Genomic DNA, 57,671 nt, shown 5'->3' on the forward strand with positions numbered 1-57,671 from the left:
CTGGCTGAGTGGCACTCAATCTCAGCTGGATTTTCTTCCGGAATCCCATACCGATTTTATTATTGCAGTCGTCGCTGAAGAACTTGGTCTGATCGGTGTGATGTTCCTTCTGACAATCTATCTGCTGATTATTGCCCGGGGCTTGGTGATCGCAGCGCGTGCACCCGATAGTTTTGGTCGTTTGTTGGCGGGTAGTCTGATCTTAACGTTCTTTGTCTATGTATTTGTTAATATCGGTATGGTGAGTGGACTTTTACCGGTAGTGGGTGTGCCTCTGCCTCTGGTGAGTTATGGCGGTACATCGATTGTGACACTGATGGCTGGGTTTGGCATGATCATGTCGGTCCACAGCTATCGAACGATGTTGTTAAAGTAGTTTTTGACTCAATTATTCCGGTGTTATGCGAGTATTTGCCGGTTATTAGGGAATTGTTATGGCTAGAGTGATGAGCAGGAAATTAGGGATAGATAGAACGAGCGGTAAACGGTTACTGGTGCCGCTGTTGGTTACAGCGGGTTTATTGCTAACCGGTTGTAGTGCGATAGCGGATAAAAATAGTGATCAGGCAAAATCTTCTGCGTCTGTGAGTAAGTCGAAACGTATGTCTCAGGAGGAGCTTTTGGCCTCGGTGCGTGGAGGGTCCTATCTGGATTACCCTCAAGCGGCTCAGTTTATCGCTGAGATGAAAGCTGAAGGCTTCGATGAGAGCTATCTGCGCAAGGTGTTAGGAGAGGCAAAACGTCAGACCTCAATTCTAAAGGCTATCTCAAGGCCGGCGGAGCGCAGCCTGAACTGGGGTGAATATCGTAATATCTTTATTGAGCCCAAGCGGATCAGTCAGGGTGTTAAATTCTGGAAAGAGAACCGGGATAGCTTACTCAATGCCGAGGCTAAGTACGGCGTTCCTGCTGAAATTATTGTAGCGATCATCGGTGTTGAGACTCGCTATGGACGTATTACCGGGAGTTACCGTGTTGTAGATGCGTTGGCGACACTGGGGTTTGACTATCCGCGTCGTAGTGCTTTCTTTTTGGGTCAGTTAAAAGAGTATCTGCATCTGGTACAGGAAGAGAAACTGGATTTTACTGCTTTGAAGGGTTCCTACGCGGGTGCTATGGGGTATGGGCAGTTTATTCCATCCAGTTACCGTAACTTTGCTGTCGATTTTGATCTGGATGGCCAGCGGGATATCTGGAGTAATAAAACGGATGCTATTGGCAGTGTTGCGAACTACTTTGCGGAGCATCACTGGAAGAGTGGAGAGCCGGTCATCAGCCCTGTGAACTTTGCAAAGGAAGCTGATGACAGCTGGTTTAGTGTGGGACGTAAAGGGCTAATTCCGAAAGTAACATTGGCTGAATGGCGGGAACGTGGTGTGACGCCAGAACTGACACTGTCCGATGAGGGAAAAGCGATTCTGATGCGTCTTACAATCGGGGAAGATCAGCAATACTGGCTGGGTTTGCATAACTTCTATGTTATTACCCGTTATAACCATAGTAAGCTCTATGCGATGGCGGTTTACCGGTTAAGTGAGCAGATTAAGTCAGCGTACGAACAGAGCCTCGTTAAAACAGACGTAACTCATTAACTTAAGAAACAGGACATACCGAAACATGTTCCGATATCTGATAGTTATTCTTATCTCTGTGCTTGTGGTGGGTTGCTCTTCTACAGGGAGTAATAGTGGACGCTATTCGATGCGTCATGATAAGGCGCCTGACCAGCCGGTGGATGTTTCCCATGTTAAAGATGCTGTACCACGGGTAGAGCCTAAGAGCAGAGGTGGGAATAAAAGTCCCTACACGGTTTTGGGTAAACAGTACTATGTGATGCCCCACGCATTGGGGTATACAGAAACGGGAACCGCATCCTGGTATGGTCGTAAATTTCATGGGCACAAAACCTCTAATGGTGAAGTCTATGATATGTATAAGATGTCGGCGGCCCATAAAGCATTGCCTTTACCCACCTACTTAAAAGTCACTAATCTGGCGAACAATCGCCAAGTGATTGTCCGGGTGAATGATCGCGGGCCATTTCATGGAAACCGATTGATCGATCTCTCTTATGCGGCCGCTTCAAAACTCGGCATGCTTAAAAAAGGCACAGCCCACGTGCGGTTGGAGGCGATAGATCCGCGTGCTTGGCAGCGTTCCGATCAGGTAGTAGCCGTCAAGCCGGCAGGTACACCAACGGTGAGTGTTGAGGGCCGGTATCTTCAGGTGGGAGCCTACTCAAGCAGAGCTTCAGCTGAAAGGGTAGAGGGAAAGTTACGTCAGCAGCTAACTGATTTAGCCGTTATAATTCGCCCTTTGACAACAAATAGTGGTGTTTTGCACCGGGTACAGGTTGGTCCGCTTCTCAGCTCAACGTCATTGTCTGATCTGGTAACCCAGATTGAACAGCTAGGCTTTGTAACTCCTCGGGTTGTGGACTTCCCCTAAGTGCTTAAGTAGAGTTGTTGGCGGCGCTAAGTGGATTTAATGAAACTCATTAACTGAATATGGAAAACAATGTTGAATAAGGCTTCAAAGTTATTATCAGTTCTTTTTTTGATGCTATTTACTCTGCAGTCGCAGGCGGTAACCCGTTTGATTCCGGCTGAGCCACAGATAGCAGCGACTGCGTATCTGGTCATGGATGCAGATACCGGTAAGATCATTGCAGCAAAAAATGAAAATGAGCAGTTTGCGCCCGCCAGTCTGACGAAAATGATGACGGCTTACATTCTCGAGTATGAGCTGAATAAAGGGAATGTTGGTGAAGATGATCTGGTTCTGGTCAGCGAAAAAGCATGGAGAACACAAGGTTCCCGCATGTTTATTCGCGAAGGTACGCAGGTGCGTCTGGGCGATCTGATGAAGGGGATCATCATTCAGTCAGGCAATGATGCATCTGTCGCAGCTGCGGAGCATATTGCCGGCAGTGAAGCGGCTTTTGCGGATCTGATGAATCAGCATTCCCGTCTGTTGGGGATGAAAAATACCCACTTTATGAACGCAACCGGATTGCCAGCCAAGGAGCATTACTCCTCAGCATATGATCTGGCTATTCTGGCAAAAGCGATTATTCAGGACTTTCCTCAGAACTATCCGATCTATTCGGAGAAGTACTTTACCTACAACAAGATCCGTCAGCCAAACCGTAACAAGTTGCTCTGGCGTGATAAGACCGTAGATGGTCTGAAAACAGGCTACACCGAAGCGGCAGGTTACTGTCTGGTAGCCTCCGCTAAACGTGATGGTATGCGCCTGATCACGGTTGTGCTTGGAACTAAAAATGTCGAGGCGCGCGCGCGTGAAAGCCAGAAGTTGCTCTCATATGCATTCCGCTACTATCGTACGCATAAACTGTATGAGCGGAATGTTGTTCTGAATACAACTAAAGTCTGGTCAGGTATGAGTGATCAGCTACGTCTGGGTATCGATGAAACGCTATCAGTAACGATCCCTCGCGGTCAGGCGGATAAACTTCAGGCTATAATGGACGTAAACCGGGTGATCAAAGCGCCTATCGAGAAAGGTGATACGCTGGGTCAGGTTCGAGTGTCTCTGGATGGTGATGTTGTTAAAGAGATTCCGCTGGTTGCACTTGATGCGATCCCAGAAGCTGGATTTATCAAGCGTATCTGGCATGCCATTCTACTGTTTTTTACCAGTTTGATCGGTTAATCGTCTGTTTCACAGACTTTAAATTCGCAGGGATGCCCACATCTAAAGCATTAGATGTGGGCATTTACGTTTTGGTGTTATGAACATAGTCTATCTTAACGGTCAGTTTATACCTGAAGAGGAAGCCAAAATCTCTGTCTTTGACAGAGGCTTTCTGTTTGGGGATAGCGTCTATGAAGTGATTCCATATTACCGTGGTGTTGGCTTTCGGTTGGAGGAGCATATAGAGCGACTGGGTCATAGTCTGCGTGCGGTTAGAATAAAGAATGAGTGTAACTGGCACGCAATCATGGATCAGCTTGTTGAGCAGAACGGAGGGGGAAATCTGTCCGTCTATCTACAGGTGACCAGAGGAAGTGCAGGTAAGCGCAGCCATGCGTATGATAATAGCCTTGAACCTACAGTATTTGCCTGTTGCTCTCCCATAAAGGATATCTGGCAAGCGGGTGCAGATGAGATTACTCCCCTAAGGGCGATAGTGACTGAGGATCTCCGTTGGCACCGTTGTGATATCAAATCGACCTGCTTGCTACCGAATATACTGGTACTGCAGCAGGCTAAAGATGAAGGGGTTGAGGAAGCTCTATTCTCTCGTGATGACAAACTTACAGAGGGTTCTGCCTGTAATCTGTTTCTGGTTAAAAGAGGGGTTTTATTTACCCCGAAACGGAGCTCAGAGATTCTGGGTGGTATCACCCGTGAGTTGATATTGGAATTGGCTGATGAGCACGCGATCCAGTATCAGGAGATCGACATCGATTATGAACGGATGCTGGCAGCTGATGAGGTCTGGGTGTCGAGTTCGACACGTGGCATTATTCCGGTAGTCGAAGTCGATGGCCACCCGATTGGAGATGGCAATAAAGGGCCTGTATGGCAGAAAATGTTTGAGCTCTTTACGGAATTTCAACGTAAATTGATGACAGGTCAGTAACCACTTACTTTTGTTAAAGCTTATGACTGATAAACAGCAACAAGAACCACCTAAAATTGAATTTCCCTGTCCGAATTACCCGATCAAAGCGGTTGGAGTAAACAGTGATGATTTTTGCAGTCATGTTATAGAGATCGTGAAGATTCATGTGCCTGACTTTGATCTCACGACTGTGAGTATTCAGGATAGCCGCAAGGGCAGTTTCCAATCTGTTCGCTTTAAGATTACAGCGCAGGGTGTGGATCATCTTAAAGCGCTTCACGAAGCCCTTATCGCATCTGATCGCGTCAAGATGGTGATCTGATGCTTGCTGACCAGCTAATCGTCAGAGACTTGGGACTGTTACCTTACGAGCCCACCTGGCAGCAGATGCAACAATTTACCAATGAAAGAGATGATCAGGCGATTGATGAGATCTGGTCTTTACAGCATGAACCTGTATTTACACAGGGGCAGGCGGGTAAAGAGGAACACCTGCTCGGAACGGGCGATATCCCGGTGGTGCAGGTTGATCGCGGTGGGCAGGTGACCTACCACGGACCGGGTCAGGCTATTGTGTACTTGTTGTTAAACCTGAAACGTAAAAAAATGGGTGTACGCGAGCTGGTCTCCATTATGGAGGATGCCGTAGTCGATACCCTGAAAGTCTATCAGATTGACGCATATGCTAAACCTGATGCGCCAGGCGTTTATGTCGATGATAGTAAAATTGCCTCATTGGGTCTCAGAGTGAGGCGTGGTTGCTCCTTCCATGGCCTGGCTTTGAATCTGGCGATGGACCTGGAGCCATTCTTAAGAATCAACCCATGCGGCTATGCGGGCATGGCGATGACACAATTAGAAGCACTGGTTGAAGATCTGGACCAGTCTGAAGTAACACAAATGCTTCTAACCCAATTGATTACCAAACTCGGGTATTCAGAAGTCACCCGACTCAACACTCTGGATTGATCTTAGATGTCAGAAGATAACAATAAAGTTACAGCGAAGAAGCGAGTAGAGCAGGGCGTGAAATTGCGCGGTGCTGATAAAGTTGATCGCATTCCGGTTAAAGTCATCCCTACCGCCAAAGAAGATATGCCACGTAAACCAGACTGGCTGCGTGTGCGAATGGGATCGAATGCGGAAGTTCAGCGGATTAAGGGCAAACTGCGCAAGCATAAACTGGCATCCGTGTGTGAAGAGGCAAGCTGTCCAAACCTGGGCGAGTGCTTTAGTCATGGAACGGCAACCTTCATGATTATGGGGGATATCTGCACCCGTCGTTGCCCATTCTGTGATGTTGCTCATGGTCGGCCTAATGCACTTGATGAAAATGAGCCGAAAGAGATGGCTGATGCGATCGCAGATATGGGGCTTCGTTACGTAGTCGTGACCTCTGTAGATCGTGACGACCTGCGCGATGGTGGTGCTCAGCATTTTGCTAATTGTGTCAGCGAAACCCGTAAACAGGTACCCAGTATCGAGATGGAGATCCTGGTTCCGGACTTCCGTGGACGTATGGATATTGCGATCGATATTCTGACGGATACACCGCCTGATGTGTTTAACCACAATATGGAAACCGTTCCTCGCTTGTACAAAGCGGTGCGTCCGGGATCTGATTATGAGTGGTCACTGCGCTTACTGAAAAAGTACAAGGCGAAGAATCCGGGTGTGCGCACTAAATCAGGTTTAATGGTGGGTATTGGTGAAACCAATGATGAGATCATTCAGGTGATGAAAGATCTGCGTGCACATGATGTCGATATGCTGACAATCGGGCAGTACCTGCAGCCAAGTCGAAGCCACCTGAAAGTGGAGCGGTTTGTTACACCTGAGGAGTTTGACGAGTTTAGTCGTATAGCTAAAGAGTTGGGCTTTAAACACGCAGCATGTGGTCCACTTGTACGCTCATCCTATCATGCAGACCTGCAGGCGAAGGGTGAGAAAGTCGGTTAGACCTCTGGCCGATTCAAACTAAGGCTGCCCCTGAACCGGCAGCCTTTTTTATGCTAGCTGCCTTGTGTTTGTGCATAGAATCCAATAAATTAGTTTGATCTAATTTATGATCTTCTAACGTGGGGGAAGCATGGCCGCTAAAACAATCAAAGTTACCGCTAATATGGGTTCAGGATGTGCCATTCGTGCAGATATTCGTGACCATAAAGTTGTTATAGACCAGCCTCAAGCTGGTGGCGGTACCAATGAAGGTCCAACGCCGCTGGAATACTTCCTATTTTCGCTGGCGGGCTGTATCGGCAGCATCGGCCGAATTGCTGCCAGTCAGAAGAAAATTGACCTTCGCGGCATGGAGATCCGGGTAGAAGCTGATCTGAATCCGATGGGGCTACTTGGCAAGGAAACGGATGATCGTGTTGGTTTTCAGGAGATTCGCGTAGAAGCGGAGATCGATGCTGACATGAGTGATGCGGAAAAGAGTGCATTTCTGGATCTGGTCTGTGATCGCTGCCCGCTGCATGACAATATCAAGCTGGCGACGACTGTTGGACATCAACTCGTCTGATAACCCCTGAAAAGTATAGGGGAGTGCCATTCAGCTCCCCTTATTAACGCTTCTATATCAATACTTAACCCTTTCCGCTGTTGTCACTATACTGGGTGTATGATGACGCGAATTTTATTTTACCTCCTCCTCTTTTCCGCCCTATATGGGTGTATGGCTTCGCCCTCTGTAGTGTCTAGCCGTTCACTTATCCACTCTATAGAGGTTGTGAATGACTCAGGTGATACGCTCGATAGCCTAACGATCGTTGTACCTAAAACCCACAGTCAGGTGGTATGTAAGCAGGTGGCTCCCGGAGGCTTCTGCTCAAATTCATTTCCGCCCCGCCCATTCAGGAATAATGTAGCTACAATCGTTTGGCGAGTCGCTGGCCAGGAGTGGCAGCAGACATTTGGAGCGGATCAACTGGATCTCTCATCATCGCCAACAGTCTTTGGGGTTAGGGTCGACGTTGGTAAGGGTGGACACTTGTCAGTGCAGGTTGCACCCTGATGGTAGGGTTATATCTAAAAGACTTTTCAGGGGTTAACCTTTGTTGACAACAACACTATTTAATACCCCGATGGTGACCCCTTTGCTGCGCAGCTTGTCGAATCTGATACTGAAGCTGCTGGGTTGGCGTATAGAGGGAGAGATACCTGAGGGTCTGGATAAATGCGTGATCATTGCGGCGCCACATACAACGAACTGGGACCTGCCTTTTAGCTTAATGGTCGCTTTCTCTCTGGATATGCAGATCCACTGGATGGGGAAAGCCAGTCTTTTCCGGTTTCCATGTTCGACGTTGATGCATTGGTTAGGTGGAATTCCGGTTGACAGGAGTCAGAGGGGACAACTGGTGGATACGATGGTTGAAACGTTTGGTCGATCGGAAAAATTACGAATCCTGCTCTCTCCAGAGGGGACGCGAGGAGAGGTTACACAGTGGAAATCAGGGTTTTATCACATCGCGAATGGTGCTGGAGTACCTATCGTGATGGCATTTATTGACTACCGGAATAAGCGGGCCGGTGTGCTCGATATCCATATCCCTCAGGGCGATTATGATCGGGAGCTGATAGCGATACAGGAACGCTATAACACGATTAATTCTGCCTGATTACCTGTTTATGTGTTCCATCTGGAGTGATACCACATAACGGGCAACCGCATCGGCTTGTTCCTCGCTCAATTGGTCAAACAGGGGCATGCTGTGGCTATCCTGATTAAACCCATATTTTATCATCAGGATGATCTTATAAGGTTTCATCGGCTGTTTGCCTGCAAAGCGCTCCATGTTAGCGCCGGGGCCCTTATTTTCATGGCAGTTTTTGCAGTAATAGCCATAGATATCTTCACCTGCGGTCATCTTCTCGGGAGGAGTCTCCCTGTCACAGCCGGCTAGTATCAGTGAACAGAAAAGCAGAACAAAGTAAGCTGAAATACGCATAAGATTCTATCTGTCTGATTTTAAAAGCATCATAGCGGATTGAGCAGAATTGAACCAGTGTACGGAAAAGGTAGAGCAGCGGGTAGAGCCGTTGTTGATAAGTCTACCCGCTGGGAAATCAGATATAGTTTGGAATACTTACAGTGGAGTGGCGCATGTGGAGTGATAAACCCAGTGAAGAGAGTCCTTTGTCGCCCAGCAGTTTTGCTGAAAGGGGTAAAAAATCCTGCTCTTCAAAGTTTGCATGTTGCAGATACTCATGGGCGAGCTTGGCTGCAGCAGCCTGATCTAACACACAATATTTTCCCTTTGATAGCTGTTTAATATCCTTTTCCAGCGCTTGCCACTGCGATTCGAGAGAGCGATGTTCCTGAGTCAACTGCTCAATCATTTCAAGTGCTCTGGATGAATCAGCGCCTGGGCTTCGGGCAGAATCAGCTACTTCAGCAAACAGTTCCTGCTCCTCTTCAGCATGGTGTTCGAGGACAACATCGCGAAAAAAATTGTACAGCTTCTTAGCGGTATCTCTAATCTCTCTCTGGACCGGGTTATCAATATTGGTACGGGACAGCTCCAGCAAACTGTTAAAGTTATTGATGATTCCAACATGGCAGTTGGAGAAGTCCATCAGTGGATCGTCACTGCTCCCTGCATTGGCGTTATCTATCTCGGTGCTCATGGGGAGGTACCCTCAGTTTATGTTATCTCCTATTAATAATAGGCAACGACCATGAGAGATTTAATGATTAATATCAAAAATGATACTATTTGTTAGGCTTTGTTATTCTTTTTTGTATCGCTTTGGTGGTTAAGGGTTATTAAAGGGCGAGAGGGCGGCCAGAGAGGATCAGCGCGATAGAGGTCAGGAGCAACCAGGAATCACCTGTCGCCATCCCTTTAACGATCTTATCGACCTCAGCGCAATGTTGAAGAGCTTGGTTAAGCTGCTTACCAGAGAGGCGCTGTGCCGCCTGACGTGCGAGTGGTTTACGTTTTCCCCAGATCCGCTCTCTCTGACAAACGGCATCAAACGACTGGCTGCTGTTTTGAGCTTGCTGGATAGCTGCGAGGGAGCGTAGTTCTTTAGATAAAGCCCAGAGAACCACAGGTGGCTCTGTTCCATCCTGTCTGAGAACCTGAAGGATTTTACAGCAGCGAGCGGGTTGTCCCTGCAGAGCTGCGTCGGCTAAACCGTAGATATCATATCGAGAGCTATCAGAGACGGCGTCGACAATATCATCAGCGGTAACGACTTGATGAGGAAACAGCAGGCTCAGTTTACTCAGCTCCTGCTTGGCAGCTAATAAGTTTCCTTCGATACGGTCACAGAGGAGCTGGATCGCCTCCTCATTTAGCTGCAGTTCAATCTGTGCGGCACGTTGTCGAATCCAGTTCGGCAACTGCGCGGTTTCTACCGGCCATATTTCAACAATTACACCGCTTTTATCAACCGCTTTGAACCAGGCACTTTTTTTTGCGCCACCATCCAGTTTGTCGGCAATGATCAGGAGGATATTATCCGGGGAGGGATTGCTTAAATACTGTTGTAGGATCTCGCTGGAGCGTTTGTTGAGTTTAGAACTGCCCAGACGGAGCTCAATAATCTTCTTCTCTGCAAACAGAGAGAGTGCGTTCGCGCACTCGAGCAGATACTCCCAGCTAAAGCTACCATCAACGTGTAGGACCTCCCTTTCGGAAAAGCCCTGCTGTTGAAGGTGGGAACGAAGCAGATCACAGCTCTCTTCTGATAAGAGCGGTTCGTCACCGGTGACCAGATAGACCGGAGCAAGGTCTTTACCTATCTGGCCGCTGAGTTGTTCGGGACGAAGTTTCATATGAGAAGCGGCTATAAGCTACTTGTTGGCCAGATAGCGTCGCAGAATTGATTGCGCAACGGACTCATACAGTTCGCGTTTTAACTGCGATTCCTGCTCAGAGCTGGCTGTTGCTGCATCTTTATCATAGGTATAGCTACGCTCACGCTGCAGTCTGATATCACTGCTGAGAGGTTTGCCTTCTGAATCAGCAATCAGGTAGGTGACCTCAACAGAAAGCTCGTACTCATCGACATCAGAATCGCTGTTCAGTGTTACCGTTCTGCGTTTGTAGCGGTGGTCCAGAATATGAAGCTGGTAAGGGGCATCCTGAGTTTCAATAATGCCATTAAACTTCATATTCTGGCGCAGGCTTTGGAGCAGATTATTACTGGCGTTGTTGGCAATCAGTGTCACTCTGCTTTTTTCAGCAGAAACGTCCTGAACACCCCGCAAGTGGAATCCACATGCAGTCAGTAAACTGAATGTGAGGCTGATCAGAATGAATTTTATCGTGATCGCTTTCCAGTGCTGCAACATCTCTGCTCCTTTTAAATATCCACTTAGCCTACAACGATATTGACCAGTCGACCTGGTACAACAATCTTCTTACGAATGGTTTTATCAGCCATATGCTTCTGCACATTTTCGTCGGCCAGCGCTGTATGCAGAACAACATCTTCATCGGCATCAGCCGCGACATTGATCTTCGCACGGACTTTACCATTAACCTGGACAACCAACTGGATAGTGTCCTGCACCAGTGCGGATTCATCTACTTGTGGCCATGGTGCGGTAAGTGCTTCGTCGCTGTTGCCAAGCTCCTGCCATAGCTGATGGCTGATATGCGGGACGATGGGTGCTAGCAGAAGAACCGCAGCTTCCAGCGCTTCCTGCATAACGGCACGGCCCTGCTCGCTGATATCGACAAACTTGGCGATCGTATTAGACAGTTCCATCACTGCAGCAATTGCAGTATTGAAGGTCTGGCGACGCTCAATGTCATCAGACACTTTCTGGATTGTTGCATGTACCTTAAGGCGCAGCTCTTTCTGTACGTCTGTCAGCTGCTCTTTGTCGATTGCGATCTCAGAACCACCGACATTCAGGTGATCGTGAACCTGTTTCCACAGGCGTTTCAGGAAGCGATGAGCCCCCTCTACACCCGTGTCTGACCATTCCAGAGACTGTTCTGGTGGTGCAGCAAACATCATAAACAGACGAACTGTATCAGCACCGTAACGATCGATCATCACCTGAGGGTCGATGCCGTTATTCTTCGATTTAGACATCTTAGACATGCCATCGTGCTGCAATACCTGACCGCTGCTGCGGTGAGTAGCAGAGATAACCCGGCCTTTATCATCTGTTTTGACATCGACATCGGTTGGAGCAACCCAGACCTGCCCGCCTTTTTCATCTTCATGGTAGTAACTGTCAGCCAGTACCATCCCCTGACACAGCAGACGCTTGAATGGCTCATCGCTATCGACAAGACCTTCGTCACGCATCAGCTTATGGAAGAAACGGGAGTAAAGCAGGTGGAGAATAGCGTGCTCGATACCGCCGATATACTGATCGACAGGTAGCCAGTAATTAGCTTTTTCTGGTTCCAGCATAGCATTATCACTGCTGCGTGATGCATAGCGTGCGTAGTACCAGGAGGACTCCATAAAGGTGTCGAATGTATCCGTTTCACGCTCTGCCGCACCACCACACTTAGGGCAGGTGGTGTTGATGAAACTCTCCATCTTTTTAATCGGAGAACCGCTGCCATCAAATTCCACATCTGTCGGCAGTACAACGGGCAGTTGATCTTCCGGAACGGGTACTGAACCACAGCTGGCGCAGTTGATTACCGGAATTGGCGCGCCCCAGTAACGCTGACGGGATACACCCCAGTCACGTAAACGATAGTTGACGGTAACTTTGCCCTTACCTTTGGCTTCCAGATCCGATGCGATCGCTTTGAACGCCATATCGAATTCCAGGTCATCGTAAGCACCTGAATTTACCAGAGCACCTTTCTCGGTATAGGCTTCCACTTCCAGATCAACCACTTCGTCATCCAGTGGACGGATAACCTGTTTGATCGGTAGTCCGTATTTGGTAGCAAACTCCCAATCACGCTGGTCATGCCCAGGTACCGACATCACAGCACCGGAACCGTAATCCATCAGGACGAAGTTTGCAGTCCAGACAGGCACCTCTTCACCGGTCAGCGGGTGCGTGGCGGTGACGCCCAGCGCCATCCCCTTCTTCTCCATCGTCGCCATATCAGCTTCGGCAACTTTGATGTTCTTACACTCTTCAACGAATGCAGCCAGCTCAGGGTTATTTGCTGCAGCCTGAATCGCCAGCGGGTGTTGGGCAGCGACGGCAACATAGGTCACCCCCATCAATGTATCAGGGCGTGTGGTGAACACATCCAGTTCACCATAGTTGGCAACATCAAAGGTGAGTTCAACACCTTCGGAGCGACCGATCCAGTTTTTCTGCATGGTCCGAACTTGTTCGGGCCACTGATCAAGCTTATCCAGATCATCCAGTAGCTGATCGGCGTAATCCGTGATTTTAAGGAACCACTGAGGGATTTTCTTACGCTCGACAAGAGCACCGGAGCGCCAGCCTCGACCATCGATAACCTGCTCATTTGCCAGAACGGTCTGATCTACAGGATCCCAGTTAACCTCGGCCTCTTTTTTGTACACCAGGCCTTTATCCATTAGCTGGGTAAAGAACCACTGCTCCCAGCGATAATACTCAGGATGGCAGGTTGCCAGCTCACGGTTCCAGTCATAACCGAATCCCATCTGCTGGAGCTGGTTACGCATGTAATCGATGTTTTCATAGGTCCACTTGGCTGGAGCAACATTGTTTTTCATCGCTGCATTTTCAGCAGGCAGGCCGAAAGCATCCCAGCCCATTGGCTGAAGAACATTCTTACCCTGCATGCGTTGATAGCGAGAAACTACATCACCGATGGTGTAGTTACGAACATGACCCATATGAAGTCGCCCACTTGGGTACGGGAACATAGACAGGCAGTAGAATTTTTCCTTCTGCAGGTCCTCTTCACATTTAAAACTGTCGTTGTCCTGCCAGTGCTTCTGGACTTGTGGTTCTATCTTTTGTGGGCGGTATTGTTCGTTCATGTTCGTGAATCGTAATGCCTATGATGAAAAACCGGTATCGACAAGCCAGTACTTGAAAAAGCACAGAACTCTTTTGACACCGGTTAATAAATGTTTGCGAATTGCGGTATAGCATACAATATATACAAGGGAGCAAACAGAGTTTCCGCTAAAAACGAGGTGGTTTTATGGACGCAAATGGCAATAACAAATCTAAACTGGCCTCTGCTGACTATGATCGGGTGTTGTTGCGCCTGACTAAGGACTTGCAGAGCTCTGAAGCTCGCTCCTGGGATCTGTTGCAGGAGAAAATACATGATGCTGTAGAGCTGGAGTTGGCGGCAGCGGATATGACCCGAGATGAACTCGACCTGATGAAGGCGTATCTGGCTCGTGATCTGAAAAAACTGGGGTTCTACGCCCATGAAACCGGCGAAGGGATTGCTGCCTGGTTGCATTTTGATCTGAATGCTCTGGAGAAAGCTTTTGTCGATCAACTCAAATTGATTGCAGATCAGACCCGTATTGGTCAGGAAACACTTCGCGAGCAGCTGGATCATGATGAAGAGCAGTATCTTGCGGGTGAGCTGGCGACCGTCGGTACACTGGAGTGCCTGAGCTGTGAAGCGCAGTTTCAGCTGGAGAAAACAGCGAAGCTGGAACCCTGTCATAACTGCGGGAAAACGTACTTTAAACGGGTTTCAAAGCCCTGGCCCGGCGAAGCCGATTAGGCCATTTAATCCTCTTATACCGGATCGGATTGAGTGATCTCTCCGCTCCGGCCCCGCCTTCTACCAGCCCCGGATAATGCTGCAAACAGTGCGATAGCCAGAACTGGCCAGGAGCCAAACTGCTGGAAGGGAGTTTCCCCTACGGAGGCATAGACCTGTCCTCGCAGGACCCCTTTCTGGAAGGGGGGGAGTTGTTTAACGATCTCACCCTGTGGCGAAATAAGCCCCGTCAGGCCGTTGTTGGTGCCGCGAATAAGCCAGCGACTATTCTCAAGCGCACGTGCACGGGCGATCTGCATATGCTGGGCTGGCGCTATGGAGTGCCCAAACCAGGTATCGTTAGAGACGGTAAGCAGCAGTGCAGATTCTTTGGCACTTTTGCGTACCAGCTCAGGGTAGGCGATCTCGTAGCAGATCGCAGCGCTGATGCGGTGGTTCCTGATAGTTAGCAGGGGTTGTTTGCCTTCAGGTAGGGAGAAACTCGACATGGGGAGGTTAAAGAAGTCCAGTACGCCTCTTAGGTGCTGCTCGAAAGGGAGATATTCGCCAAAGGGAACCAAACGCTGTTTATGATAAACACCACTGCCGGTGGTGAGCGTCGCAAGGCTGTTGTGAATACGGTACCCCTTCGGGTGTGATGCATCAGGCTCAAGGCTGGGCAGGCCGCTGATCAGGGTGACTCCGTTGCTATCTAAGTCATTAAGCAACGTAGCTAGTGGGGTGGCAACATTTCTGAACAGGGCGGGGATCGCAGTCTCAGGCCAGAGCATCAGCTCGGTGTCCTGATGTGGGCGCGATAGACGTGCATATTTATCCAGAATCTCAGTACGAAAGCTGGGATTCCACTTGATCTGCTGGGGAATATTGGGCTGTACTAACGCCACCTCGATCGGTTCTTCCAGCTGTGTTGTCCAGTTGTGCTCGGAAAGCGAACCCAGCAGAAAGGGGAGCGGCAGAAACACTAGGGCAAGCAATTTTCGATGTAAGAGTACCCCTGTCAGTGCCATTGCGGTGATCAGTATCGCCAGGCTGCCGAGCCAGACGCCACCCACAGGCAAAAGGTGCTGGAAAGGAGTATCCAGTGCGGCGTTACCCAGATAGAGCCAGGGAAACCCGGTAAACAACCAGCTGCGGCCCCACTCAAACAGTAGCCAGAGGCCAGCAAAGCTAACTGCGATCAGGCGGGCTGAGAAGAAGCGGCGCCAGAGATAAAGTTGCAGGCTGAAGAGCAGTGCAAGTGCTGCGACAAACAGTGTGGTCAGGACGACGGCAATGGCAAGGGGTGTCTGGCTGTGCTCATAGATACTGACAAAAACCCAGGAAACGCCGCTGCCAAAGAAACCCAGACCAAAGCACCATCCGATCCAGGCCGCGCGGCGACCTGAAAGATTGTGGCTTACGATATAGAGCAGAGCAGGGGGGGCGATTACCAGCAGGGGGATGCTGAAGGGTGCCAGCGACGGTGCGATCAGCGCGCCGGCAATCAAAGCTAACAGTGTTCGCATCAGCATGAAGGCTTATCCGTTACGGCTTACCTGTAGCAGGCGGATACGACGGGTATCAGCAGAGAGCACTTTGAACTGGAAGTTATCGATCTCAACACTCTCATCCTTTTTCGGTAAACGTCCGAACTGCTGCGTCACGATACCACCGATGGTATCAAACTCCTCTTCAGGAAAGTCTACCGAGAAATATTCGTTGAAATCTTCAATGGGGGTCAGCGCTTTAACGATAAAGCCATTCTCATCGAACGGTTTGATATTACCGTCATCCTCTTCGCTGTCATGCTCATCCTCAATTTCGCCCACAATCTGCTCAAGGACATCCTCGATGGTGATCAGGCCAGAGACGCCGCCGTACTCATCCATGACAATCGCCATATGATTACGGGTTACCTGAAACTCCTTCAAGAGGACGTTCAGACGTTTCGATTCAGGGATAAAGGTTGCAGAGCGCAGTTTGCTCGGAAGGTCGAACTGATCGAGATTGCCTTCCAGAATAAGAGGTAGCAGATCTTTAGCGAGCAGTATGCCGAGAATCTCATCGGGGGTTTCACCGATCACTGGGAAACGGGAGTGGGCACTGGAGATGATGACCGGTAGAAACTCTTTAGGGGTTTGGTCAGCTTCCACCACAACCATCTGAGAGCGTGGCACCATCACATCTCGAACCTGCATGTCAGACACCTGCATGGCGCCTTCCATAATATTCAGTGCTTCATTGTCGAGCAGGTTTTCATCGGTAGCCTGCCGTAGATCGGTCAACAGGTCTTCACGGCTGCGAGGCTCATCACTGAATGCCTGGGTTAATTTTCCAAGCCAGCTTTTTGATTGCCCCGATCGGTCTTCGCTCATGGTTTTGTAGTGTTCCTGAATTAGTTGTTATCCCGATAGGGATCAGCAATGTCCATCATTGCCAGGATTTCCCGTTCCAGATTTTCCATCTCCTCGGCATCTTCATCATTTATATGATCGAAACCGATAAGATGCAAGCAGCCATGTACGACCATATGTGCCCAGTGGTCGAATAAGGGCTTGTTCTGTTCCTCTGCTTCTTTGGCTACGACATCCGCACAGATCACCAGATCACCGAGCAGTAGCAGAGGGATCCCCTCAGGGACTTCAAACGGAAATGAGAGTACATTGGTGGGCTTGTCTTTGCCACGGTAGGTGTGATTTAACGTTTGGCTCTCTTCAGGAGATACAATGCGTATGCAGACCTCTCCCTCATCCAGTTGTTTGCAGAGTGCGGTATTAACCCATGTTTCAAATTGGGCCGGTTCCGGCAGCTCGCCTTCAACCTCGAACTGTACGTCGCAATCAAAACTCATGATTTAGATTCCTGAGTATCGTTTTGTTTTTCAAAACGCTCATACGCACGAACAATATGCTGTACCAACGGGTGTCGTACGACATCTTTAGCTGTGAACTGGGTGAAGCCGATATCCTTCACCCCATCCAGCACCTGCATCGCATGGATCAAGCCGGAGCGAGTGCCTTTGGGTAGATCCACCTGAGTGATATCGCCGGTAATAACCGCTGTGGAGCCAAAGCCGATACGTGTCAGAAACATTTTCATCTGTTCACGCGTGGTGTTCTGGCTCTCATCGAGAATGACAAAGGAGTTATTCAGGGTGCGTCCACGCATATAAGCCAGCGGCGCGACCTCGATAACATTCCTCTCGATCAATTTGCCAACCCGCTCGAAACCGAGCATCTCATAGAGTGCGTCATACAGCGGGCGCAGATAGGGATCGACTTTCTGGCTGAGATCACCAGGAAGGAAGCCCAGCTTTTCACCGGCTTCAACTGCTGGACGTACCAGCAGGATACGATCAACTTCTTCACGCTCCAGCGCGTCGACTGCACAGGCTACCGCCAGGTAGGTTTTACCGGTACCCGCAGGGCCGATGCCGAAATTGATATCGTGTTGAAGGATCGAGCGAACATAGCCTTGCTGATTTTCACCCCGAGGGCGGATCAGTGCTTTTTTGGTACGGATGCTGATATCAGTATCCTTCACCTTCTGGTGGCTGTTGATCTGCTCCAGCCCGCTCTGCTGAATCAGCAGATGAATCTGATCAGGGGTCAGGCGTTTATCCTGACGCGCATCCGCATACAGGGATTCCAGCATCTCTGACACCAGACGGATAACATCTACATCACCGAGCAGCTGGAAATGGTTTCCATGGCTTCGGATCTCAACGCCCAGACGTTTTTCCAGCAGCTTAATGTGTTCATTAAACGGGCCGCATAGATTCGCCAGAAACTCAGCGTTTTCCGGTTCCAGTGTCAGTTTGATCGATTGTGCAGTGCTCAATAGGTTAGCCCGCTTTCTGTGTAAAGTTGTCATCCAGTTCGGAACAGATTAGTTCACCAACCAGAGAGTTTGCATAGGCCTGTGCGATGTTTACATCCGCAAAGTGACCGATCAGGTCCGGGTTATCGCAACGGAAGTTAACCACGCGGTTGTTTTCCGTCCGCCCTGAGAGCAGGCCCGGATCTTTCTTGGAGTAGCCGTTAACCAGAATGCGCTGTGTTGTCCCGACCATACGGCGACTGATCTGCTGCGCGTTCTGAATAATCCGGCTCTGTAAGATCTGCAGGCGCTTTTTCTTGGTCTCTTCATCGATGTTATCCGGTAGATCTGAGGCAGGTGTACCCGGACGGCGGCTGTAGATAAAGCTGTAACTGTTATCGAACCCGATATCTTCGATCAGTTTCATGGTCGCTTCGAAGTCCGCATCACTCTCGTTAGGGAAGCCGATGATAAAGTCAGAGGAGATCTCAATATCAGGACGAGCCTTACGGATGCGACGGATCTTGGATTTATACTCCAGTGCGGTGTGCCCACGCTTCATCGCCATCAGAATCTTGTCGGAGCCGCTCTGTACCGGCAGATGCAGGAAGCTAACCAGCTCCGGTACCTCTTCATAGGCTTCGATCAGGCTGTCAGTAAACTCAACCGGATGGCTGGTGGTGAAGCGGATACGGTCAATCCCCTCAATGGTTGCCACGCTGCGGATCAGCTCTGCCAGATCAGCCGTGTCGCCATCATGTGTATCCCCACGGTAAGCGTTTACATTCTGCCCAAGCAGATTGACTTCGCGAACACCCTGTTCAGCCAGCTCAACACACTCGGTGATAACATCATCCAGTGGGCGGCTAACCTCTTCACCGCGCGTATAGGGAACCACACAGAAGGTACAGTATTTAGAGCACCCCTCCATGACCGAAACAAAGGCTTCGGCACCCTCTACTTTAGGGGCGGGCAGGTGATCAAATTTCTCAATCTCCGGGAACGAGATATCAACAATACCAACGCCGCCGTCATTTGATTCGGTGATCATCTCAGGCAGGCGATGCAGTGTTTGCGGGCCGAAGATCATATCAACGTAGGGCGCGCGTTTGAGGATGTTGTCCCCCTCCTGACTGGCAACACAGCCGCCGATGCCGATTTTCAGCTCGGGGTTCTGCTCTTTCAGCTTGCGCCAGCGACCCAGTTGATGAAACACCTTCTCCTGTGCTTTTTCACGAATCGAACAGGTGTTAAGCAACAGCACATCTGCCTCAGCAGCATCCTCTGTCAGCTCTAAATCATGACTTTCGCCCAGTAGGTCAGCCATACGCGCGGAGTCGTATTCATTCATCTGACAACCATGGGTTTTTATAAACAGCTTTTTCGCCATTGTTCACCTGTATCTTGCGTGGGTCATAAACCGGGTTCCGTTTCTGCGAACCGGGGGTCGTAAAGGACCGGGCATTATACTGAAGCGTCCAGATAATGAACAGTTGGCTTGAGCTGAAATCGATTCATTTTATGCCGCGGGCTAACTCGATAGCGCTTGCGTTTTAAAGAGGGAGTATCGCGAGAGGGGCTGTCGTCAGGGGTTACTGGCAGGGTGATAGCTGATTGAGCCTTTCAGGCGAGTATTGCAGAGGTTGTTTGGCTCCTCTCTGTGGCTTGAACTGGGGTGCTGTCCGTTGGATATCAACACGGAGATATTCTGGTGCGTAAATTGTGCGCCTGCACAATTATCTTGCCTGATCGTGATCTGTTTAAATCACATGCTTATGTTTAGTTGTTGATTTGTAAGGGGTTTGTCAGGATTTTTTGTGTTTTGGCACAGCTTCTGCATTAGCTAACGTAAATTGATCAATGGCGATCAAAGGATAAAAAAGACTCTACGGGACAACGGCGTCCACGCTGCTCTTGCTGATGCGAGAGGAGGGTGGCGCTTTTTTTTCGCTACTGCTCAGCAGTGCATCGCTTAACCAAAAAATAGAGGGGCCCTATTATGGCGTACTTAGAACCCAGTGAATTTGCGACCAAAATGGTCGATGCAGGTGAACAGAAGATCTTCATGTCCACCAAGGACACCTATATTCGTGCTTTTATGGCGGGTGCGATCCTGGCGTTGGCGGCATTCTTTGCGATTACCGTCATCACTAAAACCGGCAACCCGTTATTAGGTGCATTACTCTTCCCTGTCGGTTTCATCATGCTCTATCTGATGAAATTTGACCTGCTCACCGGGGTGTTCACTCTGGTGCCGCTGGCTGTGATTGATAAACGTCCGGGATGCACCATGAATCAGCTGTGGCGTAACTGGGGACTGGTGTTTCTCGGTAACCTGTCAGGCGCTTTGATGGTGGCTTTCTTTGCCTCCTTTATTCTGACCTATGGTTATCAGGTGGAAGGCGGTGCAGTGGCCGATAAGGTCAGTGCGATCGGGGAATCGAGGACCCTGGGTTACAAAGAGCAGGGTGTTCTGGGTTGGTTCACCATCTTTATCCGCGGCATGCTGTGTAACTGGATGGTCTCTATGGGTGTGGTAGGTGCCATGATCTCGACCTCTGCTGGTAGCAAAATGGCAGCGATGTGGATGCCGATCATGCTCTTCTTCTACATGGCTTTCGAGCACTCAATCGTAAATATGTTCCTGTTCCCATTCTCTATGATCATGGGAGGTGATTTCACCATTATGGAATACCTGATCTGGAATGAGATTCCAACGGCTCTGGGTAACCTGTTCGGTGGCTTCCTGCTGGTAGGTCTGCCACTTTACCTGACGCATGTTAAAGAGAGTAAAGCGCGCAAAGCGGCGGATTCAATGAAACCCGTTGCAGCCCTTTAACCGCTAACACTTCAGATATGTATCTGATCAACAGATCCGGCAACCACTCGGGTTGTCGGATTTTCCCTTCTGAACACAGTGGGTCTCTATCCCGATATCGATGTGAGCTGCCCCTATGAGCAAGCAACTTAAGATAAGTACAGGGCACTGTTCAGATAAAGGTGTTAAGCCTCTGAATCAGGACTTTCACGGTGCGGTCGTACCTAAAGAGCCGCAGCTCAGCCTGAAAGGTGTGGCCTTAGCGTTGGCAGATGGCATCAGCAGCAGTGATGTCAGTCAGATCGCCAGTGAAACGGCGGTAAAAAGCTTTCTGGAGGACTTCTATAGCACCTCCGATGCCTGGACGGTTCGACGCTCCGGGGAGCGCGTGCTGGAGTCGATCAATGGCTGGCTGTTCTCACAGACTCAGCGTAGTGAGCACCGTTTTAATAAAGACAAAGGCTATGTGTGTACCTTGAGTGCACTGGTGTTCAAGGCGCAGATCGCTCATCTGTTCCATATCGGTGATAGCCGTATCTATCGACTGCGTGGTGGCGGTATCGAGCAGCTCACCAAAGATCACCGGGTTTGGAAATCCAAAAATGAGAGCTATCTGAGCCGGGCGTTAGGGGTGACGTTGAACTTAGAGTTGGATTATCAGCAACAACCCTTGAAGGAGGGCGATATCTATCTGCTCTGTACCGATGGTGTCTATGAGTTCAGTGAAGCACAGGAGCTGCTCGATACGCTGGATCAACATAGCGCTGATCTGGATAAAGCTGCGCAGGTCATCGTGGAGAGGGCGCTTGAGAATGGCAGTAGCGATAACCTGACCCTGCAGATTGCACGGGTTGATCAACTGCCGCAGGTGGCTAGTTCTCTGCAGCAGCAGGTTGAACAGCTTGCCCTGCCGCCACTTCTGCAAGCGCGTGATCAGTTCGATGGCTACCGCATCCTGCGGGAGATGCATGCCAACAGTCGCAGTCGGGTCTATCTGGCCGAGGATCTGGAATCGAAAACACAGGTCGTTCTGAAAACCCCCTCGGTTGATCTCAGTGGGGATCCTGCTTATCTGGAAAGTTTTCTGATGGAGGAGTGGGTCGCCCGCCGTATCAACAGTGCCCATGTGATGAAAGCTGGGTTGCAGAGCCGTGAGCGAAACTATCTCTACACCGTGATGGAGTATATCGAGGGGCAAACCCTCGCCCAGTGGCTGAGGGATCACCCCTCTCCGGATCTGGAGAGTTCACGCAATATCATTGAGCAGATCGGCAAGGGGCTGCTCGCGATGCACCGTAAGGAGATTCTGCATCAGGATCTGCGTCCGGAAAATATCATGATCGATAGCAGTGGCACGGTGAAAATCATCGACTTCGGCGCTGTCCGCGTCGCCGGTATTGTTGAAGCTGAGAACACCTTGGCACAGCCCGAATGGCAAGGCACAGCGATGTATATGGCGCCTGAGTATTTTGTTGGTGAGGTGATCTCGAACCGATCCGATCTCTACTCGTTGGCGACGATCGCCTACCACCTGCTCTCCGGCCGATTTCCTTACGGTACCGGTATGGCTAAAGCGAAAAGTGCAGCGGCGCAACACCGGCTGAAGTACTGCTCCGTACTGGATGATGAGAGGGAACTGCCGGTTTGGCTGGATGAAACCCTGCGTAAAGCGTTACAGCCGAGTCCGTACAAACGCTACTCAGAGCTGTCTGAGTTCCTTTACGACCTGCGTCATCCCAACCCGGCATACCTGAGTAAAACGCGTCCACCGTTGTTGGAAAGAAACCCCCTGCTTTTCTGGAAAAGCCTCTCTTTTGGGCTGGCAGCGACGACTGCTGGCTTACTGGCTTATATCCATACCTATCTATAAATTGAAAATGAGGAACTGAGCATGATCAGTAATCGTGAAGAAGTCACCGCATTAATACTCGCTAAGAAAGTTGCCAAAGGGGTTCAGTGGAAGGAGGTCGCGGATGCGATCGGCCTATCAAAAGAGTGGACCACAGCCGCTTGTCTGGGCCAGATGACTTTCAATAAAGAGCAGGCCACGATTGTGGGTGAGATCTTTGATCTGCCTGATGAAGCCGTTGCCTGGTTGCAGATCGTGCCTTACAAAGGCTCACTGCCGACAGAGGTCCCGACTGATCCATTGATCTACCGCTGGTATGAGGTGGTGAATGTCTATGGCAGCACCATCAAAGAGCTGATCCATGAGGAGTTTGGAGATGGCATCATGAGCGCGATCGACTTCTCCATGGATATCCAGCGCGAAGAGAACCCCAACGGTGATCGCGTAAACGTTGTGCTCTCCGGGAAATTCCTCCCCTATAGAAGCTATTAAGCGGAAGCAGGGGAGCGGCTCTGCCCCACGCTCTGCCCCACGCTCTGCCCTGCATCACTCCAAAGAGAGCGGCTATGGCTTGAAATTAAGCGCCGCTCCCCCATATAGCCAGTCAACTGACAGTTTGGAAATAGTGGGTAATCATGGCTAAAGAAGACCGTATCTACCGTGTGATCTTTGTGAATCAGGATCAGGTGTTCGAAATCTATGCAAAGCATGTCTATCAGAGTGATATGTGGGGCTTCCTCGAGGTGGAGGAGTTTGTCTTTGGCAACCGCTCAGAACTGGTGATCGATCCCGGTGAGGAGAAACTGAAGAATCAGTTTAGCGGCGTGAAGCGCTCCTATATCCCGAACCATGCGGTGATCCGTATCGATGAGGTGGAGCATGAGGGCACCCCCAAAATCACGGAAGCCAAAGGTACGATTACCGCATTCCCGATGGCGCCTGCGCCCAAAAAATAGGCTCGGTTGCGCACGGGTTCCCAATAACGGTGCGCAAATCTCCCCCGATAGCCGGACTCACAGCCGAGGCCATAGCCTCTCCCTGTGCTGTACTAATCTACAGTTTTCATCCTGTCACGGCCTGTGCGAGGATAGAGGGACAATTTTGTACTTTTCTCCATGGAGGAGAAAACCTCAGGCAGGGAAAGGCCATGCAGTTCAAACAGATACACCCTATCCCTGATTTTTATTCAAGAAGATATACGTCAAATTGTCGCAATTAAACACGACACTCTGACGTATATTTAGCTGTTATACGTACGCTGATTCGAACCTATGAAGCTAAATTCCAAGATTAACAATGTTATTTTGGTCTTCTTTGTACTTTTTGGCCTAAGCCACTTGGTGCGTGAATTCCTCATAGACTTCTCCATTTCGGACATGTCTTCTTCTGAAGCCTATTTGGAATGGGGAATTCGGGTCGTACGAGATATTGGCTGGTATGGCGCTTTTATAACTGCATTTTCCTACGGGGTTTTCAAATTCCGCCGAAACGGGTTCGAGGCGTCCTTCAAATACCTCCTTTGTGGCTTATGTGGGTTTGTAATCTCCATAGTGATGGCTGCGTACTCTCTGCACATCGCTGAAAGCAACTTATCTGCAACCAAGCTCCCGGAGAAAATCGCCGAAGTCGTGAACCAGGCATACAATGACTCCTCCCTTCCATTAGAGAGGCGTCACCAAGTCACTTTGCTTCACGCTCAGAGTGCTTACGTTATGGGAGAAGAACTCCAAAAGTATCTTGGCTTAGACGGTAGCTTAAAAGACTACGAACCAACCCCTGAGGAAAGGGCCGACAGGAAAAATGCCCTACACCACAAGGAAATCATGGCGTGGCTCATTGATAGCTTGCGCAGTTCTTTTTGGGTGACATCCGGTGCCTTTTTTTTCGCATGCATAGCCGGGTTGGTCGCATCGAGCGTATATGGAAGAAATCACGTATAACAAACAGGTCAAGTTTGCCCTACGGGCGGGACACTTCGCGGCAATGCCGCTTCGTGCCCCTTACCTGGGGCGTTAGGTGCACACAGATGACCGACACTATCGAGAATTACAATGAGATCGCCTGGAGGCTTCATCAAGAAGTAGAGATGGTCAAATTTCTTATAGGGCAACAAAGTGATGCAAAAAACATTGAACGATTACGACGAGTTTATGTACGTTCGGTATTTTCCTTCATTGAAGGTATAACGTTTCAACTCAAGCAAATTGCCCTTGAGAGAGCCGTAGCTAACAGAGTCACATTTTCTGCTGCCGAACTTGCTTTACTCAATGAAGAAAAGTACAAGCTTAAGGACTCCGGCGAAGCTGACTTAACCTTTGAAATGCTAGAACTCCAATCAAATATAAAATTCGCGGCAAAGTCATTCATAAAAGCTTTAGATTCAACGTATACCGCCACATACTCCGATAGCGGTTGGGGTTCCCTAAAGAGTGCTAAAGGAATTCGTAATCGGCTAACACACCCTAAGACGCCTCACAGCATAGAAATTACAGACAGCGATTTTATTACTATAGAAGATGCTTTTGAGTGGTACTGGGAATGGTTCATAAAACTGCTGGATGAAACGGGATTTCATTCTCAGGTGAACGGCACCTAACAAACAAATCAATCAAGGACTCAGCACTGCGTGCTGAGCCCATTATTCAGGGCGTTAGGTGTCATAACAGAGACGAGGATAAATGAGTGGAAAGTCGAATTCCTTTACCAACGGACAATATCTATAAATTCTATGCTTTATTTGGTCTTTTGCTAGCTGTGTTTGGTTCTGGTGGATTAATTTACGTTAACCAATCGACTAATAATTTAATCTACGATACTACTGTTGAATATCAGACACTTAAGCATAAGCCAGAAACTGTTCGTTCATTGGCTGAGGAGGCTCGTTACCACGTATTGGATAGCAAGCTCAAAATAGCAACTCAGAATAAGAAATTTTACTTAATTTGTATTGGCGTAATCATATTTGTCGGTGTCTTTATGATTGGGTATGGCTTCAGAGTTTGGCACACTGTCATTCAACCTATGCAAGATGAAATAACTAGATTAAATATTAAAAAGCTAAAGCAAGAAGTGGGTGAAGAAGAAAACACCTAACAAGGAAAGGCATCCGACGCATACTGCGCGGCTGCTTTAAGCGTTATAAGGCTAAATGGAATCATCTATGACCGATAAGAAAACCAATAATTTTGTAAGAGCCTTAATAGTGGCATTGACCGGTTTTATAGTATGGATCGTAGCCTATAGCTTTTTGTCACTTGAACCAAAGGGAACTATATCTACTGGAATTATTACGTTAATAGTTCTATTGGTTGTTATTGTTCTAAGTGAAAGCTTTGATAACTTTAGCGTTGGGAAAATGTTAACCATGTCCAGAGAAATCAAAGCTAAAGATACCTCTATCAGCAAACTGAACTCTGAGAACACAGAGCTTCGAAAAGAACTAGTAAATGTTGTAACGTCAATCTCACAGAATCAATCCAGCACCAACATCATTGGCTTTCCTGACGATCTAGCTAAAAAGATGGGTGTTGAAAAAGCAACTGACGAAGAAATAACAAAGAAGAGAACAGAAGAAAATGAAGAATCTACAGAAAGAGCCAGACCAGTAAGAAGGCGCGTAAACCACCAGAGATTGGAAGAGTTTGCATTTTCTCACTTCCTTCAAAAACGTAATTTAACAGATTACGATCTTATCCAAGAAGCAAAGCTGGTAACTCAATTCAGCGGCATAGATGCGGTGAGCAATATGCACCCCATATATGATGGGTATATTAATACAGGTGAAAGTGAAATATTTGTTGAGGTAAAGGTTGCTAGAGCTTCATCTATCATGATGCGCGAAAGAGTTTACTTAATGCTCAACAAAATCTATTTATACAACAAAGTCAAAAAAGCAAATGCACACTTAAATTTATTACTTGTAGATATTGAAGGTGAAGAGTCCGATTCGCTTAGAATTACAAGAAACACCGATAGATTAAAAGAGTACTTCGAGCCATCAATAGTAAATGGGCTTCTGCGAATTGTGCCGATTGAGCTAACAGCAGAAGAAATAGCACAGGTTTTTAGTGAAGAGTAGGCGCCTTATAACAAGCGCGTCAATTGGGACTAGTTTTCCGCTGGCGCTACAAACTAGCCCATTACGCGGGCGTTATTTCTAAGTGATGATTAAGCTAAGCCCCGATGAGCATATAACAATTAAAACGCTGCTTTCGCTCGAAGTGCAGGGTATTAGGAGATTTGCCCCCTGCGGTCGACCAGTGCACTAGAATGACCTAAGTTCTATTTTGTAAACCCTCTGGCAGTTTTGCTGCCCCACTCAAAAAGGATCTGTTTGCCATGGATAAAGGCGCATCGGAGTACTACCAGTTTCCTGACAACCATCAGCATGAGCTGCGCAATTTTATGCGTTTTCTTCTATTCGGGCTGTTGGGAATTGTTCTGCTGCTGGGTTCGGTGATCTGGTTTGCGGATCGCTTACTGACTCAGATCCCTTTTTCGCTCGAAAAGCGCTTTGTTACCCCCTATATCACCCTGTTTAAACAGCATCGGGAACTCACGCCTGAACAGTTGCAGGTGGAGGAATCTCTACAGACGCTGGTGGCTGAGCTGGGTAGCGCGATGCAGCTGGAGGAGGGGATGGATATCACGGTTTATCTGCTTCCGGCCGCAGAGCAGAATGCATTTGCAACCCTGGGAGGGCATATCTTTGTGTTTGAGGGCCTTGTGGAGGCGATGCCGGATGAAAATTCGCTGTCGATGGTGCTGGCCCATGAACTTGCGCATATTAAACAGAGGGATCCTATTGTCAGTATCAGCCGGGGAGCTTTGGTACAGATCTTCTACGGCTTTGTCACGGGGGATGCCGGTGGCGTGTTTAGTACCGGTTCTGAGATCGGTATGCTCTTCTTTAGCCGGGAGCAGGAGACGGAAGCGGATCTGATCGCGGTGGAGACTCTGCAGAGAAACTACGGTCATGTGGCAGGCGCAACAACGTTTTTTGAGCGGTTAGCCCAGAGCCAGCCGGAGGAGGATTCTTTTCACATGGAATGGTTATCCACCCATCCTGACCTGCTGAAGCGAATCGATCAGATCGAAGCTTATATTAAGGAGCGGGGGTTTAAACGTGAAGCGGTGAGGCGTTTGGATCTATAGGGTGATAGTAAGCACCCACAAACTGTGTGCGGGTGCTTGGCAGGGCTATTGCGCTTTGATGATGCGGCCGTCTTTGTCTTTAAACGATCCAACCGCAATGATAATAAAATCGACCAGCGCCCAGATACCCAATCCACCCAGGGTGAGCAGCATCAGAATACCGGTTCCAATTTTTCCTACATAGAAGCGATGAACGCCAAAGGCGCCGAGGAAAAAGCAGAGCAGTAGCGTAGGTACAAAACCCTTCTCGCTCAGTTGAACCTCTTCTACCGGGGTGATTTCAGTTGTTGTGTCATTCATTGAATTATCCTTAATTTACAGATTTCAGTTTTTGTCCGGGGTAGCAAACATATCGTCCATGACCATCTTTGAATGATCCGGTGAGGAGCATGATGGTGATGATAAAGGTATGGATTCCATCGATGGCAAAAAAGAGCAGGGCCCAGAGTATTTCGCCGTTGATATAGAAATAGAGGGTGATGATTAGAAGGCTAAAATCGATGATGCCTTCTAGGTATCGACCGAGGTAAAAATGGTGGATGCCCATAACACCAAAAATTGCCGAGAGAGATACTGCCACCGCATAACTTTTGGGTGAGGGCTGCTGTTGCGAGTCCATGCTGATTCCTTAGCGTCCAATTGCTGATCCAACCGTTCGATCTTAGCACACCGCTCATTGCTGTGGTCAAGCGTATTAACAGCCGATTTTGACAGGCGTTATACGACCAGATCGATCTGCTGTAACGTCCCCGCCTGACCTGATTCATCCAGAAATAACCCGGTGGCTCTGACTTTACCCGCGATCTCATCGCTGTTATCGCCTGCGGTTAACTCCCAATCGGTGGAGGTGTAGCCCAGGTAGAGGGCGCCGATGTTTTTATCTGCCAGCGTAAACAGACTGCTACTGCCATCGGAGTGCTGTACCCAGATCTTCAGTGAACCCCAGATATCATCAGCTTCATCAATGAAGCCGTTGTTGTCATTATCATATTGAGCGAGCTCGTCGAAACCGTTCCCGGTGATGGCACCAAACAGTTCACCTCCATGGTCGATCTCGCCGTTGTTATCTTTATCCAGCGCCAGATAGCCACTCGATTCAGCCAGACGGTGTATCTGTTCCTGATCACCGTCCATATCGATATCAAAGGTGAGGGTGTCGCTACTCAATTCGGCGGCTGTGCCGTTGAAATTGATCACCAGAGGATCTTTCAATGCCGCCCCCAGCCGTATAAAAAGGCTGCTGTGTTCCCGTGATGAGCGACTCAGATTGAGTTGCAGGTTTAGGTCTATCACTTTGCCGTCGGTGGTTCTGACCTGACCGCTTGCCTGGAAACCGGACTGCTCCTGATGCACCACCGTTTCCTCAAAACTGTACTCCAAACCGTATTCAAGCGCGCCTTCGCCGGAGCTGAGGGTGAGCGCACTGCTGTCAGATAGAGTGGCTGGATCTGTGCCTGTGGAGGCATTGATTCCCACATCCGGGGTGTTCATCATGCCAACATTGAAGCGTTTGCCGGTCAGGCTTTCGAAGATACGGATCAGCATCTCGATCTTAAGCTTATCCTCAGGGCTGAGTTCAAACAGGCTGTGGCTGCTACCGGTAGCTTTTGTCATCAACTGATCGAGGGTGTACTTTCCTGCGTCCTGTTTGGCGATCAGCTGGCGAATATCGCTGTAGGTCGTTTTCTCCTCTTTAACGACAGTGATCGCTTCTCTCTCCACTCGCTCTCTGTGACTGCCAGCGACGAGGTTTTCCTTATTGAAGGCTTCGCCAGCGCGAACGTAACCTTCGGTCAGCTCTTCACGCACCTCTTTGTATGAGCTGTTCTGCGAGGCACTTTCCAGTGCGATGTCGGCTGCGGCTATACGCATAGCTCACCTATCTGTGATATCTCAAGGGGGACTTATAGATATCGGCAGAGGTTTCAGGAACCGAAGGGGAGGGGGCAGTGTATGAAAAAGTTTCAACTCATCCCCGTTCCGCGTATCAGGCTAACAGGGTTTTAGAGGGCCTGTCCGGGATCTCTCTGGCCAGCTTTGGCACCAGATAGCCCGGCAGTTTTGCCTGAAGTTGTTGATGCAGCTGGATGGCAGCTTCATCAGGCAGATCAAAGTGGGCTGCACCTTTGACCGGATCAAGGGTGAACAGATAATAGGGCAGAATACCGTACTGAAAGAGGGATTCGCTCAGTGCTACCAGTGTGTTCAGGTCATCGTTGATCCCTTTGAGCAGCACCGCCTGATTCAGAACCGTTATACCCTGCTGTTTCAATCGGTTTACCGCGTCGCCCAGTAATCCATCAATCTCATTGGGGTGGTTGGCGTGTAGCACCATAGCCGTTTGGAAGCGGGTACCGCCTAAAATACTGGCCAGTTCAGTGGTGATACGTTGCGGGATCACCACCGGCAGGCGCGTGTGGATGCGTAATCGGCGCAGATGCGGGATCGCTTCAAGATCGCTAAGCATCCGTTGCAGACGTGTATCGGAGGTGGCGAGTGGATCACCGCCGGAGAAGATCACTTCGTGAATACTATGATCGGCTTTGAGGTAGTTGAGGATAGCGTCCCACTGTTCGCTGCCTAAGCGGTTGCTGCTGTAGGGGAATTCGCGGCGGAAGCAGTATCGACAGTTAACCGCGCAGGCGCCACTTAGAATCAGCAGTACCCGACCGTTGTATTTGTGGATCAGGCCATCCAGAGGGTTGGACTCTGACTCATTCAGGGGGTCACTGACAAATCCCGGCACTGTCGCCGCTTCTGCGGCGAGTGGCAACACCTGTTTCAGCAGCGGATCATCCGGATTACCTTTCTCCATCTTATCGATAAAGGGCTGCGGGACTTTCAGCGGAAATAGCTGTGAGCCCGTTTCGGCACCTTCCAGCAGGGAATTGGGCAGATCTAGGCATTCCAGCAACGCCTGTGGGGTATCAACGGTATGACTCAACAGCTGCTGCCAGCTGCGCTCCTCCATCAATGGAATCGGTTTTGGAAAAGAATTCATCATAATTTGTTGGGAATAGCCGCTGAAAGTTGCTCGCATTCTCCTTTCAAGTAGAATGTGTGTCAATTTTACAGCTGGCGCTGGTTGCCGGTTGAGGAATCTAATTACAAGAGATACAGAACATTATGGCTAGCTTTTCTACTAACCAGTTTAAAAATGGTATGAAGGTAATGATCGACGGCGATCCATGCTCCATGGTTGACGTTGAATTTGTTAAACCGGGTAAAGGACAGGCATTCACACGAGTGAAACTGCGTAACCTGATGTCTGGGCGTATTTGGGAGCGTACTTTTAAATCTGGTGAAAGTGTAGAAGCAGCTGACGTAATGGATACCAGCATGGAGTACTCCTACTACGATGGTGAGCTGTGGTACTTCATGGATCCAAACACCTTTGAACAGGTGGGTGCGGATGAAAACGCTGTCGGTGATACCAAAATGTGGCTGAAAGAGCAGGATACTGTGACGGTTACCCTGTTCAATGACAACCCAATTGCGGTTGTACCGGCTAACTTTGTTGAGCTGGAAGTGACACAGACTGACCCAGGCCTGAAAGGTGATACTGCGCAGGGTGGTTCTAAGCCAGCAACCCTAAGCACAGGTGCTGTTGTACGTGTACCTCTGTTCATCAACGAGGGTGAAGTGCTGAAGATCGATACCCGTACGGGTGAGTACGTATCGCGCGCATAAGACTCGCTGATTGATATCTAACGGCAGCTTCGGCTGCCGTTTTTGGTTTAGACCTGGACAATCCCTATGACCGACTGGCAGCCATCCGCCTCCCTGAATAATCTGCAGAAGCGTGCAGAGCTACTGCGTTACATCCGTGAATTCTTCCATCAGCATAATGTCCTTGAAGTGGATACGCCGGTGATGTCGAACTGTGCGGTCAGTGACCCCTTTATCGATACGCTTGAGGTGAATTACCAGAGTGCCGTGGGTCTGCCGGTGGATACCCTCTACCTGCAAACCTCCCCAGAGTATGCGATGAAGCGCCTGCTGGCAGCGGGCAGTGGTGCGATCTATCAGATGGGCAAGGTGTTTCGTAACGGCGAGTACGGCGGCCGCCACAATCCAGAATTTACCATGCTGGAGTGGTATCGACCGGGATTTACTGACAGTGATCTTATGGATGAAGTGGAGGCTTTAGTGCGCCCTCTGCTGCAATGTCAGCCGATTGAGCGTATCACCTATTCAGATCTGTTTAAGCGCTATCTGGGGTTTCGTCCGGAGGCGGTCACTCTGAATGAGCTGGTGGCTGAAACGCAGAAACATATCGATATTGAGCTGGAAGACAGTGATCCCAATACCTGGTTGAATCTGCTGATGTCACACGTGATTGAGCCTGAATTGGTATCGGTCGATGCACTGTTTGTAACCGATTATCCTGCATCACAGGCTGCGCTGGCCAAGGTGAGAAAAAATCCGCAGGGGCAATCGGTCGCCGCACGGTTTGAGCTGTTTGTGAAGGGGGTTGAACTGGCGAACGGTTATCATGAACTGACCGATTGGGAGGAGCAGAAAATGCGTTTGGAGTCGGATCAGGCGCTGCGTCAGCAGCTTGGTTTGCCTGAACGTCCTCTGGATTACCGACTGGTTGATGCGTTGAAATCTGGAATGCCTGAGTGCGCCGGAGTCGCCCTGGGTGTCGATCGGTTGTTGATGCTGATCTTATCCACAGGCCAGATCAGCGACGTACTGCCCTTTGATCTACCTAAGGCATAACCGCATTCACTGGTTGGGGAAGGCCAGGCGCCTCTCCAGCCAGCGCACCCCTTGAGAGACACAGAGGATCAGCACCAGATATTCAAGCACCAAAAAGGTGTATATCTCCAGTGGCAGGTACTCATTCACCACCAACTCATTAGCTCTGCGGGTCAGGTCGCTCAGACCGATAACACTCACCAGAGATGACATCTTCAGAATATAGACGAACTGATTGCCGAGAGGGGGCAGAATCTGGCGGATCGCCTGGGGGAAGATCACCAGTCTCATCTTCTGCCAGTAACTGAGCCCAAGGGCATCTGAGGCTTCATGCTGGCCCCTGCCGACACTCTGGATCCCGCCGCGAAAGACCTCTGCCATGAAGGCACTCTCTGCCAGCGTCAGTGTGATGACACCCGCCCAGAAATGATTCAGTGAGATCTCGAAAAGCGTCGGTAGCCCGTAATACACCCAAAGCAGAAGGACCAGTACCGGTACAGAGCGGACAACCTCTACATAAACCCGGTTTAAGCGGTTAAGGGCGCGCTTATCAGAAAACGCAGGCAGTGCCACCACCAGACCAAGCAGCATGGCAAAGAGCATACTGAGCAGCGAGACAGCGATGGTGTCACCAAAACCGTTCAGGAGAAACCAAAGGTTCGTTCGCCCCTGCTCGGTACTTGGGTCCAGAACATACCATCCCCAGTGATATTCGCTGCATCCACTCAAAAACGGGAGGCAGATCAGTACCAGCAGATAACCAGGTTTCACAAATAAGCCTTTATATCGACTAAAAAAAAGAGAGCGTTGTTGCTATGTTATCAATGGTGGTCACAAAGTTGTTAATACTTTTAAGGAATCTGAGATGAAGAAGCTTATTTTGGCGATAGGGATTATGTTCGTTTCAATGGTGAGTTATGCCGCAGAGACGAGCCGGTTACATGAGATTCTCGACAGTGGTGTTCTCAAGGTCGGTACCACAGGGGATTGGAACCCGATGACGATCAAAGACCCGGCCAGTAACAGTTATCGTGGTTTTGATATCGATATTACGACCGAACTGGCTAAGGATCTGGGGGTGAAAGTGGAATATGTTGCGACCGACTGGAAGACTCTGGTCAACGGCATCACTGCAAACAAATACCACATCACCGGCAGTGCCTCCCTGAATATGTCGCGGGCGAAGGTCGCCGGTTACAGTCAGCCATACTTCTACCTCTCATTTGTTCCGGTTGTGCAGGAAAAGGATCTGTCACGTTTTAGGGATTGGTCCGATTTTAATAAGCCAGAGGTGAAAGTGGCAGCGACGCTGGGCACGGTGCAGGAGAAGATGGTCAAAGACTTTTTCCCCGCTGCCGAACATGTAGTCATTGAAGCGCCAGCGCGGGATTTTCAGGAGTTGCTAGCCCGCCGGGCTGATGTTTCTGTAACCTCCAATGTCGAAGCTGCGACGCTGGTGAGAAAGTTTAAACAGCTAGCGATTGTGCCGGTATCGGAGGCGCGTAAGCCAACGCCGATCTCCATGTTGATGCCGCAGGATGATCAGGTATGGATCAACTATGTGAATCACTGGATTGAACTGAAGCGCACGCAGGGTTTTTTCAAAAAGACGATGGAGAAATGGGGTTTAAAAAGCCTCTGATTAGTTAAGGGAGCCGTGAGGCTCCCTTTGCATTCAGGCGGGCAGTTCGTTGGCCAGTGCGACCTTGATGCGGCGGACCGCTTCTTCCAGCGTGCTGCGGGTGCAGCCAAAGTTAAGGCGCATAAAGTTACCATCACCAAAGTCCCTTCCCGGCGACATACCCACGCCGGCCTGTTCAAAGAAGTGGGCAGGATTGGCGAGCTTAGCACCGGATACATCGATCCATGCGAGGTAGGTGGCTTCAATCGGTAACAGCTTTAATCCAGGAATCTGGTTGATCTCCCGATAGAGATAATCCCGGTTCTCCCTAAGATAGTTAAGTTGTTCCTGATTCCAGCTATCGCCATCTTTGTATGCGGCGATGGCTGCGGTGTAACCCAGCAGATTGACGTCTGGTACGATCCCTTTTTTCGTATTTATAAACTGCTTACGTAGTTCAGGGTTTTGGATAATGGCAAATGAGCACCCCAGACCGGCGATATTGTAGGTTTTACTGGGTGCCATCAGTGTGATGGTGCGCGTAGCAATCTCCGGATTGAGCGATGCCAGTGGGATATGTTTTAGTCCCGGCTCCAGAATCAGGTCACAGTGGATCTCATCAGAGCAGATAATCAGATCATGTTTGATCACCAGATCTGCGAGAGCCTCCAACTCATGTTGGCGGTAGACCGCTCCTCCGGGGTTATGAGGGTTGCAGAACAGGATCAGACGGGTGCGCTCACAGAGACTCTCTTCCAGTGCTTCCAGATCGAGAATGAAATGCCCCTCTGTTTCCTTCATTGGAACGGTGCAGACCGCCCGATCAGAAAGACGAGGTGACGACATAAAGGGCGGGTAGATCGGTTTTGGTGAGATAACCGTGTCACCACTCTCTCCAACGGCGCGACACGCCAGATTTAAGCCGCAAACCAGTCCGGGCAACCAGACGATCTCATCTTGTGAGACCGACCAGTGATAGCTGTTCTGCATTCTTTCGATGGCGAGCGCATTGAGTTCGCCGGGAACATTGGTGTAACCGAATACCCCGTGTTCGATCCGATCATGCAGAGCCTGAATCACCGCGGGGGGTGACATAAAGTCGGTATCGGCTACCCACATCGGCAGGATGTCGCTGTCGCGGTATTTTTCCCACTTCTGACTGGCGGTATCTTTTCGGTTTATCGGGCGATCAAATTCTTTATCCATCAGCTCTGATTCTTTTGTTGTATTCGGTTGCAAAACGCGGCTCCGGCGCTATAGTGGTGGGTCACTGGATAACCGCGCTAATCCCTATAGCGCCACGCTTTCCAGAGGGTATTACAACGCTGCAGGCAATGACCAGATGCGACTGGTGAAAGAGCCGTCAAGATGTAAAAAAATCCTCTGATGAAGATCAGTATAGTTCTCTTGTACCCTCATTTGAGTCAAGTTTTTTGTAAAGAATTTAGTGTGCAACGATAATATAAAGAAGATCGTTGGCGAGTTGGTTTGGAGCACTTCGTATGAGCACAGATAATCGTGTAATTATTTTTGATACAACCCTGCGTGATGGTGAGCAAAGTCCTGGTGCATCGATGACGCGGGATGAAAAGTTGCGTATTGCCAAACAGCTCGAAAAGATGCGTGTAGACGTGATCGAGGCGGGCTTTGCTATCGCCAGCCCGGGAGACTTTGAGTCTGTTAAAACGATCGCTGAAGCGGTTACAGAGAGCCGGGTGTGCTCGCTTTCCCGAGCACTGGATGCCGATATCGATCGTGCAGGTGAAGCGCTGAAAAATGCAGCGATGGGACGTATTCATACCTTTATTGCTACCTCTCCGATCCATATGAAATACAAGCTCCAGATGGAGCCTGATCAGGTGGTCGAGCAGGCTGTGAAAGCGGTAACACGTGCGCGTAATCTGATTGAAGATGTTGAGTTCTCTCTGGAAGATGCCAGCCGTTCTGAGCTGGATTTCATGTGCCGTATTATCGAAAAGGTTATTGATGCCGGTGCACGCACGATCAATATTCCGGATACCGTGGGTTATGCCGTTCCCGGTGAATTTGCACACACGATTGGTCAGCTGATTCAGCGTATACCTAATGCTGATAAAGCGATCTTCTCTGTACATTGTCACAATGATCTGGGTCTGGCTGTGGCTAACTCTCTTGCCGCTGTTGGTGCGGGTGCGCGTCAGGTGGAATGTACAATCAATGGTTTGGGTGAGCGTGCAGGTAATGCCTCGCTGGAAGAGATCGTGATGGCGATCCGTACCCGAAAAGATACGCTGGGTGTGGAAACCAACATCGATACAACTCAGATCGTACCGGCTTCGCGTCTGGTATCCAGTGTAACCGGTTTCCCTGTTCAGCCTAACAAAGCGATTGTCGGAGCAAATGCCTTTGCTCATGAGTCCGGTATCCATCAGGATGGTGTATTAAAGCACCGTGAAACGTACGAGATCATGACCGCTCAGGATGTGGGCTGGAATACCAATCGCATGGTATTGGGTAAGCACTCTGGTCGTGCAGCCTTCCGCAGTCGTCTGGAAGAGTTGGGAACGACGTTTGCGACTGACGCTGAGCTGAATAATGCATTTTCACGCTTTAAAGAGCTGGCAGACAAAAAGCATGAGATCTTTGATGAAGATCTGGTAGCACTGGTGAGTGATACCCGGGCTACAGCCAGCAGTGAACAGTTCAAGCTGAGCAGCTTATCGGTGACTTCACAAACCGGTGAAACACCAGTGGCGAAGATTGTCATGAAAGTCGGTGAGCAGGAAAAATCAGCTGAAGCGACGGGAAGCGGACCGGTGGATGCTGCATTTAAAGCGATCGAAGCGATTGCGGCTTCAGGTGCAAGCCTGCAGATCTACTCTGTTAATGCGGTGACTGAGGGAACTGATTCTCAGGGTGAAGTCACCGTGCGTCTGGAAAATGGCGGTCGAATTGTCAATGGCCTGGGTGCAGATACGGATATTATCATCGCGTCTGCGAAAGCATATATCCATGCTTTGAATATGCTGGATGCCAATGTTCAGAAAGCTCATCCACAGGTTTAAGTCAGACTTAATCTAAAAAGGTAGCCAGTATGCAGCAGGAACAGCTACGCCACCAATATCTGGAGGCGCTGGGAATTTCCAGCTGGTTGCCTTGTACCCAGCTGCCGGGGGCAGCGAAGTCACCTGCATGGGTTGACGATTTCCGTTATCCCGCGCCTGACATCCCCTTCCAGTCTGAGCGTGCAAGTGATGCACGGGCTGAGCTGGGCCTCGCTACTCCAAATGTTCCAAGTACCCCAGGCACACCTAAAGCTGCTGTAGCCTCACCTTCCTCTGCAGCAACTCAGCAGCAGGGGATGTCTCAGGCTCGGGCTGCGTTGGGTTTATCTGAGGATCCGCCGACTAAAACAGCGCCAGTCAGTGATGCGGGGTCTGAACCCGTAGCCGAACAGAGTGCTGAAACTGTTGAGAATGAATCCCCGCCGGTCTTTAAACTGGCATTTCAGCGTATTGGAAAAACATTGGTTGTGGATAGTTTGCCTCCTCAGGGGGGGGGATTTTCTGAGCACTACCAGCAGCTTGCGAAGGCGATTACCTCATCTTTAGGTGAAACCGGAGAAGCGGGGGCAGCGTTTATGTTGCCCTGGCCTATGTTTGCCAGTAAAACCCTGGACCAGGGATATGCACAGGCACTGGTGGCGGTTCAGCATAAACTGAACAAAGAGATCCAGGCGAATCCGACTGAGAAGGTTTTGCTGTTTGGGGCATCAGCTGCTCAGTTTGTGATGGAGCGAAAAGAGTCGCTTGAAGAGATTAAAGGGATCGCTTTTACCGTGAGGAACGGAGTTAAGGCGGTCGCCAGCTATAGCTTAACCGAGGCGATGCAGCTGCCCGGTATCAAAAAACAGATCTGGTGTGATCTGCAACCACTGGTTCAGCAGTCATCTGGCTGATGTCATCTGAAGTAAAGAACCTGAATCCTGATACTGATCTGTCGGCGCTTCTGCAGATCGAACAGTCCTGTTTCTCCACCCCTCTCTCTGAACTACAGCTGCTGAAACAACTGGAAAGTCCTCGTATCGTCGCGTTGGGGTTGTTTGCTCCTGAGCTGGTCGGGTTCGCGATCTATAGTGTCGTGCTGGATGAAGCGGAACTGTTGCAGATTGGAGTTTTTCCCACCGAGCGAGGTAGGGGGTATGCAGGCTTATTAATGCAGGCAGGTATGGGGGCTTTGCGGGAGCAGGGGGTTGTTCGGCTGATGCTTGAAGTAAGGGCGTCCAATATCGCAGCCTGTACGCTCTATGAGCGGTGCGGATTTATCGTTGATGGTCGTCGCAACAGCTACTACCCTGCAGAGGCTGAAGGTCAGGAGCGTGAAGATGCTCTTCTGATGAGTGTCACTCTTTAGGGGAGTAACCGGTTAAGGATGAATGTTCCGCCAGGCAACCAGATGCCTCTGATCTGGATCAAGGGACCTGGGTATTCCCTGCTATTGCAACCGCCAAGAATCGTGTACCGTCGTATATCTCAAAGTGATCAATTTATAGTGTCTGGTTATGAGCTTCACTGAAGGATTATTGCAGGGTGTATGGGCCGTGATTGCTGCACCTATCTATCTTATAGCCCTCTTTTTTGCACTAAGAGCTACGCCTTGGCGGGTGTTGGGGAGTAATCGCATTCTCCAGCATATGCTGTTTGGGGCCACTGTGATCCTGATGATTCTCTGGTCGATGCGTGCGGGTATCTCCCCGGGGTTGGGTATCCATTTTCTGGGTATCACTGTGATGGCTTTGGTCTTTGGCTGGGATCTCGCGGTGCTTGCTGCTACGGTCGCATTGATTGGCATGGTGGTGATTGGTAAGGAGAGCCTGGATGGTCTGTTTATCAACGGTATCTGTTCGGTGCTTCTGCCCATAGCCGCGACTTATGCGATCTATTGGTTTGTTGAAAAACGGCTGCTGAAGAACTTCTTTGTCTATCTGTTTGTCTGTGGCTTTATTGGGGCGGCGGTGTCGACGGCTGTTGCAGGTCTTGCGACCAGTGCTGTGCTAGTGGTCGATGGCGTTTATACCTTTGAGAAGGTTTACCTTGAATATATCCGTTATCTGCCACTGATTATGTTCCCGGAGGGGCTGTTAAACGGCATATTCCTGACGGGTATGTTGGTGTTTTATCCTGACTGGGTACGAACCTTTGATGCTAAAGGGTATATTGATGATCAGTAACAGAGATCATCTTTTTACCGGTCTTTTTGCCAGTTTGCGCTGTAGTGTTCTGCGGTGCATACCCAGGGCTCGGGCCGTTGCTGAGATGTTGCCCTCATGTTCAGTCAGGACCTTCTGAATATGTTCCCACTCCAGCCGGTTAACTGACATAGGTTGTTCTGTAACCTCCATCTCTGCATCCGCCTCAACCCGGTTCAGCGCAGCCAGGATCTGATCAGCATCTGCGGGTTTGGGCAGGTATTGCGTTGCGCCTAACTTGATCGCTTCCACGGCGGTTGCAATGCTGGCGTAGCCTGTCAGCATCAGAATGCGCATCTCAGGATTAGCCTGACAAAGCAATGGGATAAGGCTTAGCCCTGAATTGCCCTCCATTTTCAGATCGACAGTGGCCAGATCAGGTATCCATGTTTGTACTAAAGCTTCTGCATCTTCCGCACTACGGGCTACCTGAACTTCAAAGTCGCGCCGAGTCATTGCCCGGGATAAAACTCGGGTGAAGGTTGAATCATCATCTACTATGAGAAAGCGTTCAGTCATTATTGGGCCTAATCGGTAGAGTTACTTCAGTTAAAGTCCCGCCATCCGGATGATTGTACAGCCGGACATCCCCTTCATATCTCGCCAGCGTGGTTGCTGTGAGAAATAAGCCTATGCCAAGTCCCTTGCCTTTGGTGGTGACAAACGGTTTGCCCAGATTATCACTCTGCTCAAGACTGATGCCTGCCCCCTGATCATGTATACGGAAAAAAACCTGCTGCTGGTCCCAGTCGAGTTCTATTTCTATCCCTTTGGGTTCGGCGTCAGCGGCATTGTTGAGCAGGTTTAGCAGGGACTGTTTAAGTGAGGTTGAGCAGCTTAGGCTGGGAGCTGGCCCCTCTCCTGTTATCTGGAACTGCTGAGTGACATCAGGCCGTTGCACCATGAACTGTTCGAGGGTGTCTCTGATGAGCTGCTCAGCGGATAGCCATTGTGTCGTTGCATGCTCCTGCTGCACGGTTTGAGACATCTGCTTCAAGCGTTCAGAGCATATTTCAGTCTGCTGGCGAAGTAGTTTCAGATCTTCAAGCAGTAAAGAGTCATCTGCGTATTCATGCTCAAGTTCTTTCAGCAGTACCTGCATAGTGCTGAGGGGGGTGCCTAACTCATGTGCAGTGCCGGCTGCCATTGTGGCCAGTGATAAGAGTTGCTGATCCTGGATGCGTTTCTCGCGTTCCTGTTCAAGCCTCTCCTGTTGGCGCTGCATCGACTGTCGCATCCGCACTATAAAGTAGGTGACCACCAGAACGGTCAGTAGGAAATTGATCCACATACCCACAATGTGGATATCGAACAGCTCCACAATTCTGTGCTGGTGGTTATCCTGCAACTGGATTAAGGGTTCATAGTAGAAGAGCAGAGAGCTGTAGATAGCAACAACCATCGCCGCAATCAGCCATACATAGCGTTTTGATAGTGTGGCTGAAGCGATAATCAGCGGCACAAGGAGTAGAAAAATAAAGGGATTGGTTGCGCCACCCATATGAAACAGCAGTGCGCCGTAGAGCGACATGTCAGCGATCAGTTGTGTGAAAAACTCAGGCTCGGTGACTGGCCAGGGTGAGAACAGTCGGGCATAGGTAATAACATTTAAGAGAGCTAAAACAGCTAGAGTAGAGCCGATTAGCCATACATCAAGATCAGCATTCAGACCGTAAATTGCAAAGATGATGGCCAGACTTTGCCCAAACAGGGTGACTGTCCTGATATAGGAGAGCTGGAGTAAGTTATCGCGATGATTTGCCATGGCGGGATTATACCCTACACGCCGTCAGTCGGGGCGAGACAAAATGTCGCACTTTTGTCTAGAAGAATGAGTGATCAGTGTTTATTTGGTCAAAAAAATGCCGTTATATTCCGAGGTATTAATTGGCGCCATTAATTTGACAATTGCCTGCCTCCCGTCCACTATTGCTGCATCAGGTTTTATGAGAGAAAAGCGGCATGAGTGCGCTACCCCAAGTGTTAATAATTGATGATGAGGTCAGTCAGAGGGAGTTTCTCCAGTCTGCGCTGTCATTTATGGATCAGCCCTGTGAGTTTTTTGGTTTTGTAGATTGGCTGCAGTCCGTCAATGAACCGTCAGAAACAACCGGGATTAGTTTGGTCCTTCTGGGGCAGAGCCAGTTGCCGATCTCACTTGAAAAGCTCATAAAAGATCTACAGATAAAGATGCCAGCTGCGGCGGTAGTGACATTAGGGGAGTGGGCAGAGGCGTCTGAACTGCCTGAAGAGATCAAGCATTGCCTGATAGGTCAGTTGGTTATGCCCTTTACCTATCAGCAGTTAGTGGATCTTTTGCATAAGGCGCAACTTTATACACAACATAAACTCGCTGGGGTTGGAGATGACTCCTCACAGCTGTTTCCCAACCTGGTTGGCAGTAGCGCGCCGATGCTTAAAGTACGTCAGGCGATGGCGCAGGTAGCTGAACGTGAAGTCAACGTACTGATTACGGGAGAATCCGGCACCGGCAAAGAGGTGGTGGCTCGTAACCTGCACGATCACTCAGTACGTAAGGGCGGCCCATTTGTTCCAATTAACTGCGGTGCCATTCCGGCTGATCTGCTTGAAAGTGAGCTTTTTGGTCATGAGAAAGGTGCATTCACCGGTGCAGTGTCGAGTCGGGCGGGACGTTTTGAACTCGCGAAGGGGGGCACGTTATTTCTGGATGAGATCGGAGATATGCCTCTGCCGATGCAGGTTAAGCTCTTAAGGGTTCTGCAGGAGAGAAAGTTTGAACGGATCGGCGGAACTAAGACCCTCGAGGCCGATATTCGCGTTATAGCGGCTACCCACAAAGATCTTGAACAGATGATAGCGGAGGAGCAGTTCCGCGAAGATCTCTACTATCGTCTGAATGTTTTCCCTATCGAGATGCCACCATTGCGGGAACGAGTCTCGGATCTGCCCTGCCTGTTGGATGAATTGTTAGGGCGCCTTCAGGCTCAGGGGTTAGATTCTGTTCGATTCCATCAGACGGCGATTGACTCGTTGAGAGGTCATCCGTGGCAAGGAAATGTCAGAGAGCTGTCGAACCTGATTGAGCGTCTTGCGATCCTCTATCCAAATGGTGTTGTTGGGGTCTCGGAACTGCCAGAGCGTTTTCGGCATGTAGATGAGCCCGATCCCGATCGATATATACAGGATGAGGTGGATGAAACTGTTGTACCTCAGGCAGTCGCGGCCAACTCTACGGCACTTGATCTCCTGCCTGAAGAGGGGGTCGATCTGAAATCCCATCTCGAATCGATTGAGCGCTCACTGATTGAGCAGGCTTTGGCTGTTAATGATGGTGTCGTTGCGCGTGCAGCAGAGCTGTTAACCATTCGTCGTACCACACTGGTAGAAAAGATGCGTAAATATGGAGTGCAGCGTAAGTAGATGAGCAATCCACAACAATATCATGAGCGCATCGCTCAGCTTGAAGCGGAGCTGGCTGCAGTCAAACTGAAGCTGAAGGAAAAGCCGTCTTCGAGCGAATCTGAAAAGCATGCCCAGTTAAGTGATCGTTACGAACATCTGTTGGGTGTACTGCCTGCCGGTGTCGTATTGATCGATGGCTCTGGCGTTGTGACTGAGGCAAATCCAGCAGCGGTCAACTTCCTGGGCGAACCGCTCAAAGGGGAGTTCTGGTATCAGATTGTTGAAAGGAGCTTTGCTCCCAGAAGCGATGATGGTCATGAAGTTTCTCTAAAAGATGGCCGTAAGGTCAGCCTTATGACCCGGGCGATGGATCACGAACCCGGGCAGTTAGTGTTGGTCACGGACCAGACGGAGACGCGGCTTCTGCAGGGGCGGGTCTCTCACTATCAGCGGCTATCCGAAATGGGGAGGATGATGGCATCTCTTGCGCATCAGATCAGAACCCCACTTTCAGCGGCGTTACTCTATGTCGATCACCTGACCCGTCCGGATCTGCTACCTGATCAACGCCAGAAATTTGCTGGTAAGGCTAAATCCCGTCTGACCAATTTGGAACAGCAGGTGCGGGATATGTTGATCTTTGCCCGCGGTGAGATGCGCCTGGATGATCAACTGACAACAGTAGAGTTGATGTCTGAATTTGAGGATCTGTTAGATCTCCCGTTGGTGAATTTTGATGCGGATTGTGACTGTATTAATGCGGCGCCAAATCTGTCCGTGAACTGTAATAAAGAGGCTTTGCTGGGTGTTTGTATGAACCTGGTAGAGAATTCGCTTCAGGCCTGCGGGAAGGGCACTGAGCTGATGGTTCGGTTCTCTGAGCATGAGGGTGGGTTGCGTATCGATATCATTGATCAGGGGCCTGGTATGGATGCTGACACTGTTGCTAAGGCGATGGAGCCCTTTTATACCACTAAATCCCATGGCACTGGGTTAGGGCTGGCGGTTGCCCAGGTTGTGGCGCATGCGCATCATGGCCAGTTTTTGCTTCACTCTTTGCCCGGTCAGGGGACTGTTGCAAGTCTGTTACTGCCAGCGTTGCCATCCGATAATCTCGATAACTAACGGAATAAGTAGATGTCCAATCGAATTTTGATCGTAGAAGACGATAACGAGTTGCGTGAGGCTCTATGTGACACTCTGGAGCTGGCTGGCTTTGAGTATCTTGAAGCAGAGCATGCGGAAAGAGCATTGGAGTTGTTATCGGACAACCAGGTTGCGATGGTCGTTACAGATGTGAATATGCCGGGGATGGACGGTCACGCATTGCTGGAAGAGATTCGTCAGCATTATCCCGGTTTGCCTGTAATGCTGATAACCGCTTTTGGTCAGGTCAGCAAGGCGGTGGAGGCGATTAAGGCCGGAGCGGTAGATTATTTGATGAAGCCGTTTGACTCGGCTGCACTGATATCTTCGGTCAGGCGTTTCGCTGTCGGGGAGACTGCTGCTTCCGATTTTGAACAGCCGATCGCGGAGGAACCCAGTAGTCAGCAGTTGCTTCAGTTAGCTCGTCGGGTGGCGGCATCTGATTCTACTGTTTTGATCTCCGGTGAATCTGGTACAGGTAAGGAGGTGCTGGCGCAGTATATCCACAGTCATTCTAGCCGTGCTGACAAGCCTTTCATCGCGATTAACTGCGCGGCCATTCCCGAGAATATGCTGGAAGCAACGCTGTTTGGTCATGAAAAAGGTGCGTTTACCGGCGCCTACAACAGCTCGCCGGGTAAATTTGAGCAGGCGGACGGAGGGACGTTGCTGCTTGATGAGGTCTCTGAGATGGATCTGGGCCTACAGGCGAAACTGCTACGTGTGCTTCAGGAGCAGGAGGTGGAGCGCATCGGAGGGCGTAAGGTGATTTCACTGAATGTTCGGGTTCTGGCAACCACAAACCGCAAGCTGGAGTCTTACGTTGCTGAGGGTAAATTCAGAGAGGATCTCTATTATCGCCTTAATGTTTTTCCGCTGCAGTGGTTGCCGTTGAGAGAGCGCCCAGCAGATGTTGTCCCGTTAGCCGAACGACTGTTTAGAAAATATTGTCAGAAGATGCACCGTGCTCCTGTGACGCTGGCAGATGAGGTGAAAGGGGCTTTGGCGGCACACAACTGGCCTGGAAATGTTCGTGAGCTGGATAATGTTGTGCAGCGAGCTCTGATTCTACAAACAGGGCCTCAGATTGGTGCTGCTGATCTGATGTTGAATCCAACGGATATTGCCACGGCTCAGATGAGTGAACCGGTGGTAGCTGAAGAGGATGATCCGGCGAGCCAGTTGGGCGAGGGGATGCGTCAGCACGAGTTTCAGTTGATCATTGATGCACTGAAAGCGACCAGTGGTAGTCGTAAAGATGCGGCAGAAAATTTGGGGATCAGTCCAAGAACGTTACGTTATAAATTAGCTAAAATGCGTGAAATGGGTCTGGATCTGGATAAACTGCTGGGCCGCTAAAACCCTTTAATACCGGCTGAAAGTAGTAGTTTAAATACTTGTAGAGACTAAGGTCTTACCCCGGATATACCAATGTCTAATTCAGAGGTCTGCTGCCCCTTCTGTATAAATCTAAGTCCTGAAAAATAAAACCCCTGACTTGTCTGATAATAATAAAACGCAGTAAGGCAGACCTGAGGGTTTCAAAGAATAACTAATCAAGCTAAGGGCATCACGATGAGTGAAAAGGTATATCCAGTAAGTCCGGAGATTGCGGCTAACGCGCACATCGATAACGAAAAGTATATGGCGATGTATGAGCAGTCTGTTAATGATCCGGATACGTTCTGGGGAGAAGCAGGTAAGCGCCTGGATTGGTTCAAACCCTATACAAAAGTTAAAAATACATCCTTCGATCCACACAATGTAGATATCCGCTGGTACGAAGATGGCACTCTGAACGCATCTTATAACTGTCTTGACCGTCATCTGGAAACGCGCGGTGACCAGGTTGCAATTATCTGGGAAGGTGACGACCCAAGCGAATCTGAAAATATCACTTACCGTGATCTGCATGAGCGTGTTTGTAAATTCGCCAATGCATTGAAAGCTCAGGGCGTGGAAAAGGGCGATGTGGTTACACTGTACATGCCTATGATCCCTGAAGCGGCTGTTGCGATGCTGGCATGTACTCGTATCGGTGCGGTTCACTCCATCGTATTTGGTGGTTTCTCTCCTGAAGCGCTGGCTGCACGTATTGAAGGTGCAAAATCTAAAGTTGTTGTTACCTCCAACTACTCCCTGCGAGCAGGTAAATCTGTACCCCTGAAAGCGAACGTAGATAAAGCGCTTGAGCACGGTGCAGCGAAAGAGTGTGTTGATAGCGTGATCGTTGTTAAACGTGTAGCTGATGATGTTGCATGGAACGATGATGTTGATGTTTGGTACGAAGATATTGTGGCTGCTGCTTCTGCTGATTGTGAGCCAGAAGAGATGGAAGCTGAAGCGCCAATGTTTATCCTGTACACCTCCGGTTCTACAGGTGCGCCAAAAGGTCTGAAGCATACAACGGGTGGTTACATGGTCTATGCGTCCATGACTCAGGAGTATGCGTTTGACTACAAAGAGGGTGATATCTACTGGTGTACCGCTGACGTAGGTTGGGTAACGGGTCACAGTTATATCGTTTATGGACCTCTGGCAAACGGTGCAACATCTCTGATGTTTGAGGGTGTGCCAAGCTATCCGGATAACAGCCGTTTTGGTCGTGTTATCGAAAAACACAAAGTAAACCAGTTCTACACTGCACCGACTGCTATTCGTGCACTGATGCAGCAGGGTGAAGATGTACTGGGTGATTCCGACCTGTCATCTCTGCGTATCCTGGGTTCTGTAGGCGAGCCGATCAACCCTGAAGCGTGGGAATGGTACCACCGTATTATCGGTCAGGGTCGTTGCCCGATTGTTGATACGTGGTGGCAGACAGAGACGGGCGGCATGATGATTCTGCCTCTTCCAGGTGCGACTGATGCTAAACCGGGTGCGGCTTCCCGTCCGTTCTTCGGTGTACAGCCTGCGCTGCTGGATGCTGATGGTAAAGAGCTGGAAGGTGCAACTGACGGCAATCTGGTCATTAAAGATTCCTGGCCTGGTCAGAGTCGCTCTATCTGGGGCGATCATGAGCGCTTCATCCAGACTTACTTCTCAACTTACAAAGGTGTCTACACTACGGGTGATGGCGCTCGTCGTGATGAAGATGGTTACTACTGGATCACCGGCCGTGTTGATGACGTAATCAACGTATCGGGTCACCGTATGGGTACTGCAGAAGTTGAATCTGCACTGGTAGCTCACGAAGCGGTTGCTGAAGCTGCTGTGGTTGGCTATCCGCATGAAGTTAAAGGCCAGGGTATCTACGTTTATGTAACTCTGCAGGCTGGATTTGAACAGTCTGATGAGCTGCTGAAAGAACTGCGTACTCATGTCCGTGCTGAGATCGGCCCAATTGCATCTCCTGACCTGATTCAGTTCGCACCAGGTATGCCGAAAACACGTTCAGGTAAGATTATGCGCCGTATCCTGCGTAAGATCGCTGAAGATGATTTTGCTGCTCTGGGTGATACTTCAACGCTGGCAGATCCATCAGTCGTTGATGACCTGATCGAAAACCGTATGAACCGCCAAGACTAATCATTGTTATAAATTAGTCTGAAAAAACTCCCGCAAGGCTCGTAATTATCGAGACTCGCGGGAGTTTTTTAGTTTATAGTGGTATGCTCACCACAGGATAACCGTTCCTTGACGGTCGGCGTTCGTACTAGGATTTCTTAAGGGGGAATTGAACGCATGCAGTTAGCACAAAAGATTATTATCGCGGATGACCATCCACTATTCCGTGCTGCGTTAAAGCAAGCTGTTTCACAAGCTATGCCCGGTGTCGAAACCATAGAGGCGGACTCTTTGGCTGCTGTGCAGGAGGCTGTTGAGCAGCATTCTGATGCAGATCTTGTATTGCTTGATATTCATATGCCAGGGACCAATGGATTTTCCGGTCTGGTTTTTCTTCGTGGACAGAATCCAGGTATACCTGTGGTTGTTGTTTCGGGAAGTGAACAGCCTCATGTTATGAAGCGTGCCATTGATTATGGTGCGTCAGGCTTTATCCCTAAATCAGCTCCTCTTGAAACCATAGGTGAAGCGATTGTTGCTGTGCTTGAAGGTGAAGAGTGGTTACCGCAGGAAGTTGCGGATAATTTAGGTGATGTCAGTGAAGACGACCAGAAGTTTGCGGCTGCACTGGCTGCATTAACCCCTCAGCAGTTCCGAGTGTTAACCATGTTGACGGAAGGTTTGTTGAATAAGCAGATCGCGTATGAGTTAAACGTTTCTGAGGCGACGATCAAAGCACATGTAACAGCTATTTTGCGTAAGCTTGGCGTTCACAGTCGTACACAGGCGGTCATCGCCGCTCAGCGTTTGGGTGTTGAGCCACCTAAAACAGAGCTAGAGTAAAAACACGTATTATAAAAAAGGCGCTTAATGCGCCTTTTTTTATGCCTGCTTTCTCTGCTTATTAAAAGCGGTTAATCATTTTCTGCTTCATTGGCCCGTGCGGTAGCAATTGTTTTGTTGATCATTGCCCTCAGTGCCGCTGGACGGATCGGTTTAGTCAGTAGCTGTGCTCCTGAAGCGTCAATCTCAGCTTTAACTTCATCGGTACGGTCCGCTGTGATTACAATCGCGGGTACCTCTTTCTCCAGTAAAGGTTGGAGGTCAGAGAGGGCCATAATGCCGGTGAGGGTTTCTGACAGGTGGTAGTCGGCCAGAATAATCTCCGGCTGGAATCCGCTATCGCTGACAATAGTTACCGCTTCTTGTGATGATAGCGCGGTTTGAACTTCACAGCCCCAGCCATTTAGTAGAGCTGACATACCTTCCAGAATAGTGGGCTCGTTATCAATAACCATTGCTCTGATACCATTAAGGCCTTTGCTGCGTATCCAGCCTCGTTTTTCCGGTTTCGGTTTGACTGCCTTAGCTGCGTCTCCCAGAGGGATCTCAACACTGAAGACCGTCCCTTGTGTTGGCCATGAGCGGACATTGAGGGTGTGGTTCAGCATGCGAGCAATACGCTCCGTAATCGCTAGTCCCAATCCCAGGCCCTGGACCTGAGAGTGTTTAGGGTTATCGATACGGCGAAACTCTTCAAAAACTTCACTGATCTTATCTTCTGCGATACCAACGCCAGTATCCCAGACCTCAATGCGGAGCATCTGCTTATAGTGACGGCAGCCCAGAAGTATTTTGCCGGATTGCGTATACCGTATCGCATTGGAGAGGAAATTCTGAATAATGCGGCGCAATAGCTGTTGGTCAGATCGGACCACTTTTTTACAGGGTACGAAATGGAAAGCGAGCCCTTTTTTAGCGGCTACGGCGGTAAACTCAGTGTTGAGCGCTGTGAACATATCATTGAGTTCAAAATCTGTAACAGAGGGTTCCAGAGCGCCGGCATCTAGTTTGGAGATATCCAAAATTGCGGTGATCAACTCCTCTGCAGCAGTCAATGAGCCGTTGAGGTTTTCCACAAGCTGGCTGGTCTCCTTGCTATGGCTTTGTTGGGCCAGGGCAGAAGTAAAAAGCCGGGCTGCATTCAAAGGTTGTAGCAGGTCGTGACTTGCTGAGGCGAGGAAGCGCGTTTTACCCAGGTTTGCATCTTCTGCATCCGATGTGGCCTGACGCAGTTCATCCTCCATCAGTGAGCGAATGGTGTTCTCTTTACGTAACTCCTTGTTAACGACGGATAGTGCATGGGTACGCTCGCGTACACGTTGTTCAAGGGTCTCATTAGTTTCCTGAAGTGCGCGCTCAGCTTTTCGGCGTTCAGTAATATCCTGGTAGAGCGTGAAATAACCCAGTACATCGCCGTACTCGCCGATATGAGGAATATACTTAACTTCTGCGTACCGGGTGCTGCCATCTTTGCTGGGAAGGGTGGTTTCAAAGCGTTGCCGTTTCCCTTCAAGCGCCGCTGTAATGTAGGGGCTGCGAAGTTCATACTCCTCTTCCGGCATGATTTTGTAACAAGCTTGCCCTGAAATGACATTACGATCGAGACTAAAGGTGTCAGCGTAGGCTTTGTTAACGAACAGATAGCGCCGTTCAGGATCGAGGTAGGCGATCAGAACAGGTACGTTATCGGTGTATATACGGATATTCTGCTCACTCTCCCTAAGCGCCTCCTCGACATGTTTATGCTCAGTGATATCCATGTATGTGTTTACGTAGCCGCCATTAGGCATTGGGTTGCCACGGACCTCCAGTACCGTGCCATCAGGACGGAAGCGTTCATAGCTATGGCGTTTGCCTGAACGAAGTACTTTAAGACGTTTCTTGACCTGCTCATCATTATTTCCGGGGCCGTATTCTCCCTTCATCGCGTTGTAGCGGAATACCTCCTGAATCGGTCGACCGACACAGATCAGTCCTTCCGGATAATCAAACATCTCAACATACACCCGGTTCCAGGCCACCAAACGCATCTGCTGATCGACTACGCTTATCCCGAGACTAATGTTTTCGATGGTTGATTGGAGAAGTGAGCGGTTAAAGCGCAGGGCCTGTGAGGCTTCATCGACGATAGTTACAACATCCCCGATATGCATATCTTTACCGCGAAGTGTGGATGCGAGAATGATGCGCGCAGAGGAGGCACCAATAACACCGGCCAGAAGACGTTCAGTAAATTGAATCAGTTCCGGTGTCGCTTTATCACCCGATAGAGGGGGTTCCTCGCCCCGTTGTAGCGCAAAACCGGTAAAGGAGTGCTGGGTGCGGCTAATACCCAGAAAACGCTCAGTAAGAAGTTGTAGATCGCCTACTGTAACCTGCCCATACTGTCGTGCTGATTCGGTCAGGTCTTTATTGTAAACATCGACGAAGGCGCTGGCCTGGATTCGATCAACCAGCCGTAGACTGGTGTAGCGTGAAACCAGAATATAAAGACCGGTATTAACCAGCAGAGTCCAGAATACACCATGGGTTAAGGCATCGAAGCCCTCTATCCCGAAGAGCGCAGTCGGTTTGAGCCAGTCTATCCCCATAATGCCGCTTTGTAGATATTCCGGGCCAAGCAGTCCTGCGTCACTGAATGATGGCAATACCAATGTGTAGAGCCACAGCAGAAATCCACCTATCAAACCGGCAAGCACGCCGTGTCGGGAACCTGCCTTCCAGTAGATCCCTCCGAGGATAGCGGGAAGGAATTGAGCCGCTGCAACAAAGGCAAGCAGGCCGAAAGAGGCAAGAGGGGATTGCTCACCCAAAATTCGATAGTAAAAGTAAGCCAGAATCATCAGGCACATGATTGTGATGCGCCGTACCCTCAGCAGGAGTGCCCCGAGGTCCTTGTTTTCCGATAGGCGTAACCATGAGATCCTGAACAGCATCGGCATGACAATGTCATTACATACCATCGTTGCCAGTGTGATGCTGGCAACAATTACCATACTGGTGGATGCTGAAAGGCCACCGATAAAAGCAAAAGTAGCCAACTGTTTGTAATCTGCAGCGAGCGGCAGCATCAGAACAAAGGTGTCTGAGTCCACGCTGGTGTTTTCAAAATAGAGTACGCCCGCGGTTGATATGGGCAGTACGAATATTGCCAGTAGTAGGAGGTAGATAGGGAACAACCAGCGAGCAAGTTTCAGGTGACCTGAATTGGTATTCTCAACAATAGTGACATGAAATTGACGCGGGAGGCAGATGATTGCTGCGCAGGCTAATAATGTTTCCGTCAAAAAACTGTCTTGGAAAAGCGATGAGTAGTTACGATTATGATTCAGCTGTAACGCGACGTTGTACGCCAGATCATCAAAGCCGTTGAAAACCTCCATCATCACAAAGATACCTACAGCGATAAATGCGGTCAACTTTACGATAGATTCGAAGGCAACGGCGAGCACGAGTCCTTCATGATGTTCAGTGGCATCGATGTGACGAGTACCGAACAGAATCGCAAAAATAGCCATGACAATTGCAACGAAGAGGGCGGTATCACTCCCTTTGCTGATGACCTCTTCACTGCCCGGTGTGAGGGCGTTGTAGCTGATTGCGACAGCTTTTAGCTGCATCGCGATATAAGGCATCGTGCCGGTGACAGCGATGATCGTGACCAGTACGGCAAGCGCCTGGCTTTTACCATAACGGGAGGAGATAAAATCAGAGATGGTGGTGATGTTCTGCTGCTTACTAATCAGAATCATCTTCTCGATCAGTCGCCAGCCGAAGATGAAGACCAGGCAGGGGCCAAGGTAGGTTGCTAAAAACTCCCAGCCACTTGAACTGGCTCGTCCAACAGCTCCATAGAATGTCCACGAAGAACAATAAACCGCTAAAGATAGCGCATAGATGATCGGGCGGCTGACAATGCGTTTGCTGTTTTGGGCGCTTTTATCTCCATAGTAGGCGATGGCGAACAGCAGTCCTAGGTACGCCAGGGAGATTAAAATGATCGACCAACCTGAAAGCATTGTGTGTTCCTTGTCTGGGGAAACTGGGTAGTTGTTTGATAGTTTACCGGTTTTTTATATTAACCCAATATTGTCGATATGAATTCGTTTATGGGCTACTGCTTGGTTGCTGCTAATACCTTTGTATAGCTTGTTGTGTTTATTAGGTTTTTTTATTTTAGGCGCCATCAGCTGCTATCTGGCTGATCTGGTGGTGATAGTCTGGGTAATTAGATCAGTTGAGTCGACTAAAGTTGAGCTTTGTTTGGCTTAACTGTTTGATAACCTTTAGCTGTCTTAAATTTTCACCAATTTTTTAAATAACAAAAATAAGGATGGTGTTATGTCAATCAGTAATGAGCAGGCGCAAGCCTACTGGCGCGAAAATTTGCGCATCATTATGACTCACCTTGCAGTTTGGTTCGTAGTGTCCTACGGCTGCGCGATCCTGTTTGTCGAACAGCTGAATGAGATTCCGTTCTTCGGTTTCCCACTAGGTTTCTGGTTCGGTCAGCAGGGGTCAATCTTCGTATTCGTTATCTTGATCTGGACTTACGTTGTAAGCATGAACAAGCTTGACGAGAAGTATGACGTTCACGAATAACAATAATAATTTCTATTAGGACGGCATTGCTATGAGTCTCGACGTTTTAACATTTCTCTTTGTAGGCGCTTCCTTCGTGCTTTATATCGGTATCGCGATATGGGCACGTGCTGGATCGACTAAAGAATTCTACGTAGCAGGCGGTGGTGTACCACCAATTGCAAACGGTATGGCGACGGCAGCTGACTGGATGTCTGCGGCTTCGTTTATCTCTCTGGCTGGTTTGGTTTCCTTCATCGGCCGTGACGGTTCTGCCTATCTGATGGGCTGGACTGGTGGTTATGTACTGCTGGCGCTTCTGTTGGCACCTTACCTGCGTAAGTTTGGTAAGTTTACAGTACCTGACTTCATCGGTGACCGTTACTACTCACAGACTGCACGTGTAATCGCTGTAGTTTGTACAATCGTAATCTCTTTCACCTACGTTGCTGGTCAGATGCGTGGTGTTGGTATCGTATTCTCTCGTTACCTGCACGTTGACATCAACACAGGTGTAATCATCGGTATGGCGATCGTATTCTTCTACGCTGTACTGGGTGGTATGAAAGGTATTACCTATACTCAGGTAGCTCAGTACTGTGTACTGATTCTGGCGTTTACTGTTCCAGCATTCTTCCTGTCTGCACAGATTACAGGTCACTTCCTGCCGCAGATCGGTCTGGGTGCGACTCTGGACAGTGGTATGTCTGTACTTGCAACACTGGATCAGCTATCAATTGATCTGGGCTTCCATCAGTATACTGAAGGTAAGAAATCAACAATTGATCTCTTCTTCCTGACTGTAGCTCTGATGTGTGGTACTGCAGGTCTGCCTCACGTAATCGTACGTTTCTTCACAGTACCTCGTGTAAAAGATGCGCGTATCTCTGCAGGTTATGCATTGATCTTCATCGCACTGCTTTACACAGCTGTTCCAGGTGTTGCAGGCTTCGGTCGTGTTAACCTGATTCAGACTATCAATGGTGCTGACGGTACAGGTACAGCGTACGCTGAAATGCCTGCATGGTTCAAAAACTGGGAGAACACTGGTCTTCTGGCTTGGCAGGACCGTAACGGCGACGGCAAAGTACAGTACTCTGCTGGTAAAGCGTTTGATGCTGGTAAAGGTAAGCCTAAATTCACAGAAGAGCGTGGTGAGCACGGTGAGCGCTTGACAAGCAATGCGATCACTTCTGCGGATCCAGCTGTTGCTGCTGGCAATAAGCCTTTCGCAAACGAAGTATACGTAGACCGTGACATCATGGTACTGGCTAACCCAGACATCGCTCAGCTTCCAAACTGGGTAATCGCTCTGGTAGCAGCGGGTGCGGTTGCGGCAGCGCTATCAACTGCGGCAGGTCTGCTGTTGGTAATCTCTACAGCTATCTCGCATGACTTGATGAAGAAGACTATCAATCCTGATATCTCTGATAAGCAGGAGCTGATGTACGCTCGTCTGGCAGCGATCGTAGCGATCTGTATTGCAGGTTACTTCGGTATTAATCCTCCAGGCTTCGTGGCCCAGGTGGTAGCTCTGGCATTCGGTCTGGCATGTGCTTCCGTATTCCCAGCGATCATCATGGGTATCTTCTGGACTCGCCATAACTCTCAGGGTGCGATTGCAGGTATGCTGGTAGGTCTTGTGACTACTATGTGCTACATGTACTACTTCGCATTCGGTGGCGGTACTCCTGATCAGTACTTCATGGGTATCTCTCCAGGTGGCTTCGGTACAGTTGGTGCGATCCTTCACCTGATCGTTGGTTTCGTAGTGTCTAGCATGACTCAGGAACCACCACAGGAAATCCAGGACATCGTTGCGGATCTTCGTATCCCACGTGGCGCTGGTGAAGCTCACGATCATTAAGATCGAGCTAAAACCTTAAAGGAAAGGCGCCCAGCGTTAGTTGGAGCGCCTTTTTTATTGCAATGAATTAGAGGTCAAATAATGCCTGATTCTTTCAAAATGACGAACCTTCCGTTTAGTTTACTGGATGAAAATGAACAGAGGCTGCTTCGCTCAAGTCTGGATATTGGTTACTACCAGAAAGGCGAAGTGATCATGGCTGCAGGCGAAGAGCCTGAGGGCGTTTTTGTTATTCTGAAAGGAAGGGTTGGTGAAAGTGATGTAAGAGAGGATGGTGAGGCAGCACCTGAACACGTCTTTGTTCACTATACCAATGAGGACTATTTTGGTGGTTGGTCTGCTATCCGTGGTAAGGCGATACATAACTTCATCGCAGAAGAGGAGACTATCTGCCATATTCTGCCAACAAAAACATTGTTGGATCTGATGTCCACGAACGGGCTGTTTGCAGATTACTTCCAGCAAAACCTTTCAGCCAAAACAGAGATCGTAGAGCAACATAGTAAAGATCAGGATATGGCTGAATTTATGCTGGCGAAAGTATCAGATGGTTTAGTGCGTGATCCGCTGGTGATCCCGGAAGGGACATCGATTCGTGATGCAACATTATTAATGCGTGAGAAGAAAGCGGACTGCATTCTGGTCAAGCGTGGCAATCGTCACGGAATGGTCACAGGAACCGATCTTCTGGATGCTGTTATTGTTAATGAACTGTCGATGGAAACCGATCTGGCTGAAATTGCCAGTTATCGTCTGATAACTGTGCAGCCAGATGATTACTTGTTCAACGCACTAATCATCATGACGCAGCAGCATATTGAACGTGTAGTTGTAATGAAAGATGGAGCGATGGGGGGCATTGTTGAGCTGACAGATGTACTCAGTTATTTCTCCAGTCATTCACATGTAATTGGTTTGCGTATTGAGCGCGCACAAACCATTGAGGATCTTAAAGAAGCAGAAAAAGGTCTTGATGATCTGATTAAGGCCTTGGTTTCTAACGGTGTTAAAACGCGCTTTGTTATGGATCTGCTAGCGGCGATGAATGGACGGATTATTGCCAAGTTGTTCAATATCATGATTCCTGCGGATATGCAGCCACATGTATGTCTGTTGGTGATGGGGTCTGAAGGACGTGGCGAGCAGATAATGAAAACGGACCAGGACAATGCGATTATTCATCGTGATGGTCTGGTCTGGCCTGAGATGCAGGAGACACTGAACCGGTTCAGTGAGACTTTAATCGAATTTGGCTTCCCGCCCTGCCCGGGTAATATTATGGTATCCAATCCGGAGTGGGTTAAATCGCTTGGCGGTTGGACACAAATGTTAGGTGATTGGGCTGATCGCTGTGATGGTGATTCGCAAATGAACCTGGCGATAGCTGTAGACGCCAAACCTGTTGCGGGGAACCCTGCTATATTCAAGGCAAGCCGAAATTGGTTTATGCGTCACCTTCGCAATAATGATGTGTTCTTCTCGCATTTTGCTAAGTCTTCACTTGAATTTGATACGCCGCTGACCTTCTTTGGAAATCTTAAAGATAAAGGGCAGCTAGATATTAAGAAAGGCGGTATCTTCCCTATCGTACATGGTATCCGGACGATCGCTCTCGAATACCGAGTGAAGCCGACAAATACCTTTGAGCGAATTGAAGCACTTGTTGAGCTTGGTCAGTTAAAAGAAAAACACGGTAAAGAGATTACTGAAGCGTTAAGCCTGTTTATCAGTTTGCGATTAAGGCAGCAGATTAAGCGAATTGAGTGTAGTGATACAGGGCACGACCAAACACCAAATCTTATTGAGCTGCAGTCATTAGATAAACTGGAGCGCGACCTGCTCAGGGATGCTTTGCATATTGTGAAAGGCTTTAAAAAGCATCTTGAGTTAAGGTATCACCTCGGGGGTTAATATAGATGATCATACCCAGAGCGGTACGAAGAATAAAAGAAAAGTATGACCATAAATCAGGGCCTTATGCTCACCTCTTTGAGACCTATGATGGCGATGAGGTTGTTTCGCTTGATTGTGAAACAACCAGCCTGGATGTGAAGCAGGGTGAGATCGTTTCAATCGGTGCGGTTAAGATTAAGGGGCGAAAGGTATTAACCAGTGACCGGTTAGATATCAAGCTAAAGCCTCCCAAATCACTCACCGGCGATTCGATAAAAATTCATAAAATCCGTGAGAGCGATCTTGCCGAAGGGATCGATATTGAAGACGCCCTGGAGCAGGTGTTGGAATTTGTCGGTAATCGGCCAATTCTGGGCTATTACGTAAACTATGATGTCAGGATGCTCGATAAATTTATCCGTCCTCAGTTCGGCTTTGGCTTACCAAACAAGGCGATTGAGCTCTCCCATGTCTATCATGACATCATTAAGTGGAAGGCTGTGGGCGGAAATGTGGATCTGCGTTTTGATACGATATCTAAGCAATTGGATATTCCAATGCTTGAGAGGCATACAGCGATCGGTGATGCTCTGACTGTTGCATTAATGTATGTTCGCTTAAAATACGGTGATCCACCGGAAGCACATTACTAATCACTATTTTGTCAAAAGATTAACGGGCCTATGGCCCGTTTTTTGCTTTATCTGCTATAGGTTTTATAGTTTTTATAAAAATAAGACAAAAAAATGTCACGTAAAGCTGAATTTTGTCTTGATGGAGAGGGTTCTCCGTTTATAATGTCAATAAATTGCCGTTTGGTGTTGATATGGTTGATAGAGCTGACATAAATAGCGTCCTGATGCAGATGCGAGCGATGAAGACTGAAGTTCAGAGTGCTTCATCTGAAATGATGCAGGGTATGCCGTCAGACATGGGCGGTATTAAGCCAGCTGAGCGCACAGGGTTCGGTGAAATCCTGAAGAATGCAGTAGATGGTGTTAATGAAACACAAGCTGAAGCCAAAAAAATGGCGGTGGCTTATGAAAAAGGCGATCC

57 protein-coding genes (2 of these 57 cut by a window edge) are annotated in these 57,671 nt (G+C 49.2%); 38 read left to right on the top strand and 19 right to left on the bottom strand.

Translation table 11 applies throughout. The features are described from left to right. From rodA to Q0882_RS08740, 11 genes are all read left to right on the top strand, one after another. Positions 1-376, top strand: the 3' portion of a protein-coding gene (rodA, locus tag Q0882_RS08690; RefSeq protein WP_299180252.1) for a rod shape-determining protein RodA. The gene continues 767 nt to the left of window position 1, outside the view; the window shows 376 of its 1,143 coding nt (coding positions 768-1,143); the start codon falls outside the window, past its left edge; its stop codon occupies positions 374-376. Positions 377-434: 58 nt separating this feature from the next. Continuing rightward, positions 435-1,592, top strand: a complete 1,158-nt coding sequence (gene mltB, locus Q0882_RS08695; RefSeq protein ID WP_299180255.1) for a lytic murein transglycosylase B — start codon at positions 435-437, stop codon at positions 1,590-1,592. 25 nt (positions 1,593-1,617) lie between these two features. Continuing rightward, positions 1,618-2,448, top strand: a complete 831-nt coding sequence (locus Q0882_RS08700) for a septal ring lytic transglycosylase RlpA family protein (RefSeq protein WP_299180256.1) — start codon at positions 1,618-1,620, stop codon at positions 2,446-2,448. Between the two features lie 111 nt (positions 2,449-2,559). After that, positions 2,560-3,675, top strand: a complete 1,116-nt coding sequence (locus Q0882_RS08705; protein ID WP_299180258.1) for a D-alanyl-D-alanine carboxypeptidase family protein — start codon at positions 2,560-2,562, stop codon at positions 3,673-3,675. Between the two features lie 79 nt (positions 3,676-3,754). Next, positions 3,755-4,609, top strand: coding sequence for an aminotransferase class IV (locus Q0882_RS08710; RefSeq protein WP_299180260.1), 855 nt, complete (start codon positions 3,755-3,757; stop codon positions 4,607-4,609). A gap of 22 nt (positions 4,610-4,631) precedes the next feature. Further along, a complete protein-coding gene (locus Q0882_RS08715; RefSeq protein WP_299180262.1) occupies positions 4,632-4,913 on the top strand; it encodes a DUF493 domain-containing protein in 282 nt (93 codons plus the stop codon). After that, positions 4,913-5,560 (top strand): lipoyl(octanoyl) transferase LipB, encoded by a 648-nt coding sequence (gene lipB, locus Q0882_RS08720; protein WP_299180265.1) that lies wholly within the window; start codon positions 4,913-4,915, stop codon positions 5,558-5,560. Before Q0882_RS08715 ends, lipB begins: the two co-directional genes overlap by 1 nt. A 6-nt stretch (positions 5,561-5,566) precedes the next feature. After that, positions 5,567-6,550 (top strand): lipoyl synthase, encoded by a 984-nt coding sequence (lipA, locus tag Q0882_RS08725; RefSeq protein WP_299180268.1) that lies wholly within the window; start codon positions 5,567-5,569, stop codon positions 6,548-6,550. Between the two features lie 130 nt (positions 6,551-6,680). After that, positions 6,681-7,115, top strand: a complete 435-nt coding sequence (locus Q0882_RS08730; RefSeq protein WP_299180271.1) for an OsmC family protein — start codon at positions 6,681-6,683, stop codon at positions 7,113-7,115. Between the two features lie 171 nt (positions 7,116-7,286). Beyond that, a complete protein-coding gene (locus tag Q0882_RS08735; RefSeq protein ID WP_299180274.1) occupies positions 7,287-7,607 on the top strand; it encodes a hypothetical protein in 321 nt (106 codons plus the stop codon). Between the two features lie 40 nt (positions 7,608-7,647). After that, the gene (locus Q0882_RS08740; protein WP_299180277.1) at positions 7,648-8,214 is read left to right on the top strand and encodes a lysophospholipid acyltransferase family protein; all 567 of its coding nucleotides are present in this window, start codon (positions 7,648-7,650) and stop codon (positions 8,212-8,214) included. Here the strand turns inward: Q0882_RS08740 and Q0882_RS08745 are convergent, their stop codons facing one another. From Q0882_RS08745 to leuS, 5 genes are all read right to left on the bottom strand, one after another. Next, positions 8,215-8,544, bottom strand: coding sequence for a cytochrome c (locus Q0882_RS08745; RefSeq protein ID WP_299180280.1), 330 nt, complete (start codon positions 8,542-8,544; stop codon positions 8,215-8,217). It lies immediately after the preceding gene. 118 nt (positions 8,545-8,662) lie between these two features. Continuing rightward, a complete protein-coding gene (locus Q0882_RS08750; protein WP_299180283.1) occupies positions 8,663-9,223 on the bottom strand; it encodes a hemerythrin domain-containing protein in 561 nt (186 codons plus the stop codon). A gap of 139 nt (positions 9,224-9,362) precedes the next feature. Then, positions 9,363-10,379, bottom strand: a complete 1,017-nt coding sequence (gene holA, locus Q0882_RS08755) for a DNA polymerase III subunit delta (RefSeq protein WP_299180286.1) — start codon at positions 10,377-10,379, stop codon at positions 9,363-9,365. An 18-nt stretch (positions 10,380-10,397) separates the two neighbouring features. Continuing rightward, positions 10,398-10,898: an LPS assembly lipoprotein LptE gene (gene lptE / locus Q0882_RS08760; protein WP_299180288.1), complete on the bottom strand. Its 501-nt coding sequence runs from the start codon at positions 10,896-10,898 to the stop codon at positions 10,398-10,400. A gap of 23 nt (positions 10,899-10,921) precedes the next feature. Continuing rightward, positions 10,922-13,513 (bottom strand): leucine--tRNA ligase, encoded by a 2,592-nt coding sequence (leuS, locus tag Q0882_RS08765; RefSeq protein WP_299180291.1) that lies wholly within the window; start codon positions 13,511-13,513, stop codon positions 10,922-10,924. A gap of 167 nt (positions 13,514-13,680) precedes the next feature. Between leuS and Q0882_RS08770 the strand changes: the two genes are divergently transcribed. Next, positions 13,681-14,223 (top strand): metalloendopeptidase, encoded by a 543-nt coding sequence (locus Q0882_RS08770; protein WP_299180294.1) that lies wholly within the window; start codon positions 13,681-13,683, stop codon positions 14,221-14,223. 14 nt (positions 14,224-14,237) lie between these two features. On the opposite strand, the gene lnt is transcribed toward Q0882_RS08770, so the two are convergent. The 5 genes from lnt to miaB are packed head-to-tail and all read right to left on the bottom strand — an operon-like array spanning position 14,238 to position 19,411. Next, a complete protein-coding gene (gene lnt, locus Q0882_RS08775) occupies positions 14,238-15,734 on the bottom strand; it encodes an apolipoprotein N-acyltransferase (RefSeq protein ID WP_299180297.1) in 1,497 nt (498 codons plus the stop codon). A 6-nt stretch (positions 15,735-15,740) separates the two neighbouring features. Beyond that, a complete protein-coding gene (locus Q0882_RS08780) occupies positions 15,741-16,577 on the bottom strand; it encodes an HlyC/CorC family transporter (protein WP_299180300.1) in 837 nt (278 codons plus the stop codon). Between the two features lie 20 nt (positions 16,578-16,597). Further along, positions 16,598-17,053: an rRNA maturation RNase YbeY gene (gene ybeY / locus Q0882_RS08785; RefSeq protein ID WP_299180302.1), complete on the bottom strand. Its 456-nt coding sequence runs from the start codon at positions 17,051-17,053 to the stop codon at positions 16,598-16,600. Then, positions 17,050-18,042, bottom strand: coding sequence for a PhoH family protein (locus Q0882_RS08790; protein ID WP_299180305.1), 993 nt, complete (start codon positions 18,040-18,042; stop codon positions 17,050-17,052). The genes ybeY and Q0882_RS08790 overlap by 4 nt, the downstream gene beginning before the upstream one ends. Positions 18,043-18,046: 4 nt before the next feature. Next, positions 18,047-19,411 carry a tRNA (N6-isopentenyl adenosine(37)-C2)-methylthiotransferase MiaB gene (gene miaB, locus Q0882_RS08795; RefSeq protein WP_299180307.1) on the bottom strand — a complete coding sequence of 455 codons (1,365 nt, stop codon included), beginning with the start codon at positions 19,409-19,411 and terminating at the stop codon, positions 18,047-18,049. Between the two features lie 609 nt (positions 19,412-20,020). Here miaB and Q0882_RS08800 point away from each other — a divergent pair. From Q0882_RS08800 to Q0882_RS08840, 9 genes are all read left to right on the top strand, one after another. Continuing rightward, positions 20,021-20,860, top strand: a complete 840-nt coding sequence (locus Q0882_RS08800) for a formate/nitrite transporter family protein (protein ID WP_299180309.1) — start codon at positions 20,021-20,023, stop codon at positions 20,858-20,860. Between the two features lie 115 nt (positions 20,861-20,975). Continuing rightward, positions 20,976-22,709, top strand: coding sequence for a bifunctional protein-serine/threonine kinase/phosphatase (locus Q0882_RS08805; protein ID WP_299180312.1), 1,734 nt, complete (start codon positions 20,976-20,978; stop codon positions 22,707-22,709). 21 nt (positions 22,710-22,730) lie between these two features. Then, complete coding sequence (gene cynS / locus Q0882_RS08810) at positions 22,731-23,180, top strand: cyanase (protein ID WP_299180315.1); 450 nt, start codon at positions 22,731-22,733, stop codon at positions 23,178-23,180. Positions 23,181-23,323: 143 nt separating this feature from the next. After that, positions 23,324-23,644 (top strand): DUF1820 family protein, encoded by a 321-nt coding sequence (locus Q0882_RS08815; protein WP_299180317.1) that lies wholly within the window; start codon positions 23,324-23,326, stop codon positions 23,642-23,644. A 315-nt stretch (positions 23,645-23,959) separates the two neighbouring features. Continuing rightward, positions 23,960-24,628, top strand: a complete 669-nt coding sequence (locus tag Q0882_RS08820) for a hypothetical protein (protein ID WP_299180319.1) — start codon at positions 23,960-23,962, stop codon at positions 24,626-24,628. A gap of 86 nt (positions 24,629-24,714) precedes the next feature. Next, positions 24,715-25,284: a hypothetical protein gene (locus tag Q0882_RS08825; protein WP_299180322.1), complete on the top strand. Its 570-nt coding sequence runs from the start codon at positions 24,715-24,717 to the stop codon at positions 25,282-25,284. 86 nt (positions 25,285-25,370) lie between these two features. After that, a complete protein-coding gene (locus Q0882_RS08830; RefSeq protein ID WP_299180324.1) occupies positions 25,371-25,781 on the top strand; it encodes a hypothetical protein in 411 nt (136 codons plus the stop codon). 67 nt (positions 25,782-25,848) lie between these two features. Beyond that, the gene (locus tag Q0882_RS08835) at positions 25,849-26,766 is read left to right on the top strand and encodes a hypothetical protein (RefSeq protein WP_299180326.1); all 918 of its coding nucleotides are present in this window, start codon (positions 25,849-25,851) and stop codon (positions 26,764-26,766) included. A 260-nt stretch (positions 26,767-27,026) separates the two neighbouring features. After that, on the top strand, positions 27,027-27,842 hold the full coding sequence (locus tag Q0882_RS08840; RefSeq protein ID WP_299180329.1) for a M48 family metallopeptidase: 816 nt from the start codon (positions 27,027-27,029) through the stop codon (positions 27,840-27,842). 45 nt (positions 27,843-27,887) lie between these two features. Here the strand turns inward: Q0882_RS08840 and Q0882_RS08845 are convergent, their stop codons facing one another. From Q0882_RS08845 to epmB, 4 genes are all read right to left on the bottom strand, one after another. Then, positions 27,888-28,142: a TM2 domain-containing protein gene (locus Q0882_RS08845; protein WP_299180332.1), complete on the bottom strand. Its 255-nt coding sequence runs from the start codon at positions 28,140-28,142 to the stop codon at positions 27,888-27,890. 10 nt (positions 28,143-28,152) lie between these two features. Further along, positions 28,153-28,461, bottom strand: coding sequence for an NINE protein (locus Q0882_RS08850; RefSeq protein ID WP_299180334.1), 309 nt, complete (start codon positions 28,459-28,461; stop codon positions 28,153-28,155). 98 nt (positions 28,462-28,559) lie between these two features. After that, positions 28,560-29,714, bottom strand: coding sequence for a hypothetical protein (locus Q0882_RS08855; protein WP_299180337.1), 1,155 nt, complete (start codon positions 29,712-29,714; stop codon positions 28,560-28,562). A 115-nt stretch (positions 29,715-29,829) separates the two neighbouring features. Continuing rightward, positions 29,830-30,846: an EF-P beta-lysylation protein EpmB gene (gene epmB, locus Q0882_RS08860; RefSeq protein ID WP_299180340.1), complete on the bottom strand. Its 1,017-nt coding sequence runs from the start codon at positions 30,844-30,846 to the stop codon at positions 29,830-29,832. A gap of 122 nt (positions 30,847-30,968) precedes the next feature. Between epmB and efp the strand changes: the two genes are divergently transcribed. Together efp and epmA are read left to right on the top strand one after the other, a co-directional pair. Then, positions 30,969-31,532, top strand: a complete 564-nt coding sequence (efp, locus tag Q0882_RS08865) for an elongation factor P (protein WP_299180343.1) — start codon at positions 30,969-30,971, stop codon at positions 31,530-31,532. Positions 31,533-31,598: 66 nt separating this feature from the next. Continuing rightward, positions 31,599-32,567 (top strand): EF-P lysine aminoacylase EpmA, encoded by a 969-nt coding sequence (gene epmA, locus Q0882_RS08870; protein WP_299180346.1) that lies wholly within the window; start codon positions 31,599-31,601, stop codon positions 32,565-32,567. A 6-nt stretch (positions 32,568-32,573) separates the two neighbouring features. Here epmA and Q0882_RS08875 read toward each other — a convergent pair whose 3' ends face one another. Further along, entirely contained in the window at positions 32,574-33,317 is a 744-nt protein-coding gene (locus Q0882_RS08875; RefSeq protein ID WP_299180349.1) for an amino acid ABC transporter permease, read from the bottom strand. Positions 33,318-33,411: 94 nt separating this feature from the next. Between Q0882_RS08875 and Q0882_RS08880 the strand changes: the two genes are divergently transcribed. Next, complete coding sequence (locus Q0882_RS08880) at positions 33,412-34,188, top strand: transporter substrate-binding domain-containing protein (protein WP_299180351.1); 777 nt, start codon at positions 33,412-33,414, stop codon at positions 34,186-34,188. Positions 34,189-34,221: 33 nt separating this feature from the next. Here Q0882_RS08880 and Q0882_RS08885 read toward each other — a convergent pair whose 3' ends face one another. Further along, positions 34,222-35,373 (bottom strand): PatB family C-S lyase, encoded by a 1,152-nt coding sequence (locus Q0882_RS08885; protein ID WP_366915922.1) that lies wholly within the window; start codon positions 35,371-35,373, stop codon positions 34,222-34,224. Between the two features lie 296 nt (positions 35,374-35,669). Between Q0882_RS08885 and Q0882_RS08890 the strand changes: the two genes are divergently transcribed. The 4 genes from Q0882_RS08890 (at position 35,670) to Q0882_RS08905 (ending at position 39,376) form a co-directional block, all read left to right on the top strand. Beyond that, positions 35,670-37,211 (top strand): 2-isopropylmalate synthase, encoded by a 1,542-nt coding sequence (locus tag Q0882_RS08890; protein ID WP_299180354.1) that lies wholly within the window; start codon positions 35,670-35,672, stop codon positions 37,209-37,211. Between the two features lie 29 nt (positions 37,212-37,240). Further along, the gene (locus Q0882_RS08895) at positions 37,241-38,104 is read left to right on the top strand and encodes a hypothetical protein (RefSeq protein ID WP_299180356.1); all 864 of its coding nucleotides are present in this window, start codon (positions 37,241-37,243) and stop codon (positions 38,102-38,104) included. Further along, the gene (rimI, locus tag Q0882_RS08900; RefSeq protein WP_299180359.1) at positions 38,104-38,559 is read left to right on the top strand and encodes a ribosomal protein S18-alanine N-acetyltransferase; all 456 of its coding nucleotides are present in this window, start codon (positions 38,104-38,106) and stop codon (positions 38,557-38,559) included. Before Q0882_RS08895 ends, rimI begins: the two co-directional genes overlap by 1 nt. 148 nt (positions 38,560-38,707) lie before the next feature. Next, entirely contained in the window at positions 38,708-39,376 is a 669-nt protein-coding gene (locus Q0882_RS08905; RefSeq protein WP_299180362.1) for an energy-coupling factor ABC transporter permease, read from the top strand. A gap of 6 nt (positions 39,377-39,382) precedes the next feature. Here the strand turns inward: Q0882_RS08905 and Q0882_RS08910 are convergent, their stop codons facing one another. Together Q0882_RS08910 and Q0882_RS08915 are read right to left on the bottom strand one after the other, a co-directional pair. Beyond that, a complete protein-coding gene (locus tag Q0882_RS08910; protein ID WP_299180365.1) occupies positions 39,383-39,913 on the bottom strand; it encodes a response regulator transcription factor in 531 nt (176 codons plus the stop codon). Next, entirely contained in the window at positions 39,906-41,159 is a 1,254-nt protein-coding gene (locus tag Q0882_RS08915) for an ATP-binding protein (RefSeq protein WP_299180368.1), read from the bottom strand. Before Q0882_RS08915 ends, Q0882_RS08910 begins: the two co-directional genes overlap by 8 nt. 197 nt (positions 41,160-41,356) lie before the next feature. On the opposite strand from Q0882_RS08915, the gene Q0882_RS08920 reads away from it, so the two are divergent. From Q0882_RS08920 to Q0882_RS08940, 5 genes are all read left to right on the top strand, one after another. Beyond that, the gene (locus Q0882_RS08920; RefSeq protein ID WP_299180371.1) at positions 41,357-42,796 is read left to right on the top strand and encodes a sigma-54 dependent transcriptional regulator; all 1,440 of its coding nucleotides are present in this window, start codon (positions 41,357-41,359) and stop codon (positions 42,794-42,796) included. After that, positions 42,797-43,903, top strand: coding sequence for an ATP-binding protein (locus tag Q0882_RS08925; protein WP_299180374.1), 1,107 nt, complete (start codon positions 42,797-42,799; stop codon positions 43,901-43,903). Between the two features lie 12 nt (positions 43,904-43,915). After that, positions 43,916-45,283, top strand: coding sequence for a sigma-54 dependent transcriptional regulator (locus Q0882_RS08930; RefSeq protein WP_299180377.1), 1,368 nt, complete (start codon positions 43,916-43,918; stop codon positions 45,281-45,283). A 216-nt stretch (positions 45,284-45,499) separates the two neighbouring features. After that, the gene (gene acs, locus Q0882_RS08935; RefSeq protein WP_299180380.1) at positions 45,500-47,452 is read left to right on the top strand and encodes an acetate--CoA ligase; all 1,953 of its coding nucleotides are present in this window, start codon (positions 45,500-45,502) and stop codon (positions 47,450-47,452) included. Between the two features lie 156 nt (positions 47,453-47,608). After that, positions 47,609-48,274 (top strand): response regulator transcription factor, encoded by a 666-nt coding sequence (locus tag Q0882_RS08940; protein ID WP_299180382.1) that lies wholly within the window; start codon positions 47,609-47,611, stop codon positions 48,272-48,274. A 71-nt stretch (positions 48,275-48,345) separates the two neighbouring features. Here the strand turns inward: Q0882_RS08940 and Q0882_RS08945 are convergent, their stop codons facing one another. Then, on the bottom strand, positions 48,346-52,293 hold the full coding sequence (locus tag Q0882_RS08945) for a NahK/ErcS family hybrid sensor histidine kinase/response regulator (RefSeq protein ID WP_299180384.1): 3,948 nt from the start codon (positions 52,291-52,293) through the stop codon (positions 48,346-48,348). Between the two features lie 322 nt (positions 52,294-52,615). Between Q0882_RS08945 and Q0882_RS08950 the strand changes: the two genes are divergently transcribed. From Q0882_RS08950 to fliE, 5 genes are all read left to right on the top strand, one after another. Then, positions 52,616-52,876, top strand: a complete 261-nt coding sequence (locus Q0882_RS08950; protein ID WP_299180387.1) for a DUF4212 domain-containing protein — start codon at positions 52,616-52,618, stop codon at positions 52,874-52,876. A 31-nt stretch (positions 52,877-52,907) separates the two neighbouring features. Further along, positions 52,908-54,722: a sodium:solute symporter family protein gene (locus tag Q0882_RS08955; RefSeq protein WP_299180390.1), complete on the top strand. Its 1,815-nt coding sequence runs from the start codon at positions 52,908-52,910 to the stop codon at positions 54,720-54,722. Positions 54,723-54,803: 81 nt separating this feature from the next. After that, positions 54,804-56,633 carry a DUF294 nucleotidyltransferase-like domain-containing protein gene (locus Q0882_RS08960; RefSeq protein ID WP_299180392.1) on the top strand — a complete coding sequence of 610 codons (1,830 nt, stop codon included), beginning with the start codon at positions 54,804-54,806 and terminating at the stop codon, positions 56,631-56,633. Between the two features lie 5 nt (positions 56,634-56,638). After that, positions 56,639-57,268, top strand: coding sequence for a 3'-5' exonuclease (locus Q0882_RS08965; protein WP_299180394.1), 630 nt, complete (start codon positions 56,639-56,641; stop codon positions 57,266-57,268). A 173-nt stretch (positions 57,269-57,441) separates the two neighbouring features. Next, positions 57,442-57,671: the 5' portion of a flagellar hook-basal body complex protein FliE gene (gene fliE, locus Q0882_RS08970; RefSeq protein WP_299180399.1), read on the top strand. It continues 124 nt past the right edge of the window; 230 of the gene's 354 nt are visible here — the first part of the coding sequence; the start codon lies at positions 57,442-57,444; the stop codon falls past the right edge of the window.

This window comes from uncultured Neptuniibacter sp. (genome assembly GCF_947498015.1).
Classification (GTDB): domain Bacteria; phylum Pseudomonadota; class Gammaproteobacteria; order Pseudomonadales; family Balneatricaceae; genus Neptuniibacter.

Excerpts from the sequence above, each read along its gene's own strand:
- Q0882_RS08940 (WP_299180382.1), top strand. The coding sequence starts at position 47,609 with ATGCAGTTAGCACAAAAGATTATTATCGCGGATGACCATCCACTATTC.
- Q0882_RS08745 (WP_299180280.1), bottom strand. The coding sequence starts at position 8,544 with ATGCGTATTTCAGCTTACTTTGTTCTGCTTTTCTGTTCACTGATACTA.
- Q0882_RS08920 (WP_299180371.1), top strand. The coding sequence starts at position 41,357 with ATGAGTGCGCTACCCCAAGTGTTAATAATTGATGATGAGGTCAGTCAG.
- Q0882_RS08885 (WP_366915922.1), bottom strand. The coding sequence starts at position 35,373 with ATGGATAAAGAATTTGATCGCCCGATAAACCGAAAAGATACCGCCAGT.
- Q0882_RS08960 (WP_299180392.1), top strand. The coding sequence starts at position 54,804 with ATGCCTGATTCTTTCAAAATGACGAACCTTCCGTTTAGTTTACTGGAT.
- miaB (WP_299180307.1), bottom strand. The coding sequence starts at position 19,411 with ATGGCGAAAAAGCTGTTTATAAAAACCCATGGTTGTCAGATGAATGAA.
- Q0882_RS08770 (WP_299180294.1), top strand. The coding sequence starts at position 13,681 with ATGGACGCAAATGGCAATAACAAATCTAAACTGGCCTCTGCTGACTAT.
- Q0882_RS08710 (WP_299180260.1), top strand. The coding sequence starts at position 3,755 with ATGAACATAGTCTATCTTAACGGTCAGTTTATACCTGAAGAGGAAGCC.
- lipB (WP_299180265.1), top strand. The coding sequence starts at position 4,913 with ATGCTTGCTGACCAGCTAATCGTCAGAGACTTGGGACTGTTACCTTAC.
- Q0882_RS08965 (WP_299180394.1), top strand. The coding sequence starts at position 56,639 with ATGATCATACCCAGAGCGGTACGAAGAATAAAAGAAAAGTATGACCAT.
- Q0882_RS08925 (WP_299180374.1), top strand. The coding sequence starts at position 42,797 with ATGAGCAATCCACAACAATATCATGAGCGCATCGCTCAGCTTGAAGCG.
- Q0882_RS08945 (WP_299180384.1), bottom strand. The coding sequence starts at position 52,293 with ATGCTTTCAGGTTGGTCGATCATTTTAATCTCCCTGGCGTACCTAGGA.
- ybeY (WP_299180302.1), bottom strand. The coding sequence starts at position 17,053 with ATGAGTTTTGATTGCGACGTACAGTTCGAGGTTGAAGGCGAGCTGCCG.
- Q0882_RS08955 (WP_299180390.1), top strand. The coding sequence starts at position 52,908 with ATGAGTCTCGACGTTTTAACATTTCTCTTTGTAGGCGCTTCCTTCGTG.
- epmA (WP_299180346.1), top strand. The coding sequence starts at position 31,599 with ATGACCGACTGGCAGCCATCCGCCTCCCTGAATAATCTGCAGAAGCGT.
- mltB (WP_299180255.1), top strand. The coding sequence starts at position 435 with ATGGCTAGAGTGATGAGCAGGAAATTAGGGATAGATAGAACGAGCGGT.
- Q0882_RS08780 (WP_299180300.1), bottom strand. The coding sequence starts at position 16,577 with ATGAGCGAAGACCGATCGGGGCAATCAAAAAGCTGGCTTGGAAAATTA.
- rimI (WP_299180359.1), top strand. The coding sequence starts at position 38,104 with ATGTCATCTGAAGTAAAGAACCTGAATCCTGATACTGATCTGTCGGCG.
- Q0882_RS08930 (WP_299180377.1), top strand. The coding sequence starts at position 43,916 with ATGTCCAATCGAATTTTGATCGTAGAAGACGATAACGAGTTGCGTGAG.
- Q0882_RS08705 (WP_299180258.1), top strand. The coding sequence starts at position 2,560 with ATGCTATTTACTCTGCAGTCGCAGGCGGTAACCCGTTTGATTCCGGCT.
- Q0882_RS08895 (WP_299180356.1), top strand. The coding sequence starts at position 37,241 with ATGCAGCAGGAACAGCTACGCCACCAATATCTGGAGGCGCTGGGAATT.
- Q0882_RS08730 (WP_299180271.1), top strand. The coding sequence starts at position 6,681 with ATGGCCGCTAAAACAATCAAAGTTACCGCTAATATGGGTTCAGGATGT.
- Q0882_RS08815 (WP_299180317.1), top strand. The coding sequence starts at position 23,324 with ATGGCTAAAGAAGACCGTATCTACCGTGTGATCTTTGTGAATCAGGAT.
- Q0882_RS08840 (WP_299180329.1), top strand. The coding sequence starts at position 27,027 with ATGGATAAAGGCGCATCGGAGTACTACCAGTTTCCTGACAACCATCAG.
- Q0882_RS08905 (WP_299180362.1), top strand. The coding sequence starts at position 38,708 with ATGAGCTTCACTGAAGGATTATTGCAGGGTGTATGGGCCGTGATTGCT.
- Q0882_RS08700 (WP_299180256.1), top strand. The coding sequence starts at position 1,618 with ATGTTCCGATATCTGATAGTTATTCTTATCTCTGTGCTTGTGGTGGGT.
- Q0882_RS08890 (WP_299180354.1), top strand. The coding sequence starts at position 35,670 with ATGAGCACAGATAATCGTGTAATTATTTTTGATACAACCCTGCGTGAT.
- acs (WP_299180380.1), top strand. The coding sequence starts at position 45,500 with ATGAGTGAAAAGGTATATCCAGTAAGTCCGGAGATTGCGGCTAACGCG.
- lnt (WP_299180297.1), bottom strand. The coding sequence starts at position 15,734 with ATGCTGATGCGAACACTGTTAGCTTTGATTGCCGGCGCGCTGATCGCA.
- Q0882_RS08820 (WP_299180319.1), top strand. The coding sequence starts at position 23,960 with ATGAAGCTAAATTCCAAGATTAACAATGTTATTTTGGTCTTCTTTGTA.
- Q0882_RS08825 (WP_299180322.1), top strand. The coding sequence starts at position 24,715 with ATGACCGACACTATCGAGAATTACAATGAGATCGCCTGGAGGCTTCAT.
- leuS (WP_299180291.1), bottom strand. The coding sequence starts at position 13,513 with ATGAACGAACAATACCGCCCACAAAAGATAGAACCACAAGTCCAGAAG.
- Q0882_RS08855 (WP_299180337.1), bottom strand. The coding sequence starts at position 29,714 with ATGCGTATAGCCGCAGCCGACATCGCACTGGAAAGTGCCTCGCAGAAC.
- Q0882_RS08915 (WP_299180368.1), bottom strand. The coding sequence starts at position 41,159 with ATGGCAAATCATCGCGATAACTTACTCCAGCTCTCCTATATCAGGACA.
- lipA (WP_299180268.1), top strand. The coding sequence starts at position 5,567 with ATGTCAGAAGATAACAATAAAGTTACAGCGAAGAAGCGAGTAGAGCAG.
- Q0882_RS08835 (WP_299180326.1), top strand. The coding sequence starts at position 25,849 with ATGACCGATAAGAAAACCAATAATTTTGTAAGAGCCTTAATAGTGGCA.
- Q0882_RS08750 (WP_299180283.1), bottom strand. The coding sequence starts at position 9,223 with ATGAGCACCGAGATAGATAACGCCAATGCAGGGAGCAGTGACGATCCA.
- Q0882_RS08850 (WP_299180334.1), bottom strand. The coding sequence starts at position 28,461 with ATGGACTCGCAACAGCAGCCCTCACCCAAAAGTTATGCGGTGGCAGTA.
- Q0882_RS08910 (WP_299180365.1), bottom strand. The coding sequence starts at position 39,913 with ATGACTGAACGCTTTCTCATAGTAGATGATGATTCAACCTTCACCCGA.
- epmB (WP_299180340.1), bottom strand. The coding sequence starts at position 30,846 with ATGATGAATTCTTTTCCAAAACCGATTCCATTGATGGAGGAGCGCAGC.
- Q0882_RS08845 (WP_299180332.1), bottom strand. The coding sequence starts at position 28,142 with ATGAATGACACAACAACTGAAATCACCCCGGTAGAAGAGGTTCAACTG.
- lptE (WP_299180288.1), bottom strand. The coding sequence starts at position 10,898 with ATGTTGCAGCACTGGAAAGCGATCACGATAAAATTCATTCTGATCAGC.
- Q0882_RS08880 (WP_299180351.1), top strand. The coding sequence starts at position 33,412 with ATGAAGAAGCTTATTTTGGCGATAGGGATTATGTTCGTTTCAATGGTG.
- cynS (WP_299180315.1), top strand. The coding sequence starts at position 22,731 with ATGATCAGTAATCGTGAAGAAGTCACCGCATTAATACTCGCTAAGAAA.
- holA (WP_299180286.1), bottom strand. The coding sequence starts at position 10,379 with ATGAAACTTCGTCCCGAACAACTCAGCGGCCAGATAGGTAAAGACCTT.
- Q0882_RS08950 (WP_299180387.1), top strand. The coding sequence starts at position 52,616 with ATGTCAATCAGTAATGAGCAGGCGCAAGCCTACTGGCGCGAAAATTTG.
- Q0882_RS08715 (WP_299180262.1), top strand. The coding sequence starts at position 4,632 with ATGACTGATAAACAGCAACAAGAACCACCTAAAATTGAATTTCCCTGT.
- Q0882_RS08805 (WP_299180312.1), top strand. The coding sequence starts at position 20,976 with ATGAGCAAGCAACTTAAGATAAGTACAGGGCACTGTTCAGATAAAGGT.
- efp (WP_299180343.1), top strand. The coding sequence starts at position 30,969 with ATGGCTAGCTTTTCTACTAACCAGTTTAAAAATGGTATGAAGGTAATG.
- Q0882_RS08800 (WP_299180309.1), top strand. The coding sequence starts at position 20,021 with ATGGCGTACTTAGAACCCAGTGAATTTGCGACCAAAATGGTCGATGCA.